The sequence below is a fragment of the Arthrobacter sp. 754 genome (assembly GCF_040548695.1).
Taxonomy (GTDB): Bacteria; Actinomycetota; Actinomycetes; order Actinomycetales; family Micrococcaceae; genus Arthrobacter.
Genome location: NZ_JBEPSC010000002.1, coordinates 799,893 through 856,161, shown reverse-complemented (window position 1 = coordinate 856,161; position 56,269 = coordinate 799,893). Strand labels below are relative to the sequence as shown.

Sequence of the window (56,269 nt, the reverse complement as noted above, 5' to 3'; positions counted from 1 at the left end):
GGTGAGTGAGCACCTGTCAAACGTCGTCGCATCCCCGCGGGAAGCCCTGTACCGCCCCCAGCTGGCCGGTTCACCCCTGGCACCGCAAGAGCGGACGCTGATGGCCATTCTTGAGGACACCGCCGCCCGCTTCCCTGAAGCTTCAGCCCTCGATGACGGCCGGCGGTCCCTCAGCTACGCCGAGCTGCTGGCCGCGGTCCAGGCCAAGGGGCACGAACTGCAGGCCGCCGGTCTTGGGGCCGGGGACAGAATCGGCGTGAGGATTCCTTCCGGAACCGCCGGGCTCTATATCTCCATCCTTGCCATCCTCAACATCGGCGCCGCCTACGTGCCCGTGGATGCTGACGATCCTGAGGAACGGGCACGGCTCGTCTTCGGCGAGGCGCGTGTGGCAGCGGTTCTGACAGCTGCGGACATCTCTGTTCCCGGCCAGCCTCCCGGGGCTGACCGCCGAGGCGCCAGTTCGGCCGAGTCCCGTTCGGCCGAGTCCCGTTCGGCCGAGCGCCGTTCTGCCCGGCCGGGCGATGACGCCTGGGTGATATTTACGTCCGGATCCACCGGCACGCCCAAGGGCGTCGCCGTTCAGCACCGTTCCGCAGCGGCCTTCGTGGACGCCGAAGCCAGGATCTTCCTCCAGGAAGAACCCCTCGGGCCGCAGGACCGGGTCCTCGCCGGGCTTTCAGTGGCCTTTGACGCCTCCTGCGAGGAGATGTGGCTGGCATGGCGTCATGGGGCCTGCCTGGTGCCCGCCCCACGGGCCCTGGTCAGGACGGGAACGGACCTCGGTCCCTGGCTCATCAGCAACGGCATCACCGCCGTGTCCACAGTCCCCACCCTCGCGGCCCTCTGGCCGGCCGAGTCCCTGGAGAGCGTCCGCCTGCTGATTTTCGGCGGCGAAGCCTGCCCGCCGGAACTGGCCGAGCGGCTGGCCGTTCCCGGGCGCGAGGTCTGGAATACCTACGGCCCCACGGAGGCCACGGTGGTGGCCTGCGCCGCGCCCCTGGGTGGCGCCGGTCCGGTGCGCATCGGGCTGCCGCTGGACGGGTGGGACCTTGCAGTGGTGGACACTGCCGGGCTGCCCGTTGGTGAAGGCGAAATCGGCGAACTGATCATTGCCGGCGTCGGGCTGGCCCGCTACCTCGACGCTGACAAGGACCGGGAGAAGTACGCGCCGATGCCCTCTTTCGGCTGGGAGCGCGCCTACCGGTCCGGCGACCTTGTGCGGTACGAGCCTGCGGGCCTGATCTTCATGGGACGCGCCGACGAACAGGTCAAACTCGGTGGCCGCAGGATCGAACTTGGCGAAATTGACGCCGCCCTGCAGGCCCTTCCCCACGTCGCAGGAGCGGCGGCGGCCGTCCGGACCACTGCAGCCGGAAACCAGATCCTCGTGGGCTACCTGGCGGCAGCCGACGCGGCCCTGGACCTGGTGGCCGCCCGAGAACTCCTCACGGCCAGCCTGCCCGCCCCGCTTATTCCGCTGCTGACCGTTGTCGACTCGCTGCCCACCAAAACCAGCGGCAAGGTTGACCGCCATGCACTGCCCTGGCCACTGGCGGGGGCAGGCGCCGCGGAAGCTGACGCGGCGCCGCTGAACCTGCCGGAGGACGCAGCATGGGTTGCGGAGCAATGGGCTGCCGTCCTTGGGAGCCAGGTAACCAGCCTTGACGCCGATTTCTTCGCCTACGGCGGCGGATCGCTGTCGGCTGCGCAACTGGTGTCGGCACTCAGGGTGCGCTACCCGACCATAACGGTGGCCGACATCTATGCGACGCCGAGGATCGGGGCGCTGATTGACACGGCGCGCCTCTCCCTTCCGGAGGGCCTGGCCCAGGGTCCCGTTCCGGTCCGGACTGTCCGCCCTCCCGCACTGAAGTCGCAGATCTTCCAGACCCTGATGGGTATTCCCCTGCATATTCTGGTGGGCATGCGCTGGCTGACCTACCTGATGGTGGCGAACAACCTGCTGTCCGCTTTGGCCGGCTTCAGCGCTGCCCCCACCTTGTCCTGGTGGTGGGTGGGCGCATCATGGCTGGTATTTGTCTCGCCCATCGGCCGGATGCTGATTTCGGTGGCCGCTGCCCGGATCCTGCTCCGCAAGGTCGGGCCGGGAACGTACCCGCGTTCCGGGCGGGTCCATCTGAGCCTCTGGCTGACGGAGCAGATCCAGGACCTGGCAGGCACCATCAGCCTGGCCAGCGCACCGTGGGTGCCGTACTACGCCCGTGCCCTGGGCGCCAAAATAGGCAACAACGTCCAACTGCACTCAATGCCGCCGGTCACCGGGCTGCTTTCCCTCGGCAGCGGCTGCAACATCGAACCCGAGGTGGACCTCTCCGGCTGGTGGATCGACGGGGACGTGGTCCACATTGGCGCAGTCCACATCGGCGCAGGAGCCAGCGTCGGTGCACGCAGCACGTTGATGCCGGGCGCCTCGATCGGGGCGGGAGCCCACGTCGAACCAGGCTCCGCCGTCCTCGGGAAAGTGAAGGCCGGCCATCAGGTTGCCGGTTCCCCGGCCGAACGTCGAGGCAAGGCAAAGCACCCGCGGCCGGACGCGCCGGCGGAGCATCCGCTGATGGGGCGCCTGTGGTTCGTGGGCTTCGCGCTTGCCTCGGCAGCGCTGGCGCTCATCCCCTATCTGTCCGCCGCTGCCGCGGCGATGGTGATCTTCAGCTTCATCCGGGGCCGCGATTCGCTGTCCTCGGCTGTGCCGCAGGTCCTGCTTGCCCTCCCGCCGGCGGCCCTCACCTGGTTCCTCGTCAATCTGGTGCTCGTCCTGGTCACCACCCGGCTGCTGGGAATCGGACTGGCCGAGGGTTACTACCGGGTGCGCAGCAGGATCGGCTGGCAGGTCTGGGCCACCGAGAGGGTGCTGGACCTGGCCCGCGACCTGCTGTTCCCGGTCTATGCGAGCCTCTTCACGCCTGTCTGGCTTCGCCTCCTCGGCGCCAAGGTGGGCAAGAACGTGGAAGCCTCCACCGTGCTGCTGATTCCCAAAATGACCACGGTGGGTGAGGGCGCCTTCCTGGCGGACGACACCATGGTGGCGTCCTACGAGCTCGACGGCGGGTGGCTGCGGATCGCGCCCGCGAAGATCGGCAAGCGGTCATTCCTGGGCAACTCCGGGATGACCGCGGCCGGCCGGAACGTCCCCAAGAACTCCCTCGTGGCAGTGCTGTCGGCGACGCCGGCCAAAGCCAAGTCGGGGACATCATGGCTCGGCAGCCCGCCGGTGCGGCTTCGGCGCACGGCCATCGCCTCGGACGACACCCGCACGTACCAGCCGCCGCTGCGGCTCAAATTCGCCCGCAGCCTCTGGGAACTGGGCCGCTTTATCCCCGTAGTGGTGACGGTATCGGTCGCCGCCGGCGTCATGCTGGCCCTGGACTGGCTGGCCGGCGCGTACAACTACTGGATTGCAGCAGCGCTGGGCGGCATAGTGATGCTGGTCGCCGGAGCAGCCGCTGCCGGCAGCGCCGTCGTCGCCAAATGGGTCCTCGTGGGACGGATCCGCGCCGGCGAGCACCCGCTGTGGAGCTCATTCATCTGGCGCAACGAAGTGGTGGATACCTTTATCGAGATGGTCAGCGCCTATTGGTTTGCACGGGCGGCAACGGGAACGCCGGCCCTGGTCTGGTGGCTCCGGGCGCTCGGGGCACGGATCGGCCGGGGCACCTGGTGCGAAAGCTACTGGCTCCCCGAAGCTGACCTCGTCACCCTCGGACGCAACTCCACGGTCAACCGCGGCTGCGTGGTCCAAACCCATCTCTTCCACGACAGGGTGATGAGTCTGGACACTGTTACCCTCGAAGAGGGAGCCACGATGGGACCCCACGGCGTGATCCTTCCGCAGGCAAGCATCGGAAGCGGTGGAACTGTCGGGCCCGCGTCGCTGGTCATGAGGGGCGAATCTGTTCCTGCCTCCACTTATTGGATGGGCAACCCGGTGAGCCCCTGGGCCGGTCCCGCATCCGCGGCCGCGAAGCTGAAGTAGCGCCGGAGTACAAGTGCCCGCCATTCCTGCCGATCGAAAGAAAGTCTTATGAGTTCCACCGCACCGAGCCCGAGTACGGCGGCGGGTCCTGCCTTCACGTCGGAGCAAGCGGCAGCAGCACCTGATCCCTACATGCCCGGCCATGGCACGAACGCCTACCGCGTCAGCCGGTACGAGCTGGACCTGGATTACAAGCTCAGCAGCAACCGCCTGAGCGGGAGGGCGGTCCTGCACGCTGTCACGCAGTACCCCACCGCCGCACTGGTGCTGGACCTGGCCGGGCTCCGCGCCACCAAGATCCAGCTCAGCGGCCGGCGGGTGCGCAAGTTCAGCCAGCGCGCCGAACAGCTGGTGATCATCCCTGACTCGCCGCTGCCGGCCGGCGAAGACTTCACCCTGGACATCCGGTACGAAGGCAGCCCGGCTCCCCGACGCGGGCTCTGGGGCGAAGTGGGCTGGGAGGAGCTGACCGACGGCGTCCTGGTGGCCGGCCAGCCCAATGGCGCCGCGTCCTGGTTCCCCTGCAACGACCACCCGGGCGACAAGGCCAGCTACCGGATCAGTGTCACCACCGACGCCAACTACCGGGCCGTCTGCAACGGCGCACTGATCTCCCACAGCAGCCGGGCAAGCCGGGAGACCTGGGTCTACGAACAGGCCGAGCCCATGTCCACCTACCTGGCTACCGTCCAGATCGGCCGCTACGAGCTGCTCACCATCGCCGGCCCACCCATGGAAGGGCGGGTGCCGCAGTTCGCCGCCGTCCCTGCCACGCTGGCCGACACGGCCCGGCTGGGCCTCGCCAGGCAGCCGGAGATGATGCGCACCTTCACCAACTGTTTTGGGCCCTACCCCTTTCCGGAATACACGGCTGTAATCACCGAGGACGAACTTGAGATTCCGCTTGAGGCGCAGACTCTGTCGATCTTTGGCCGGAACCACCTGGATCAGGCCTGGGAGTCCCAGCGGCTCATCGCCCACGAGCTGGCGCACCAGTGGTTCGGGAACTCCCTGACCGCAGCGTCCTGGTCCGATATCTGGCTCCATGAAGGATTCGCCTGCTATGCGGAGTGGATCTGGTCCGAGGAAGCGGGCGTCCTTCCGGTCGCGCAGCGGGCCGCCGCGGCCTGGCGGAAGCTCGCCTCCGGCAGGCAGGACATCACCATCGGCGATCCCGGACCGGAGCTGATGTTCGATGACCGCGTCTACAAGCGCGGGGCCCTGGCCCTCCATGCCCTGCGGCTTCAGTGCGGAGACCTCGCGTTTTTTGCCCTCCTGCAGGACTGGACCGCTGCCAACCGCCACGGCTCGGTCTCCACCGCGGGCTTCATCCTGGCCGTTGACCGGACCACTGGCCTGGACTCAGAGGCACTGCTGCACCCCTGGCTGCACGAGACAGCGCTTCCGCCGCTGCCGGTCCGCCGCTAGCAGCAAATCACAGCGCGAGGCCCGCAACCGCGACGGCGGCCCGAAGGTCCGGCGGGAGGCCCGCCTCCCCCGGCAGCAGGTCCCGGATACCGGCCCGGCAGAGTACGTCCAGGGTTCCGGGGGCGGTGGTGAGCCCGTCGCCCGTCATTTTGAGCCAGGCCTCCTTGCGGGCCCACAGCCGTGCGCGTACCTGCCGCAGGGCCTTTCCGGCGAGGCCGGCAAGGGACGACTGCTCCGCCGGCGTCAGAGCCACCGCGTCGAACCCGTCAAAGCCCAGCCGGGACGGGTCTTCCAGGTCCACTCCAATTTCCACTCCGGAGGGCGGATCCACCACGGCCCCCAGCAGGATCCATCCCGAACTCCGGGACAGGCTCAGCGCCAGAGGCAGCCGTTCTCCCCTCAGCGTGTAGCCGGGCCTGCCGTGGGCAAGCGCGGGGCCCGTTCCGCACCGCGGGCAGCTGAAGTGGGTTGTCAGGTCCGACGCCGGGACGTCTAGAAGCTCTGCGGCGAACCGTCGCAGGGCCAGCCTGCCGGCCACAAAGCCGGCCCGTGGCCCGGGAGCGAGGGCTGCGGCACGTTCCCGCTCAACCGGGTCCAATAAGTCCGGCACGTCCGCCGCCGGGCCCTGCCCTCCCACGGATCCGGGAGGGCAGGCGCGCAGGACCGGAACCGGTGTCCCGGTCCCCGCCATATCTGTCCCGCGATTAGCGCTGGACAGCACCGAAACGCTCGGCGGCCAGGGCCACGGCGCCTGCCCGTGCGGCCGAGGCCTCGTCCGCGGTCAGCGTCCGGTCAGTTGCCCGGAAGCGCAGGCCGAAGGCGAGTGACTTCTTGCCTTCCTCGATGCCCTTGCCCGCGTAGACGTCGAACAGCGCAACGTCTTCCAGCAGCTCGCCGGCTCCTTCGCGAAGCGCCTCCAGGACGTGCGCTGCAGGAACATCCTGCGGCACCACGAGGGCCACATCCTGGGTGGCCACCGGGAACGTGGAGATGTGGCGGGCCACGATGACATCCGCTGCTGCTTCGAAAAGGGCGTCCGCGTTGAACTCCACTGCCACCGAGCGGGCAGGCATGTCGTGCGCTGCCAGGAGCTTGGGGTGCAGCTCGCCGGCGTAACCGATCACCTCGCCGGTGCGCAGTGACAGCTGCGCGGCGCGGCCCGGGTGGAAGGCCTGGTGCGCACCCTGGCTGACCACTACCTCCACGCCCAGGACGTCGCCGGCAAGCGTGGCGATGTCCAGTGCGTCAGCCCAGTCCCACGCGCGGGGAGTGTGGCTCGCAGCGGCGGGGGAATCGTGGCCGGTCAGGACTGCGGCGACGTACAGCGGCTGGTCCGGCACGCCGTCGTACAGTGCATCCAGCACCTCATCGGAGGGCTTGATGCCGAGCGGCGGAATGGAGGCCGTTCCCAGCGTCCCACCGGGCAGGAACACCAGGCCTGACTCAAACAGGGCAAGGTCGCGGAATCCGCGGGAGTGGTTCCGCTTGGCCACCTCGATGAGTCCGGGCAGGATGGACGTCCGCAGGTAGCCCTGCTCCTCACTGATGGGGTTGGCCAGCTTGACCGCGCTCCGTTCAGCGCCCTGGCTGGCAACACCAAACGTGTCGTTGGCGGCCTTGGAGACGAACGGGTAGGCCAGGACCTCGGTCAGCCCGGCGTCCGCGAGCGCCTGGATCAGCCGGCGGCGCTGCTGCTGCACTCGGGTCAGGCCACGTCCCGGCGGGGCCACCGGGAGGGTGGCGGGGATGTTGTCATAGCCCACCAGGCGGGCGATTTCCTCGGAGAGGTCCTCTTTTGTCTCAAGGTCAGTGCGCCAGCTGGGCGCAGTGACCGTCCAGCCGCCGTCGTTCTTCTCCACCGTGGCGCCCAGATCCTCGAGGGAGGTGACGATCTGCTCTTCCGTGAACTCGATGCCGATACGCTGGGCGGCAAATGCCGCAGGCAGGGAGATGGTCACGGCGTCCGGGGAGGTCCCGACGTCGGTCCCTGCCTCGTCAGCGACGCCGCCGGCGAGCTCCACCAGGAGGTCAACAACCCGCTGCGCAGCGATGCCGGCAACGTGCCAGTCGACGCCCCGCTCGAAGCGTTTGGAGGCTTCGGAAGGCAGTTTGTGGCGCCGGCGGGAGCGGCCGATGGATACCTCGTCGAAATGCGCCGCTTCAACCAGGACGGTCGACGTCGAATCGCTCACCTCGGTTGCCGCGCCGCCCATCACACCGGCGATGCCGATCGCACCGGAGCCGTCGGTGATCAGGAGGTCCTCGACGTCGAGCGCGCGTTCCTTGCCGTCAAGGGTGGTGATCTTCTCCCCCGCGACGGCGCGGCGGACCACGATGTCGCCGGACAGCTTGTCCTGGTCGTAGCAGTGCGTGGGCTGGCCGAGTTCCAGCATGACGTAATTGGAAATGTCCACAGGCAGCGAGATGGAGCGGATCCCGGCGAGGCGGAGCCGGGAGGTCATCCACTGCGGTGTGGGCTTCGTGGCGTCCACACCGCGGACGGTGCGGGCCACGAAGCGATCGCAGCCAGGCTTGCCGTAGATGGGCGCGTCGTCGTTGAGCTTGACGCCGTAGCCGCCGGAGAGCTCCGCCGGCGCCTTGACCTTGGCGGCGGGATCCGTGAACGAGGTTCCGGTGGCGTGGGCGTATTCGCGGGCAACGCCGCGGATGGAGAAGGCGTAGCCGCGGTCCGGGGTCACGTTGATCTCGGCGGCTTCGTCATAGAGGCCCAGCAGTTCCATGGCGTCGGTGCCGATTTCCGGGTCCAGCCCGATCCTGGACAGGACCAGGATGCCGTCGTGGTCCTCGCCGATGCCCAGCTCACGCACGGAGGCGATCATGCCGGCGGAGAGGTGGCCGTACGTCTTGCGTGCGGAGATGCGGAAGTCACCGGGCAGCACGGCGCCGGGGAGGGTGACCACCACCTTGTCGCCCTCGACGAAGTTGTGGGCGCCGCAGATGATCCCCTGCACACCGGAGGGGTCGATGCCGTCGCCGGTCAGGGTCTGCTCCCGGCCCTCGGGGACAACCCGGACCTGGCACCAGTTGATGGTCTTGCCGTTGGACTGGGGCTCCTTGACCAGGCTCAGCACCTGGCCCACCACAATCGGACCCTGCAGGGCGTCCGTGGGGCGGTGGACGTCCTCTTCTTCAAAACCAACCTTGACCAGTTCTGCCATGACGTCTTCGGCCGTTGCTCCGGCCGGTACCTCTGCGAATTCACGCAGCCAGGAAATTGGGATACGCACTGTTAGATCTCCATCCCGAAGTGCTCGCTGAAACGTACGTCGCCTTCGATCATGTCGCGCATGTCGCCCACCTCGTTGCGGAACATAAGGGTGCGTTCAATGCCCATGCCGAAAGCAAAACCTGAATAGATGTCGGGGTCGATGCCCGCTGCGCGCAGCACGTTGGGGTTGACCATGCCGCAGCCGCCCCATTCGATCCAGCGCGGGCCGCCCTTGGCACCCGGGTGCCAGATGTCCAGCTCGGCGGACGGCTCGGTGAAGGGGAAGTAATTGGGGCGCAGGCGGATCTGGGCTTCGTCGCCGAACATCTGCCGGGCGAAGTGCTCCAGCGTTCCGCGGAGGTCGGCCATGCTGAGCTTTTTGTCGATGGCCAGGCCTTCGAACTGGTGGAACACCGGGGTGTGGGTAGCGTCGAGTTCATCGGTGCGGAAAACCTTGCCGGGGCACAGGACGTAGATGGGCACTTCACGTTCCAGCATGGATCGGACCTGCACCGGGGAGGTGTGGGTACGCATGAGGAGGTGGGCCTCGGGCGGCTCCACGAAGAAGGTGTCCTGCATTTCGCGGGCCGGGTGATCGGGCTTGAAGTTCAGCGCATCGAAGTTGAACCACTCGGATTCCACCTCGGGTCCTTCGGCAATCTCCCAGCCCATGCCGACAAAGATGTCCGCCACGCGGTCCTGCAGCGTGGACAGCGGGTGGCGGGCGCCTGCCCGACGGCGGCGGGGTGCTGCTGTGACGTCCACAGTTTCTTCCAGCAGGATCCGGGCGTCGTTCTCGGCTTCCAGTTCGGCAGTGCGGTCCGCGAGCGCCTTGTTGACCCTGCCACGGGAGGAACCCATGAGCTTGCCGGCAACGGCTTTCTGGTCCTTCGGCAGGCCACCGATCTCCCGGTTGGCCAGGCTGAGCGGAGACTTCTCGCCGGTATGGGCCAGCCTCACCGCCTTGAGTTCGTCAAGGGAGCCGGCGCCGGCTATGGCGGCGATGGCCTGGTCTACAGCGGCAGTGATGGCGGCTTCATCCGTTGGGTTCGGGATGGCGGCGCCCGGCAAAGTTTCAGACATCTACTGTTCTTAGCTACGAGTCGGGGCTGGTGAATTTCCTCTAGGACCAGGGCGGCCACGAGCGGTTTCCCGGCTGCGCATCCGCCACTGGCAGGTCACGTGAGCGTATCCATGCGGGATGAAGGCACCCGGTGACCAGGTCAGGGCCACTGAACTACCGGCGGCCACTACCGTCCAGTCTAATTGAACGCTCCGGTTAGCATGTCCTCATGACACAACGGCAGCGTCGGGCAGCAGCGCGGTCGGCTGGACTCAGGCGCTTAGCGCCGGGGAAGGTGACGGCAGGACAGCGGGCCAGGCAGATCGCCAACGTGGTCAACGGCACCACCGGCCTGGGCCTGGCAGTTGCCCTGGCAGCCGGAACCGCCGTCAGCCGTGGCCCGCGTGGGCTCATCATTGCCTCCGGTTACCGGTGGCGGCTGCCGTATGCGGGCGCCTTCACCCTGGGCAATGTGGTTCTCTGCCGGATCAGGGCTGAACAGCTCGTCTTGAACGAGGCACTCCTGGGGCACGAGGAAAAGCACTGCAGCCAGTACGCCTGCTGCCTGGGAGTACCGTTCCTTCCGCTGTACTTCCTGGCCGCCGGATGGTCCCTGCTCCGGGCCGGAGATCCTGCGTCGGCTAATTTCTTTGAGCGGCAGGCGGGCCTGGCGGCCGGCGGCTACGCTGACAGGAGGACACCAAGGCCGGCTCCCCGCGATGCCGGCGGAATCGAGGTTTAGCCGTGCCGGACCTGCCCCGCCCCAGGACCATCTCCGTAACGGGAACAGGAACTGCCGAGGCGCCGCCTGACCTGCTGACCATGTCCGTGGGGGTAGAGTGCCGGCGCGACAGCGTGGGCGCCGCGTACTCGCAGGCCGGAACGGCGTCCTCGGCGGTCTCCAGCGCGCTCCGGCGGCACGGGGTGGGTGATGCCGACATCCGGACGTCCGGACTGAACGTGCGGCCCGAGCTCATCTGGCGCGACGGCAAAGGCCAGCGTGTTGCCGGATACGTGGCCTCAAGCGTGCTGACAGTCCGTTTGCGGCAGGTTGCCGCTGCTTCCGCAGTGATCGCGGACGTGGTTGGGGCCGGCGGCGATGACGTACGGCTGAACGGCCTCGAGCTCGGTTTCTCCGATGAGTCGGCAGTGATGGCACTGGCCCGGACCGCTGCCTGGGCGGATGCGGTTGCTGCGGCCGAACAGTTTGCCGCGCTTGCCTCGGCCCGGCTTGGCGCTGTGGTCTCCGTTGCCGAGCGCTCTGATCTGCCCGGTCCCGTCCCCGTTGGGCGGATCCAGCGGGCCGTCGCAACTGAAGCCCTTAGCGTGGAGGCGGGGCAGGCAAGCATCGGCGCCAGCGTCACTGTGGTGTGGGACCTCCTGGAATAAAGTGCGGGCCGGTCCTTGACATTCATTCGAACGTATCTTCGAATAGAGGGCATGAGATGGGATGCACAAGCACTGCTGCCGCCGTCCGCCGAGGGGGCCGGAACCGGACCTGTGCCTGCGCTGCTCCCCCTGGCCGGATTGGTCCGCTCCGTCACCACCCCCGAATTCGCCGGAATCACCTTCCATGAGGTCACCGCCAAATCGGTGCTCAACAAGGTGGTTGCCGGTTCAAAGATGCCGTTCGAGTGGACCGTCAATCCGTACCGGGGCTGCAGCCACGCCTGCGTCTATTGTTTCGCGCGCAAAAGCCACACCTACCTTGACTTCGACGCCGGACTGGATTTCGACAGCCAGGTGGTGGTGAAGGTCAACGCTGCGGAGATCCTCCGGAAAGAGTTGGCCAAGCCGTCCTGGGGCCGCCACCAGGTGGCACTGGGCACCAATACGGATCCCTACCAGCGGGCCGAGGGCCGCTACCAGCTGATGCCCGGCATCATCATGGCGCTGGCCGACTCCGGCACACCGCTGTCCATCCTTACCAAGGGGACGCTCCTTGCCCGGGACATTCCCCTCCTGAAGCGGGCCGCCGCCCAGGTTCCCGTGGGAGTGGGCATCTCGCTGGCCATGACGGACGAGGCCTTGTCAGAGGCCGTGGAGCCGGGAACCCCGGGCCCGCGCGCCAGGCTGAAACTGGTTTCCCGGCTGCGCGATGCCGGACTCCCGTGCGGCGTGATGGCCATGCCCATCCTGCCGTGGCTTTCGGACAGCGACGAAGCACTTGATTCCCTCTTCAGTTCCCTGGCAGCCGCAGGAGCCACCGGCGTCACGGCGGGCGCCCTGTACCTGAAGCCCGGCACCCGGGAATGGTTCATGCAGTGGATTGCCAAAACCCACCCGGAACTCGCCGGCCGCTACCGGCGCCTCTACGGGACCGGATCATATGCGTCCAAGGAGTACCGCACTTGGCTTGCCGCAAAAGTGCGGTACTACAAGCAACGGCACGGCTTCTCCGGTTCCCACGGCTTCAGCCACCGTGACCTCGAGGACGATCCCCGCGGCGAGGAAGCCCAGTACCCCGCCGGAAGCCTGCCCAATTCCTGGACGGGTGACTCCAGCGCAGCCGGGGTGGCCCCGGGCCATCCGGCGGAAGCGCTCCGCCAGCAGCCAACACTTTTCTGAACTGCGTGCCTGGGCTGCGCCGGTCAGGCATTACGGGGCGTCAGCGGCCGCGGGCTTCCTGCCGCGCTTGCCGGCTCAAAGCCTCCGGGACGTCAGCGCCTCAGCGCTGATGGAGCGCAGCAGCGCCTGAACGATGGGGAAATCGGCAGGGATCCAAGGAAGGTCCAGCACGGCGGCATGGTCAGCCAGCCCGACCCAGCGCAGTTCGTCATGGTCCTCAAGGGGATGGGGTTCCCCCTCGGTGATCTCGGCCAGCCAGACCCGCATGGCTGCTTTTGCATTCAGCGGCCACCCTGCCGCCGTTTCACCCGGGAGCTCGGCTCCGAGGCTGACCCCGATCCCCAGCTCCTCCCGGAGCTCCCGGTGGAGGGCGGCCACCGGGGCTTCGCCGGGCTCCACCTTTCCACCGGGAAATTCCCACATGCCGGCGAACTGCTCGGGGGCACTGCGGCGGGCCACCAGCATCCGGGCGGGCTCCGTCAGGGAATCCACCACGGCGCCGCCCACTACCTGTATCAGTCCAGTCACCGCATCATTCTATGGGGCCGTCGGTCCGGCGGCGCAGGTGCCCGTCGGGCGCGGGCCGACGCATGAGGGAGAATTTCATGGAGGAGATCTTCCCGAATCTTTGAAAAGCAGGCACATGAGCAGCGTTGTTGAAACTCCCGTCCGTCCCAAAACAAGCAAGCCGAATGTAGCGGCCGCTATTTTCGCGCTGGCGATGGGCGGCGTCGGAATCGGTGTCACGGAGTTCACCATGATGGGTCTGCTCAAAGAGGTGGAGCAGGGACTCAACATCAGTACTCCCGAGGCGGGTCATCTCATCTCCGCGTACGCACTGGGCGTGGTGGTGGGTGCGCCCCTGCTCGCCGCCGTTGGAGCCAGGCTGCCGCGAAAGCACCTGGCGCTGGGGCTGATGCTCTTCTTTACGCTGGCAAACCTGCTGTCCTACATTGCCCCTGACTACGGGATGATGCTCGTTTCCCGATTTGCGGCCGGACTGCCGCACGGCGCATTCTTCGGCGTCGCGGCGGTGATCGCGGCATCCCTGGTTCCTCCTACCCGGCGCGGCTGGGCCATCTCGATGGTGATGGCCGGTCTGTCGGTCTCCAACGTCATTGGTGTCCCCGTGGCCACGTGGGTAGGCCAAACCTTCGGCTGGCGGCTGCTTTTCCTGCTCGTTGGCGGCATCGGCCTGCTGACACTCTTCCTGCTGTGGAGGTTTGTCCCTTTCCAGGCAGCTCATCCGGACGCCAGCATCCGCCGCGAACTCGGTGCGCTCAGGCGCGTCCAGGTGTGGCTTGCCATCCTGATCGGCGTCGTGGGCTTTGGCGGCTTCTTCGCCACTTACACGTACATTGCACACACCATGACCCTGGTGGCAGGAATCCCGTCCGGGTTGCTGCCCGTTGTGGTGGCGCTCTACGGGCTGGGCATGGTGGCCGGGACGGTCATCGGCGGGAGACTGGCCGACAGGTCGGTGATGGGGACGTTGTATTGGGTACTGCCCGGGATCGCCGTTGCCCTCGTGGTTTACGCTGTTGCCGCCCACTGGCCGTGGTCGGCCCTGGTGATGGTCTTTGTGGTGGGGGCATCCGGCTCCCTGCTGATCCCCGCACTGCAGACGCGGCTCCTGGATGCCTCACCGGACGCTCCGTCCCTTGCCTCTTCACTGAACCATGCAGCGCTCAACGTTGCCAACGCCCTGGGTGCCTTCCTGGGCGGTGTGGTGATCGCCTGGGGCTGGGGCTTCGTGGCACCCGCGCTGGTGGGCGCCGTGCTGGCCATCCTCGGGCTCGCCGTCGCCGTAGTCAGCGGCCTCCTCGAACGCAGGAAGCCGCTGGCCACCTGATCCGGGATCAAAATGCCAACGGCTTCACAAGGGAGCGGCAATTGCCCTCACCTGCCCTGCAGGTCAGGGCTGTACGTCCTGCGGCCCCGCATCTGCGGTAACCTGCCCGCTGCGCTGCGCATCTTCGCGGTGCAGGTCGGGTTCGAGATAGATCACCTGGGCAATCGGTACCGCCGTCCGGATCCTGACCTCCGCTTCGTCGATGGCGGCGGCGATATCGCGGCCGGAGTCTGCGGCGCCGACGGAAATCTTTGCTGCCACCAGCAGTTCCTCGGGTCCGAGGTGGAGGGTCTTGAGGTGGATGATGCGGTTGGTGCCCCCGGCCTCGATCGCGTCACTGATCTTCGCCACGTCATCGCGGGTGGCTGACTCGCCGAGCAGCAGGGACTTGGTTTCGATGGCCAGCACCACTGCGATAGCCACGAGCAGAAGGCCAATCATGCCGGTTCCCAGTGCATCCCAGATGCCGTCGCCGGTGATGAGCGTCAGCCCGACCCCAATCAGTGCGAACATCAGGCCAAGAAGTGCCCCGAGGTCCTCCAGCAGGATCACCGGTAGTTCAGGCTGCTTGGCGGTTCGCACGAAACTTACCCAGCCCTGCTTGCCGCGGACGTGGTTGGATTCGATGATTGCTGTCCGGAAGGAGAAGGACTCGGCCACAATGGCGCCGACCAGCACGGCAAGCGGAACCCACCAGAAGTCCCCCTCGATGGCGTGCGGGTGCTGCAGTTTCTGCCACGATTCGAAGAGGGCGAAGAGCCCGCCCACGCTGAAGAGCACAATGGAGACGATGAATGCGTAAATATAGCGTTCACGGCCATAGCCGAACGGGTGCTCCGCACTAGCCTCTTTCCGGGCCCGCTTGCCGCCGATCAAAAGCAGCAGTTGGTTGCCGGAGTCGGCAAGGGAGTGAATTGCCTCCGCCAGCATGGACGAAGACGCCGTCAGGATAAATGCAACGAATTTGAGGACGGCGATCGTCAGGTTTGCGGCGAGGGCCGCAACGATCGCCTTGGTACCGCCATTTGCAGCCATGGAGGCTTCTCCTCTTCAGGGTTGGAAGAACCAGCATTCAGGGTTAGAAGAACCAGTAGGAATAATCGCGGCACGGGCAGGGGCGCCGCCCATGAATACCGTACCTTTTCGGGCGCTGGGCACGCACGTCCGACAGGCCTCAAGCCTGCTGACAACGGGGAGGCCGTGTGTTAGCTTGAACACAATCGGGACAATTAATCCCGACGAATATGAAGGAGGAGACATGGGTTTTCTTGCTTGGATTATTCTCGGCCTCATAGTGGGGGCCATCGTCAAGGCCGTCATGCCCGGCAGGGTGGGCGGCGGCTGGGTCACCAGCCTCGTCCTTGGCGTTGTTGGTGCTATCGTCGGCGGCTGGATTGGCAGCCTCCTGTTTGGCAGGGGCGTTGAGTCCTTCTTCGATCTGGGTACCTGGATCCTGGCGATCGTCGGCGGCCTGCTCGTTGCCGGCATCTATGGCGCCATCGCCGGACGCAGCAAGACCACACGCGCACCCTGATTCCCGGCATCTCACCTACTCATACAGCAAGGGCCCCGGAGCTTCATCCGGGGCCCTGCCTTTTAATAACCGAGGCTAGCTGCCGGCCTCGCTTTTGCTTTGAGCCCGGGCGCTGGCGTAGAGGCACACTGTCGCAGCTGTCCCGAGGTTGAGGCTCTCCGCCGCTCCGTAGACGGGCACCGCCACCCGGTGATCGGCCAGGGCCAGTTCTTCCTCCGAGAGCCCTTGGGCTTCGTTTCCGAACAGCCAGACAGTGGGCCTCTCCAGCCCGTAGACCGATTCGATGCCGGAGCCGGCCGTCCTGCGGGCGGCATTTTCATCCTGGAGGGTGTCCAGGTTCAGATCCCCGTAACCGTCGGCCGCCAACACCCCGATGCCGCGGGCGCGGCAGGCCGCGGCCACTGCGGCAACGTCCGCGCCGAGGACAACGGGCAGGTGGAAGATGGATCCGACGGTGGAACGGACCGCTTTGGGGTTGTAGATGTCCACGCTTGATCCTGTCAGCACCACCGCGTCGGCCCCGGCCGCATCGGCGGCCCGCAGCACGGTTCCGGCATTCCCGGGGTCCCGGACCTGGCACAGGACGGCAATCAGGCGGGGTCCGGCGTCGAGCACTTCTTCAAGGCCGACGTCCAGGAACCGGCAAACAGCGAGAATGCCCTGCGGGGTGACGGTATCCCCCATCGCGGCGAGTACTTCGTCAGTGGCGATGTAGGCGGGGGTGCCCTCCGCCAGCTCTTCAAATTCGGGGTACCGGTCCAGGCAGGACTCGCTCGCATATACCTCTTCGACGATGCCCTGCTCCCCTGCCGCCAGCCGCTTCCGGTGCAGCGTAAGCGCTTCGCGCACAGCTTGGGGGCCTTCGGCCATAAACTGTTCCCGCTTTAAACGGGCCGGGCGCCCGGCAAGCTGTGCCACCTTCCTCACCCGATCAGCTCGGGGGTTGGACAGTGAATCATCTTGCGGGCGCCCGGTTTCGTTCATACAAGAACCTTAGTGGCTGGAGCCACCGGAGCTTGAACGGACGAACAGAGAACTACTTGGCAGCCACTTCAGCGGCCGGCTTTGCAGCCTTCGCCTTGGGTGCCTTGGGAGCCGCAGCCTGGACAGCCGGAGCGGACGTGTCGGCGGGCAGGGAGTCCTTGGCAATCTTGACCAGGGCAGCGAATGCGTTGGCATCCGAAACAGCCAGCTCTGCGAGCATGCGGCGGTCAACCTCGACCTCAGCGGCCTTCAGGCCCTGGATCAGGCGGTTGTAGGTCAGGCCGTTGGCGCGCGATGCAGCGTTGATGCGCTGGATCCACAGGCGGCGGAAGTCGCCCTTTTTCTTCTTGCGGTCGCCGTAGCTGTACACAAACGAGTGCAGCAGCTGCTCTTTGGCCTTGCGGTACAGGCGTGAACGCTGTCCACGGTAGCCCTTGGCGCGCTCAAGGATAACCCGGCGCTTCTTGTGGGCGTTGACCGCCCTCTTCACACGTGCCACGTGCGTACTCCTTCGAAAATCTGATCCCAAGCATCTACTGCCGGAACAACCGGCTGGCTTGAGAAGCCTTTTTGGTAGTTGACTGCTGCCAGGTGGCATCAGTCAGAGAACTTGGAACTTAGATGCCGAGCATCTTCCGGATGACCTTTGCGTCACCCTTGAAGACAATCTTGTCGCCGGCGAGACGGCGGGTCAGCCTGGAGGACTTGTGCTCCAGGTAATGGCGGCGGTTGGCCTGCTGGCGGCGCAGCTTGCCGCTGCCGGTCAGCTTGAAGCGCTTCTTAGCACCACTGTGGGTCTTCATCTTCGGCATGGGAACCGATCTCCTTACGTGTCCACAGACATTGTCTGCAGTTCTTTCGAGCAGCCACCCCTGCAGGCGGCGTGCTGGTTGCGTACTGCGGGAGGACAACTCCAACAGTTTCGAACTAGGTGGTCTTCTTGCCAGCGGGCTTCGGGGCTGCCTTGGGGGCAGGCCTGGCAGCAGGCTTCGGAGCCGCCGGCCGGGCTACCGGCTTGGGCATCGGGACCGGAGGCCTCGGAGCAGCCGGAGCCGGTGCAGCTGCCGGTGTGGCAGCCTCCGCGGCTTCCGCAGGCTTCGCGGCTTCCGCGGGCTTCGCTGATTCCGCGGGCCTGGCGGCAGCGGGCGCCTTCGCAGCGGCTGCCGGGGCAGCCTTCGGAGCCTCACGCCTGGGGGCGGCGGCCTTCGGAGCCGTCTTGGGCGCCGTCTGCCTGGGGGCTGCCTGCCTGGGAGCCGTCGGAGCGGCGGCTTCCTTCACTGGCTCGGCTTTGGCGGAAGCTTCCGGGACGGCCGCAACGGGCGTCTCAGCCTTTGCCGCCGGCTCTTCAGTCTCCGGTGCCTGGTTTGCTTCGGTCCCGGTTTCCGGTGCTTCGGGCTCCGTTGCCGGGGCCTCGGCTTCCGGCTCCGTGGTGATGGCGAAACCTTCGGGGAGAAGATCAGCCAGCGACTGCGTGAACGGTGCCTGGTCGTCGCCGGAGACGTCGACCCGGCCGCCGCCTGTTGCCTTGGCTTCGTTCTGCGCCTTGGCCTCTGCACGCTGCGTCGCGCGGCGTGCTTCAGCCTTGGCTTCAGCCTTGTTCTTCAGCGGGCCCACCACCATGACCATGTTGCGGCCATCGATCCGCGGGCTGGACTCGACCACGCCCACCTCGGCGACGTCGTCGGCGAAGCGCTGAAGAAGGCGGATGCCCATTTCAGGACGCTGCTGCTCACGGCCGCGGAACTGGATCATGGCCTTGACCTTGTCACCGGCGCCGAGGAAGCGCAGGGCATGGCCGCGCTTGGTCTCGTAGTCATGGGTGTCGATCTTCAGGCGGAAGCGGATTTCCTTCAGAACAGTGTTGGTCTGGTTCTTCCGGGCTTCACGTGCCTTGACTGCAGCCTCGTACTTGTACTTGCCGAAGTCCATCAGCTTGCACACCGGAGGCTTGGCCTGCGGCGCAACTTCAACGAGATCAAGATCGGATTCGGCAGCCAAACGCAGGGCATCATCAATACGGACGATTCCTACCTGTTCACCTGCAGGGCCGACCAGCCGCACCTCGGGGACGCGGATACGCTCATTGATTCTTGGCTCGCTAATGTTAAAGCTCCTGTGATTGATGTGGTATTCCACCGGCAAATAGAGAAGGCCCCCAATTGCCGGAGCAATCGAAGGCCTCGAAGATCGGATGCACACTCCTCCGAAGAGGCTGTGCGCATTACCCCCGGCGCAACGCCGCAGGAAATGCCCGACCAGGTACCCGGCAACCTTGCTTCCGGCGGAATTTCTTCCTGGAAAACGGCTGACGCGGGTGGGAGAGATCTCCGCTTGCAAACTGCATGCCATTCTACAGAAAAAATCCCGCTCAGCGCAGCTTGGCGCCGGAGGGACCTAACACAGCAAAATAACGACATCCAGTCGGTCTGTGACAAGCTTACCAGTATGAGCACTCCAGACAGTAATTCGCACGTTTTTGAGGCCGCCGATGCCAAGGAGGACGTGTCCCGGCAAATCCGGGACATCTCTGAGGTTCCGGCGATCGAGGTCATCACCACGGCAGCCGTTCACCTCATGAGCGCCGCCGCCGTGAAGCTCGGCCTTGCCGCCGAGGACAACGCCGAGGAACTCAAGGACCTGGACGAGGCCCGCAAGCTCATTACGGCCCTGGCCGGCCTGGTGACCTCAGCGGCGCCCGAAATCGGCTCCCAGCACGCCGGTCCGTTGCGCGATGGCCTGCGTTCACTCCAGCTTGCCTTCCGCGAAGAGTCCATCATTCCGGACGCCCCCGGCAAGGGCCCGGGCGAGAAATACACCGGCGCCGTCAACTAGGCGCCGCCTGTAAAAACTACTCAAGAAGTACGACGGCGGCGGCGGACCACAGGGTCCGCCGCCGCCGCCGTCGTTCGCTAAGACAGCCGTTGGTCAGGGGTGCCGTTCTGTCAGGCGGTGGTAAACGCCCGCATCCGCACGGTTCAGGTGCCTGTCGGTTCAGGTGCCTGTCGGTTCGGCCGCCGCACGGCGGCGTAGGCGGTACTGGAGCAGCAGGCCCAGCAGGGACAGCACCACTCCGGCGGCTCCCACGGCGGCAAATCCGCCGGCAGGGCCCACGATGTCGATAAAGACTCCGGCCAGGGGTGCGCCAAGCGCCACACCGCTGGTCAGCGCGGAACCGTACCAGCCCATGGCCTCGCCGCGCCTTTCCTCGGGCACAAGCTCTGCAACCTTCTCGGAGGCTGCGGAGAGGACCGGGGCACACAGCAGTCCCGGCAGGACGGACACCAACGCAAGCGTCCAGGTGTCCTGCGTGAAGCCCATCGGAATGGTCAGGGCTGCCATCCCCAGCAGCAGGATGAGGGGCGAGACGGGGCGATGCATGGCGCCGTAAAGGAGACCGCCCACCACTGATGCAGCACACCAGAAGAGGAAGACAATCCCGATTTCGCTTTGCCGCCCGCCCGTTTCCAACGCGGCGACGATCCCTACATCGCTGCCGCTCAGAACCATGCCGGCGCCTGCCGCGACAGCAAATATAGCCGCGACGGCGGCAGTGAACCAGGCGAAATTGTGGACTACCTTGCCCCGCAGGCCCGCTCGCCCGGTCGTGGCGGGGCCCGTCCCGGCCGGAACCACCTCTGCCACCGCTTCCGGAAGGTGGGAAGGGGCAGCTGCGACGAGCGCAGCTTCGGCTGCGTAGCGCTGGTCCGCGGCCTCCGCCACCTTCCCGCCGGCGTGCGGCTCGACAGCGCTGCGCGTGGGCGGGTTGAACCACATCAGGAACAGCCCCGCCAGGGAAGTGGATACGCCCACGACAGTGAGTCCGGCGACGGTGAAGCCGCTCGTTGCCGCAACGGCTCCGGCCGCGGGACCGATCATGAAGACCACTTCGGTGGTGATGGCATCGAGGGCGAACGCGGTGCGCCGCTGGTTGCCGGCAGCAAGGACACCCAGGGACTGCCTCACCACGCTGAAGATGGGCAGCGTGAGCAGTCCGCCCACGAACACCAGCGGCAACAGCCACTCATAGGACACATGCGGCACAACAGACCAGATGATGGTTTCGGACACAACCGACGGGATCAGCGCCCTGCGCAGGCCCACGGTGTCCACCCGCCGGCCGCGCCAGGGGGCACCCAGCGCAATGCCGATGGTCATCACCGCCGCAGCGGCGCCGGCCGCGGCGTACCCCTGGCCCAGGGTGAGGACTATGTGCAGGGTGAGGAGAACACCGGCCGCCGAGTGCGGGATGCGGGCGATCATGCCCACCAGAAGCAGGCGCCGGATGCGCGGTACGGCCAGCAGCTCCCGGTAAAGAGCGAAGTTCACAAGAATCCTTTGGTCTGCCGCGGCAGCCCGGGATCTCCGTGCCTGCCGTCAGCTACTGCGACGCGCGCCGCAACTTGATTTCCAGTGAGTCAACGCGCTCTCCAAACAATACATTCCGGGACCACTCCTGTTGGAGGCCGGACACGAGTTCCTGGACAGCGGAGGCATCGAGCCCGTCCGCAAGGTAGAGCACCACCTGGAGCTCAGGTCCGGCCCCTCCCCCGGCAAGCTCCGCTCCGGTGCCCGTTACGGCTGCGACCCCGGAACCAGGGAGCAGCGAGATGCTGCGGACCGCCGGGAACGCTGCGGTTGCCGCGGTCATTTCGGCGGCCAACGCGGCATCCGCGTATGACGGAACCCAGGGCTGCTGCTGGGCCAGCGCCCAGAGGGCCGGCCGGCGGACCACCAGGGTGATGTCCGAGCCGGGATCAAGGACCATGAGTTCCGCCTGCTCAGACACGGCCGAAAGGGCAGCCCTGGCGGCATAAACCGCCACGGGACGGGCCTCAGGATGCCACGCCGCCAGCGCCCTGGCAGAAGTAAAGGCGGGCATGGCAGTCCTGCCGTCGGCCGCCTTCAGCATCACCAGGGCCATGTCTGCCTGCTTGTCGGCCGTGAGTCCGTCAACGCCGGCGGCCTCGGCTCCGAGCTGGGCGATGATGGGGATGAAGACGCGGCTGGTGGCCAGCGACGCCACCACCGCGGCCTCGTCGCCAGTGCCCCCGACCAGGGCCGCGACGGCGGCGAGGTATCCGGCGTCGGCCGCGCCGTCGTCGTCCTCGAAGTTGTGGATCTTCGCGTCGTCCCCGGCGAGGCTGCGCCCTTCCCAGGGCCGGCCTGCCGAGTCCGTGGGGCCGCCTGCGCCCGCCAGGGCGGCGGCAATGTGTCCGGGGAGGTTGCGTGGAGCCGGTGTGCCGCCGGGGGCCTGTCCGTTACTCGTGGTGTCCACGGATCCGGCTAGCGGCGTCCGGCGACGTCGAGTGCTTCGGGCAGGGTGAACGCGCCGGCGTACAAGGCCTTGCCCACGATTGCTCCCTCGACCCCCAACGGCACTAGCGATCGAAGGACCTTCAGGTCGTCCAGGCTGGAGATGCCGCCGGACGCCACGACGGGCTTGCCCGTCTTTTCCACCATCCGGCGCAGCAGTTCCACGTTCGGGCCCTGAAGCGTGCCGTCCTTGGTGACGTCCGTGACGACGTAGCGGGCACAGCCTGCCTCTTCAAGCCGGCCAAGGACCTCCCAGAGGTCCCCGCCCTCCTTGGTCCAGCCGCGGCCTGCCAAGGTAGTTCCGCGGACGTCGAGTCCGACGGCGATTTTGTCGCCGAAGCGTTCGATGGCGCGCCGGGTCCAGTCGGGGTTTTCCAGGGCCGCCGTGCCAAGGTTGACCCTGGCCACCCCGAGGTCCAGGGCCGCTTCCAGCGAGTCGTCGTCCCTGAGCCCGCCGGAGAGCTCCACCTTGATGTCCAGCCGGCCCACTACTTCCCGCAGCAGTTCTGCGTTGGAACCACGGCCGAACGCAGCGTCCAGGTCCACCAGGTGAACCCATTCCGCGCCCTGCTTCTGCCAGTTCAGTGCAGCCTCCAGCGGGGTGCCGTAGCTGGTCTCGCTGCCGGCCTCCCCCTGGACAAGCCGGACGGCCTGGCCATTGACGACGTCGACGGCGGGCAGCAGTTCAAGAACCGGCAGATCGGTTGCGCTGGTCATCTCAAATCCTCTTCGGTTTGGTGTTGCTGGGCGGGGCTAAAGGTGGTTCGTCATGTTGTTCAGTTGCCTGGCAGCGTCAGCAGGTAGGCAGCCAGCAAGGACATTGCGGCAAGGGCGTAGAAGCTGACCTGGGTCCACAGCGGCTTACGCTGCTGCCGGAAAGACAGCGCGCCGCCCACCAGGAGGCCGGCGAGGCCCATGAGGACAATCGACCACATCTAGGCAGCGCCGTCCGCGGGCTTCGGCTTGCGAAGGCCGTCCACCCAGTTGCGCAGCAGCCTGGCCCCCGCGTCCCCGGACTTCTCCGGGTGGAACTGGGTGGCGCAGAGCGGCCCGTTTTCCACAGCAGCGATGAAGCGGGCACCGTGTTCGGACCAGGTCACCAGCGGCGCGGTCATCCGGGGCTGGATCACGTCGAAGTCCCATTCCTGGACGCCGTAGGAGTGCACGAAGTAAAAGCGCTCGTCCTCCACACCTGCGAACAGCTTGGACCCGGCGGGGACGTCCACCGTGTTCCAGCCCATGTGCGGCACCACGTCGGCGGGAAGCAGCTCCACCTTCCCTGGCCACTCCCCCATGCCTTCGGCTTCGGTCCCGTGTTCGACGCCGGCCTCGAACAGCACCTGCAGACCGACGCAAATCGCCAGGACGGGGCGGCCCCCGGCCACGCGCCGGCCGATCAGGCGAATGCCGTCCACGGCTTTGAGCTCGCGCATCACGGTCTCGAAGGCGCCAACGCCGGGCACAACGAGCCCGTCGGCATTGAGGACGTCTTCGGGTTTGGAACTCAGGAGCACCTCGGCGCCGGCCCGCTCCAGGGCGCGCACGGCTGAACGGACATTCCCGGAACCGTAGTCGAGCACCGTGACCGTGGGCTTTCCTTCGGGCGACACGGGCTTCATGCCGGTTGCCGGATCGATCACGGCGCCGTCCCGAAGGATCTGGCCGGTCACAGGGCGCCCTTGGTGGAAGGAATGCCCTCCACGCGGGGATCCGGTTCCACGGCAGCGCGCAGTGCGCGGGCAAAAGCCTTGAACTGGGCCTCGACGATGTGGTGGGGGTCCCGGCCGGCAATGACGTTCATGTGCAGGCAGATGCCGGCGTGCAAGGTGATGGCTTCAAAGACATGGCGGGTCAAGGAACCGGTAAAGTGGCCGCCGATCAGGTGGTACTCCTGCCCTGCCGGCTCGCCGCCGTGGACCAGGTAGGGGCGGCCCGAGACGTCGACGACGGCGTGGGCGAGTGCTTCGTCGAGGGGAACCGTGGCCTCGCCGAACCTGCGGATGCCCGCCTTGTTGCCAAGGGCGGTGCGCAGGACCTCACCGAACGTGATGGCGACGTCCTCCACCGTGTGGTGGACATCGATGTGGGTGTCACCGGTTGCCTTGACTGTCATGTCTATCAGCGAGTGCTTGCACAGCGCCGTCAGCATGTGGTCGTAGAAAGGGACTGACGTGTCGATGTCTGAGACGCCGGTGCCGTCAAGGTTGATCTCCACGAGCACTGACGATTCACTGGTGGCGCGCTCCATGCGTGCGGTCCGTGCGGCAGCATTCGATCCGGTGGAAGTCATGGTGATATGTCCTTTAAGGGAAGTCAGAGGTGCGGCACCCGAGGCGCCGGTAGTTCAAGTTTAGGCGGGGAGCCTGGACTGGCTGGCCAGGATGGCTTCCAGCGAGGTCAGGAACGCTGTGGTCTCAGTCTCAGTTCCCGCCGTGACACGCAGATGGCCGGGGATTCCGACGTCGCGGACCAGTACCCCGGCATCCAGCAGCTCCTGCCAGACCTCGTGCGGCCTGTCCAGCCCGCCGAAGAAGACGTAGTTCGAATCCGAGGCTGCGGGCTTGAGGCCCATCCGGGTCAGTTCCGTTACGATGCGGTCCCGCTGCGCCTTGATGTCCTGGACGTCGGCCATGAGGGCGGTCCGGTGCCGGAGGGCCGCCAGGCCTGTCGCCTGGGTTATGGCGGAGAGGTGGTACGGCAGCCGGACCAGGCGCAGGGCGTCCGTCACTTCGGGCGCCGCTGCCATGTAGCCCAGGCGGGCACCCGCGAGGGCAAAAGCCTTACTCATGGTGCGTGACACAATGAGGCGCTCCCTTCCGGGAAGCAAGGTCAGGGCGCTGGGCGTCCCGTCGTGGGCGAACTCGTGGTACGCCTCGTCAACGATCACAATGGTCTGGCTGGCCTCGCCTGCGGCATAGACCGCCTCGACTACATCCAGTCCCAGACCCGTGCCCGTGGGATTGTTTGGCGAGCAAAGGAACACGATGTTCGGCTGCAGCTCCTTGACCTGCAGTGCTGCCGATTCTGCGCTCAGCCCGTAGTCCCCTGCACGCTGCCCGATGATGTACCCGGTATCGGTGCCACTGGCCAGGAGGGGGTACATGGAATACGTGGGCGGGAATCCCAGAGCCGTGCGTCCGGGCCCGCCAAAAGCCTGGAGTATCTGCTGCAGGACCTCATTGGACCCGTTGGCTGCCCAGATGTTGGTGGCGTCAAGGCCATGGCCAAGGTACTCGGCCAGCGCTTCGCGGAGTTCGGTGAATTCACGGTCCGGGTACCGGTTGAGCCCTGCTGCCGCTTCGGTAACAGCCGCGCTGATTGCGGCGCGGACGTCCGCCGGGACGCCATGGGTGTTCTCGTTGACGTTCAGCAGGATGGGGACATCCAGTTGCGGGGCACCGTACGGTGTCAGTCCACGGAGATTGGTCCGGAGGGGAAGTCGGTTCAGACGCTCTAACTGGTCATTCACCTGAACAGTTTAGTGCCGACGAAGACACCCGAAAAATATGACGGGCCGGAGGGGCTGCGCATACCCTTTTGGCTGCCCCGAAGCCTACTTGGCGGGCACGAAGAGCTGCTGGCCCGGCACCACGCCGCCGGCCGGGAGGTTGTTCAGCTGAACAATATCGGCGATGACATCACGGGGATCCCTCTCGGGTGCTACCGCGCCGGCGATGGCCCAGAGTGACTGGCCCGCCTGAACCGTGACAGACACCGTGGGAGTTACCGAGAGATCCGCTGCCGAATCCGCTGCCTTGGCCGGGGCATTAAGGAATCCTGCCAGCGACAGCAGGACCGCAGCCAGGATGACCAGCGGGATGCCAATCAGGACGATCCGGCCGCGCCTGGTCAGACGCAGTGGCTGGGCCTTGGTGCGCTCAGGACCCGCCGTGAGGTGCTGGACGGAAACGAACTGCGGACGGGAGTCGTGTGAAGCGGATGTAGCTGACATGAAATTAGCCCTCCTGGACCATACTGTGCTGCCCGGTGCGCCCTGTGCGTCCGCCTGCGATATCCGATCCCGGGGCCTACTGCCCCGGTTTCGAACGCTGCCTGCGACGAGTAGAACACATATTCGAACTTTGCTTCCCTAGTTTTAGCACTTATCAACGAACATTGTCGAGACTCGCTAGAACAGATGTTTGAAAAAGCAATGTGGCTGGCCTACGTTTGGATCAAAGAACAACCACCTCAGTAGTTGATCAGCAGGGTCTGACAATTAATCCGGACAGCACCCGGGCAACCGAAAGGCATTGGCGAACATGGCAGCACCAGCCGCCGAGGGCAAGGCGAACCCCCAGGGCCGCCAGCCCCAGAGGACCCCGAAGGGGCTCACTGCCCGTCAAAAGAAGATTCTCGAAACCATCCAGCGCTCGGTCAATGACAACGGTTACCCTCCGTCCATGCGGGAGATCGGTGACACCGTAGGGCTGGCCAGCCTTTCCAGCGTCACGCACCAGCTCTCGCAGCTCGAAAAGCTGGGATACCTCCGCCGGGATCCGAAGCGCCCCCGCGCGATGGAAGTCCTGATGCCCCTCACGCTGGACGGCGGATCCACGAAACCGAGCGGGTCGGGCAAACCTGCGCTGATGCACAATATCGGCGGGACGGTGACGGAACTTCCCACCGCGATGGACACGGCAATGGTGCCGCTCGTCGGCCGGATCGCAGCCGGCGGGCCGATCCTTGCCGATCAGGTGGTGGAGGATGTCATGCCCCTGCCGCGCCAGCTCGTGGGCCAGGGGGAACTGTTCATGCTGCGGGTGGCCGGCGACTCCATGGTGGACGCCGCCATTTGCGACGGCGACTGGGTGGTGGTCCGCCGGCAGGCCGACGCCGTCAATGGCGATATCGTGGCGGCGCTCCTGGACGACGAAGCAACCGTGAAGACCTTCCGCCAGCGCGATGGCCACACCTGGCTGTTGCCCCAGAACACCCAGTACGAGCCCATCCTCGGGGACCACGCCACCATCATGGGAAAGGTTGTCTCGGTCCTGCGGTCACTGTAGTTCGTTTGGCGTAAAAGCAACGCGGAGTCACTTAGTGCCTCTCGGGAGGACCCGAAGGGGCATTAGGTGACCCCGCGTTGTCGTTGGTCCTGGAAGCCGCTCACGCTCATCCGGGCCAGGCCTCAGGAGCCCTCCTTCGCCAGCCTTTCCAAGGCTGCGAAAGCAGTTTTGCGGTCCGTCGTAGGCCAGAACGGCGGAAGCGCGGCGCGCAGGAATCCGGCGTACCGCTCCGTGGCAAGCCGCGGATCGAGGACAGCCACTACCCCCTTGTCGCCCGTGGAACGGATCAGCCGTCCTGCCCCCTGGGCCAGGCGGATAGCGGCATGGGTGGCCGAAACGGCCATGAACCCGTTTCCGCCGGCCTGCGCCACGGCACGTGAACGGGCTGTCATCAGGGGATCATCCGGCCGCGGGAACGGAATACGGTCGATCACCACCAGGCGGCACGATCCGCCCGGAACGTCAACGCCCTGCCACAGGGACATGGTCCCGAACAGGCATGTGTCGGGCTCATCCGCGAACTGCTTGACCAGGGCAGTCATCGTTGAATCGCCCTGGCACAGGATGCTGAGCCCCAGCCGCGGACGCATGGCCTCGGCTGCCTCCTCGGCCGCGCGGCGGGACGAAAAGAGACACAGCGCGCCGCCCCCGGAGGCCCGGATCAGCGCCTCGAGTTCGTCCAGGGCCTCGGGCGCTGCCCCGCGCCCGGGTTTGGGCAGGTGCCCGGCCACGTAGAGGATTCCCTGCCTGGGGTAGTCAAACGGGGAACCGACATCGATACCGGTCCAGCTCGGCGCCCCCTCCCCTACCAGCCCCAGCCCGCCGGCGGCCGGTTCGAAGGCTGAACCGATGGCGAGGGTTGCTGAGGTCAGCACGACGGTGTGGCCGGCAAAGAGCCCTTCACGCAGCTTCCCCGCAACGCTGAGCGGTGCAATATTGATCAGGACCGGCGCCGTATCATCCGGCTGCCCGTAGCCCTGCTGCGGATCGAACGTACTGGCACGGGAGAACCAGACCACTTCGCGGTTCTCGCGGGCTACGATCAGCCGTTCGCACAGTTCAAGGATGAGCATCAGCCGTGAGCGGGCAAGCTGCCGCCCGCCGTCGGCCGTTTGGCTGCCTTCGCCCTTGGAATCGGAAAGTGCCGCCCGGCACGCTTCGCGCAACTGGTCCACACAGTCCAGTTGTTCGTCGTTGAGGCCGTTGGGGAGCAGCCCGTTGGGCACACCGGCCACGGCGAGCTCCAGGTTTGCGGCAGCCGCGTTGAGGGCATCGACCGTAATGGCGGTGTGCTTCCGTGCGCCGGAGGCGGCAGCGTGCACCATTGCCACGGAGAGCTGCCCGGACACAGCCCCGGTGACCCGGTCCTGGAGTTCGTGGGCCTCATCCACCACCACGACGTCGTACTCGGGAAGCACTGCCAGGCCTTCAAAGGCGCTGACGGCGAGCATGGCGTGGTTGGTGACCACGACGTCGGCGTCTGCAGCGTCGTGGCGTGCCAGCTCGCTGAAGCACTCCGCCGCCATCGGGCACTTCTGCGCCCCCAGGCATTCCATCGAGGTCACGGAAACCTGCCGCCATGCGCGGTCCGTGACGCCGGGAACAAGCTCGTCGCGGTCCCCGGTGCTTGTTTTCTCCGCCCACTCGCGCAGGCGTACTACTTCCTTCCCCAACTGGGACGAAGGACCGCCGAGGGCGGCGGCGAAATGCGGGACGGACGTGTCCTCGCCCAGGGAGAAAAGCTGGCCCTCAGCAGGTTCCTCGGAGGGGAACCCGCCTTCGAGTTTGTGCCTGCACACATAGTTGGAACGGCCCTTGACCAACGCGACCTTGACGGGCCGGTCAAGGGCAGGGGTGATGCTCTTGAGCAGCCGCGGAAGGTCACGGCCCACAATTTGGGTCTGCAACGCAAGTGTGGCGGTGGAAACCAGCGTCGGCTTGTCACTGACAAGCGAGTGCGCAATCAGCGGGATGAGGTAGGCGAGCGACTTGCCGGTGCCCGTACCGGCCTGGACGAGCAGGTGGTCACCGGTTTCAATGGCCTTGGCAACCTGCCTGGCCATCTCGTGCTGGCCGCTCCGGCTCTGACCGCCCATGCCCGCGACCGCGCGGTCGAGCAGTTCGATCACGAACTGCTCGGCCGCCGTAGCCGTAGTTTCCCCCACCACAACCTCAGTCATGGTTGACGAATGATTCCAGTTCAGCAGCCAGGCCTTCGCGGACCATCACCACAGCGCGTGTGCCGTCCTCACCGTGATCCAGGCTCAGGATCTCGGCATCGGTCTCGTGCAGCTTGCTGATCAGGTCACCGCGGTCGTACGGGATCAGGAGCTCGAGCTTGACGCTGGGACGCGGAATCGCTTCGCTGATGGCGCGCAGCAGCTCCGCGATGCCCTGGCCGGTGCGGGCGGACACCACCACGTGGCGGGGCTCGCGCTGCTTGAGGCGTTCCACCACAAAAGGATCCGCGGCATCGGCCTTGTTGAGCACAATGATCTCGGGGATGTTGCGGGCGTCCACTTCGCTGAAGACTTTACGGACGGCCGCTATCTGGCCCTCCGGATCCGGGTGGGACACGTCCACAACGTGCAGGATCAGGTCCGAATCGGCCACTTCCTCCAGCGTTGACCGGAAGGCCTCCACCAGCTGGGTGGGCAGGGAACGGACAAAGCCCACGGTGTCGGCCAGGGTGTAGCCCAGACCGTCGGAGGTTTCGGCCTTGCGCACCGTGGGATCAAGGGTGGCGAAAAGGGCGTTCTCCACCAGCACGCCTGCGTCGGTCAGCCTGTTCAGCAGCGATGACTTTCCGGCGTTGGTGTACCCGGCGATGGCGACGGACGGGACGGAATTACGACGGCGGTTGGCCCGCTTTGTTTCGCGTGCCGGCTTCATCGCGGCGATTTCACGCCGGAGCTTGGCCATCCGCGTGCGGATCCGGCGGCGGTCGAGTTCGATCTTCGTTTCACCGGGTCCACGGGAACCCATACCGGCGCCGGCGCCACCCACCTGGCCACCGGCCTGGCGGGACATCGACTCACCCCAGCCACGCAGGCGCGGCAGGAGGTACTCAAGCTGTGCCAGCTCCACCTGGGCCTTGCCCTCACGGCTCTTGGCGTGCTGGGCGAAGATGTCCAGGATCAGGGCCGTGCGGTCGATCACCTTGACCTTGACGATGTCCTCGAGGCCACGCCGTTGGGAGGGTGCCAGTTCGGCATCCACCACCACGGTGTCTGCTCCGGTGGCCATCACGATTTCCTTGAGTTCAAGGGCCTTTCCGGAGCCCAGGAACGTGCCGGGGTCCGGTTTGGCCCGGCGCTGCACCAGGCCGTCCAGGACTTCCGAGCCGGCTGTCTCCGCGAGGGCGGCGAGTTCGCGCAATGAGTTTTCCGCGTCCGCCAGGGTGCCCTCGGACCACAGGCCCGCGAGAACCACCCGCTCGAGCCGGAGCTGCCGGTATTCGACTTCGGTGACGTCTTCGAGCTCGGTGGACAGGCCTGCTACGCGCCGCAATGCCCGGCGTTCCTCGAGGTCCTGCTGGTCGCCGTCGTACGTGGTGTGCTCGCCGTCCAGGCGGGAGATGGCCTGGGCCCTGCCGAACACGGCCTTGTCGCCGTCAGTGGCGGTGGCGTTCCTGGCCGGTACGTCCTTGGCAAGAATCCGGTCGATCACAGCTTGGATTTCCTCGGGACTCATGTCCTGGGCTGCTGGATCGGAACCGGTATTGGGCTGGCTGGTCATGGTCTCCTTTGAAGATTCGGCATTTTCAGAATAGTGCCGATTGTTGTTCAGTGGTGAAGTATTCGCGCTGGGCTGACGGCTTGCGGTCATCCGGGCCTCCTGGGCTGCTGCGCGGGCGGTTCAGTCCGATGCCGCGCGCAAAGTGAAATTCGCATCCTGTGGATGCTTGACGTGGGGGAAGGCACAGGCAGGTCAGCGAAGCGGAAAGCGGGGGCTGATGCTTCGAGTGCTGCCCGGCGGCAGGACAGAGATGGGAGACTGTCTTGTGCGCGCACGCGGAAGGTTGAAAACCTGCATCGCTGCGGGGCGCGGCCGGCCGACGGGGCTGAGCCCGTGCGTGCTACTCGAGGATCAGGAACATGGGTTCAAGATTAGCAGAACGGGTGGCTGCAGTTTCGCATTGTCCGCTGCGGCCAACTAATCTGGCCAGTTATGGAGTCCGCACACTATTTCAGCGCAACGCCCGCCGGGCCGTTCACCCGCAAGCCGCTCACTGTTGAACTGGCCGGCGAATCGCGCAAGCTGCAGACCTCCGCAGGGATCTTCAGCCCCGACGGGATCGACAAGGGAACGGCTGTGCTTCTGGCCGAGGCCCCGGCACCTTCCCCCACCGGCAACCTCCTGGACATCGGCTGCGGCTGGGGGCCCATTGCGCTTACGTTGGCCCTGCGCGCGCCGCACGCAAAGGTCTACGCGGTGGACGTGAACGAGCGCTGCATCACGCTGACCAACGAGAACGCGGCGCTGCTGGGCCTGGGCAATGTGGTAGCCAGCACCCCGGAGCAGGTGGACCCGGAATTGCGCTTCGACACGATCTGGTCCAATCCGCCCATCCGGATCGGCAAGGACGAACTCCACGGCCTGCTGAAGCTGTGGCTGCCCCGCCTCGCGCCGGGCGGCTCTGCCTGGCTGGTGGTCCAGAAAAACCTGGGTTCCGATTCGCTTCAGCGCTGGCTTGCGGCCGAACTGGATGCCTCGTTCACCGTGACCCGGGAATCCACCTCGAAATCCTTCCGGATCCTGCGGGTCAGGAAAGCGTCCCGCTAGCCACAATCACCGCTGGGCCGCTTAGCTCGACATGCTCGTGGCCGGCCGCTCCGGAAAAGAACTTGACTCCGACGACCCCGCCGGGAACCCTCACCTGCCAGGTATCGGGTGCTTCCGCTCCTGCCCAGTGCCGGATGGCGACCGCTGCGGCGCAGGCACCTGTTCCGCACGACTGTGTTTCGCCCACGCCGCGTTCGTGCACCCGCATGGTCACGGTTCCGATCCCGTCATGGACCAGAGGATCAGAGGGCACGACGAATTCGACGTTGGTGCCTTTCGCCGGCACGGGATCAACATGCGGTGCATCGAAGAGCCGGGTGGCCTCCAGCTCGGACAGTTCCGCCAGGGCAACAACGGTGTGCGGATTGCCCATGCTCACAGACAGCGCGGGACGGGGTACTTCCAGGCCTTCGGCAGTGACCAGGGAATCCATGGCTTTTGCGCTGGCTTCCCCGGGGAAGATGAACTCCCACGGTCCCATATCCACCGCGTAATTTTCCCCCGTCCGGACCACGGTCTTGACGCCGCCGCGCGTTCCGATGGTGAGCGCTCCGCCGTCGGGCAGGTCGACAAGGCCTTCGGCGCGGAGAAAGTGCACAAAGACGCGGACTCCGTTGCCGCACATTTCGGAGAGGGATCCGTCGCCGTTGCGGTAGTCCATGAACCACTCCGCGTCAGGGCTGGTACCGAGCAGTTCGCGGCCCTCGGACAGGTACCGGGACGGGACGGCGCGGATCAGGCCATCACCGCCGATGCCGCGGTGACGGTCGCACAGCGCGGCAACCTGTTCAGCGTCGATGGTCTGGACGCCCTCCGGGTCGGCGATCAGCACAAAATCGTTGCCCGTGCCGTGGCCCTTGGAGAAGCGGAGTCCGCCCAACGTGCGGAAGGCGGGCTCTGTGGTCTCTGCGGGAGTTGCGTGCATGCTCCTAGGTTACCGGCCAGCCGGAAATCAGTTGAAACGGCCGACGGCGGCGCTCACTTGCAGAGCCGGGCCGCCTGCGCTGCGAGGTCCGGAGCGTCCCAGTCCAGCCAGGTGATCCGCGGGTCGGCCCGGAACCAGGTCAGCTGCCGCCGTGCGAATTGCCTGGTTGCCACGATGGTGTCCTCCACAGCGTCCGCCACCGTGCATTCGCCATCGAGAACCTTGAGGAACTGCGCATAGCCCAGCGCGCGGGGGGCGGTCTTGCCCCGGCGCAGTCCCGACGCGTCGAGGCGGCGCACCTCGTCCAGCAGTCCGCGCTGCACCATCGCCTCCACCCGCAGGGCCAGCCGCTCCCGGAGCACCTCCCGGTCCACTGAAAGGCCGATCTGGATGGCGGGCCGGAAGTACTCGCGGCGGGGCATGAAAGAGCTGAAGGGGCGTCCGGTGAGCTGGTGCACTTCGAGCGCCCTGATGATCCTGCGTGCGTCGGCGACACGGCCGGCGGACACCGGGTCCACATTACGGAGCCGGGCAAGGAGAGCCTCCTGGCCGGCTTCCTCGAGTTCGGCCTCCAACTGGCGGCGCAGTTCCGGGTCCGTTCCTGGGAATTCCAGGACGTCCAGGGCTGACCTTACGTACAGGCCCGAACCACCGGCCAGGATGGCCCGCTTGCCCCGGGAGTGGACGTCGCTGATGATGTTCCGGGCCTGCTGCTGGAAGTCGGAGACGCTGGCCTCCTGCGTGACATCCAGGGTGTCCAGCAGGTGGTGCGGCACGCCCTTGCGTTCGGCCAGGGTGATTTTGGCGGTGCCGATGTCCATGCCGCGGTAGAACTGCATGGCGTCGGCGTTGATGACCTCACCGTCCAGTTCAAGTGCCAGGCTGACGGCGAGGTCGGACTTGCCTGACCCGGTGGGACCGACGACGGCGATGACCGGAGGCTGTGCCAACTGTCAGCGGCCCCGGACCGGCAGCGAGGGCATGCCCAGCGAGACGCCTGTCCGGCCGGCGCCGGTGCCCGCTGCGGCGGGCACCGGCGCACCGCATGAATCGGCCTGCGACCTGTCCCAGGCGTCGCCGGCGCGCGAGCGTCGAAGGCTGTAGTCGTTCAGTCCGGGGTCGGCCACGAGGTGGAAGGCCGCCGCCTCGGTGATGGTCACTGTAACCAGGTCCCCTGGGCGGGGCGCCTCGGCACCGTCAGGGACGGAGAAGTGCACCAGCCGCTGGTCCTGGGTACGCCCGGACAACCGGTGGGTTTCCCCGGCCTTCCGTCCGGAGTGGGCAGTCACCATGACCTCCACGCGGCGGCCAAGCTGTTTCGCGTTTTCCTCGGCGGCGATCCTGTCCTGCAGCGCGGTCAGCCGTTCGAAGCGCTCCTGGACCACAGCCTTGGGCAGCTGGTCAGGCAGGTCCGCAGCGGGGGTGCCCGGCCGCTTTGAGTACTGGAAGGTGAAAGCGGTGGCAAAGCGGGACTTCTCCACCACATCAAGGGTTGCCTGGAAGTCCTCCTCGGTTTCGCCCGGGAATCCCACGATGATGTCGGTGGAGATCGCTGCGTGCGGGATCTTCTCGCGGACCTTGTCCAGGATGCCCAGGAACTTGGTGGACCGGTAGGAGCGCTTCATGTCGCGGAGGACTTTATCGGACCCGGACTGCAGGGGCATGTGGAGCTGCGGCATCACGTTGGGCGTCTCTGCCATGGCGTCGATGACGTCGTCCGTGAAGGCGGCCGGGTGGGGGCTGGTGAAACGCACACGTTCCAGGCCCTCGATGTCCCCGCATGCGCGCAGGAGCTTGGAGAAGGCCTGCCTGTCACCGAACTCCACCCCATAGGAGTTGACGTTCTGCCCCAGAAGCGTGACCTCGATGGCACCGTCAGCCACCAGAGCCTGGATTTCCGCCATGATGTCTCCGGGCCGGCGGTCCTTTTCCTTGCCGCGAAGGGCCGGGACGATGCAGAACGTGCAGGTGTTGTTGCAGCCCACCGAGATGGATACCCAGCCTGAATAGACCGAGTCGCGTTTGGTGGGCAGTGTGGACGGGAAGACGTCGAGGGACTCCAGGATTTCGAGCTGGGCCTCGTTGTTGTGCCGGGCCCGGTCCAGCAGAGCAGGCAGCGCGCCCACGTTGTGCGTGCCGAAGACGGCATCCACCCACGGGGCCTTCCTGAGGATGGTCTCGCGGTCCTTCTGTGCCAGGCAGCCACCCACCGCGATCTGCATTCCCGGGTTGGCGGCCTTGACCGGGGCCAGCATGCCCAGGTTTCCGTAAAGCTTGTTGTCGGCATTTTCGCGGACCGCGCAGGTATTGAATACCACGACGTCGGCGTGCTCACCATCCGCAGGAATGTAGCCTGCCGCTTCCAGCATTCCGGCCATCCGCTCCGAGTCATGCACGTTCATCTGGCAGCCGAAGGTGCGGACCTGGTAGGTGCGCGGCTGCGGCGCAGCAGAGGCCGGTGCAGCAGCGGCCGACGAGGCAGCGGCCGACGAGGCAGCGGCCGACGCAGAGGCTGAAGAAGGAACGGTACCGGATGCGGGGGAAGGAATGGTCAAACTCACCTGTTAAGGGTAACGGGTTGGCGGAGGCGCCGCCGATCTGCCCTCGGGAAAGCGACCGCCGTAGGCCTAGTCCTCCGCGTGCCAGTCCACATGGTTCTCAGCCAGCGCGTCGATGACCTCGCCCACCACCCGAAATGCCTGCGACGGCTGGTATCCCTTCCGCGCGAGCATGGAGGCCAGGCGCCGGGTAACCTTGTCCCGCTCCGCCCGGTCCGACAGGTCCGTTCCGGGCCGGAGTTTCCGTTCCACGAGGCGGCGGGCGGCTTCTTCCTCATCGGCGTCGGAGAGCTGTTCAAGTGCACTCGCGGCTGTCTCGGGGTCGATGCCCTTGTCCGAGAGCTCGCGGCGCAGTGCACCCTTGGCAAGCTTCCGTGACTGGGAGCGGCTGCGGACCCACATGTCGGCGAATTCGGCGTCGTCGATGAGCCGCACCTCCTGGAACCGGTCCAGAACGGCCTCGGCCACATCCTCGGGAATGTTCCGCTCCGCCAGCTTCCGGGACAGCTGCAGCCGGCTTTTGGCCGAGCTGGTCAGCTGCCGCAGAACGATGGCGCGGGCAACGGAGGCGGGATCCGGCTCCGGGTCCGCGGCCACGGACGAGTCAGGAGCGGGCCCGTCCTGCCCGAAACTCCTGGGCCCGCCGCCCCTTCGCCGCCGCCGTGCCGGCCCCGGCTCCCGCTCTTCCATCAGGTCCATGGAGCCCCTAGAAACCGTCAACGGCCTTCAGCTTGGGAGTGTCCTTGGACTCGTCAGCTGCAGGCTTGACGCCAACGCCGAGCTTCTCCTTGATGAGCCGTTCAAGCTCCGTTGCCAGCTCGGGGTTGTCGCGCAGGAACCTGCGGGAGTTCTCCATGCCCTGGCCCAGCTGGTCGCCGTCATAGGTAAACCATGAACCGGACTTTTTGATGATGCCGTGCTCAACGCCCATATCGATGATGCCGCCCTCACGGGAGATGCCCAGGCCGTAGATGATGTCGAATTCGGCAATCTTGAAGGGCGGGGCCATCTTGTTCTTGACGATCTTGGCCTTGGTGCGGTTACCGACGGAGTCGGCACCTTCCTTGAGTGTCTGGATCCGGCGGACGTCGATGCGGATTGAGGCGTAGAACTTCAGTGCCTTACCACCGGTGGTGGTCTCCGGGGAGCCGAAGAACACGCCGATCTTTTCGCGAAGCTGGTTGATGAAGATGGCGGTGGTTTTGGTCTGGCTCAGGCGGCCGGTGATCTTACGCAGCGCCTGGCTCATCAGACGGGCCTGCAGACCCACGTGGCTGTCACCCATGTCGCCCTCGATTTCGGCGCGCGGAACAAGGGCTGCGACGGAGTCGATAACGATCACATCAAGCGAGCCGGAACCGATCAGCATGTCCATGATTTCCAGGGCCTGCTCGCCGGTGTCCGGCTGCGAGACCAGCAGGGCATCCGTATCCACGCCAAGCTTGGCAGCGTATTCCGGATCCAGGGCGTGTTCGGCGTCAATGAAGGCCGCGATGCCGCCGAGGCGCTGGGCGTTGGCCACAGCGTGGAGGGCAACGGTGGTTTTACCGGAGGATTCCGGGCCATAGATCTCCACGACGCGGCCGCGCGGCAGGCCGCCAATTCCCAAGGCGACGTCCAAAGCGATGGACCCGGTGGGGATGACCTCGATCGGAGCACGCACCTCATCACCCAGCCGCATGACGGAGCCCTTGCCGAACTGCTTGTCAATCTGGGCCAGCGCTGCTTCCAACGCTTTTTCACGATCCGGGGCTGCCGCCATGGTTCACACCTCTAATGCTTTCTCGCTTTGGGGTGGCCTTAGCGGCCGTTTATTGGTCATCTCTGACGCTAATGGCACCCACTGACAATCAAGCCGGATGACATCGCCTATGTGGATAACCCACTACGAAAAGCATAGCTATACCCGAACAGATATTCGAACAGGGCCGGCGGCGTGTCAGTGGAAAGAGCGGGCGCACTGCCTGCCCGGAACGTTGGGTTGCGGTGTCAGTCGCGGAGGGGTTTGACGTCGCGGCCCAGCCGGCGCTCCGGCGGCACGTCCTGGACATCGCAGACTGCCAGCCATACCTGCCGGGGGCTTACACCGGCCGCGAGGGCCTGGTCAGCCGTGCGTCCGCCCACTCCGGCCAGGACCAGGGTGCTGCCCAGGACGCGGGAGTACCCGGCTCCGAATTCGTCGTCCATAAGCCGCCAATAGTCACTGATCCGCACCAATAGAGTCTCTCATGACCGGGGACCCTAGAATTGTTGCCATGAGCAACGTGCCTGATACGCCTCCGTCGAAGGGTCCCGCGGAGACAACTCCAGCCGGTACAGCGGCGACGCGTCCTGCGGAGCCTGAGGCAGGCGGGGACACCCTGGACGCGGCCCTGAATAATGTGGAACACCAGATCAGCCTCTTCTGGCGCCGTGCGCGGTCTGTGTCCCAACAACTCTCCCGGCAGGTCCACCCCGATATGGAGCCGGCGGCGTATGGCCTGATGGCGGTCATCCGGCGGGAGGGCCCCATCCGCCTGACCGACCTTGCCCTGAACATCGGCGTGGGAAAGCCCTCCGTGAGCCGCCAGATCGCCTTCCTGGAAAGCCTGGGCCTGGTTTCCAAGGAAGCCGATCCCCTGGACGGCAGGGCGCAGGCGATCCGCCTGACTGAGAAGGGCGAGGAAAAGATGCACCAGGTCCAGGATGCGCGCCGGCAGGTGTTCCGCGAGCGGCTGGGCGAATGGCCGGTCGGCGAACTGCAGACGCTTGCTGCCTACATGGCAAAGCTCAACACCATCTATGAGCACGACGGTTTCGCGAAGGACCCGTCCGCCTGAGGCAGCGACGCAAAACCTGGAAGGCAACGACAAAGCCTCCGGCCCTTGGGCCGGAGGCTTTGTCGTGTAACTGCCTTTGGATGCTGCGGACGGCTTAGCGCGCGCCGGAGAGCAATCCGGTGGAGAGTTCGCTGTTGAGCTCAGCGCTCAGGTCGCGCTCAAGATCGCGTCCGTAACGCTGTGAGAATTCCTGGGGAACAGTGTCCGGAACGGCTACGCCCTCGGCGACAGCAACGCGGTCGCTGACTTCGCGGAGCATGCTGGACAACGGAACATCCAGGGCAGAGCAGATTGATGAAAGGAGCTCTGACGACGCTTCCTTTTGGCCACGCTCCACTTCGCTGAGGTAGCCCAGGGAAACCCGGGCGCTGTGCGAAACTTCGCGGAGCGTACGTCCTTGGCGCTGGCGGACATCGCGCAGGACATCACCGATTTCGTGACGAAGTACAACCATCTTGCGCTCCTTCTGTTCGCTCTTGGCCTGATCGGCGAGGCCCACATCCTTCCAGCGGACAACGCCGTTTACGGATACGGGCTGCTTTACCATCTGTATCGCCTTGCTCCCTCATAAGTGCGGTCCGCCGTGGAGCGAACCGTGGTGGTTTAATCATCCTAGGCGCCTCCGCAGTCCGGAAGCGACACAAAGTAATAACTAATGGATACCGGGATTTGTTCCCGGCAACTTTACGCCCGGTAACTTCAGGGCGATAGGGCCGCGAGCAGACTTTCCAATGCCGCCCCGCACGCCTGTCCACGGATCTCGGCCCGGTTTCCGGTAAAGCCATACTCGGCGAAGGTGACACCGCCTGCGGTGGCGACGCCGATGAACACCGTTCCGACAGGCTTGCCGTCATGCGCTTCGGGGCCGGCCACTCCCGTGGTGGCGATGCCGATGTCGGCACCCAACACGGTCCGGGCGCCGTCCGCCATCGCCGCGGCGACGTCCCCATCTACGGATCCGACGGCGTCGAGAAGTTCAGGTGAGACCTTCAGGACCCCTGACTTGACCGTGTTCTGGTATGCCACCACGCCGCCCTGCAGCATGCCGGATGCACCGGGTGTGTCGGCTAAAACAGCAGCGACCATGCCCGCCGTGAGTGATTCCGCCGTGGCAACCGTCCGGCCGGCGTCCAGGGCCTTCCTGACTGCCTGTTCCGCCAGGTGATGAAGATTAGTCACGTCAGCTCCCTACTTGGATGCTCTTGTTTCCCGGGCCTTCTTGCCCTGCGAGCGGAGCTTCAGGGCTTCAATGACATATTCGACGCCGGTCCAGACCGTGATCAGGACCGCCGCCATCATGACGGCGAAGGCCACCCACACCAGCCATGGAGCAAACGCGCCCAGCGGCATGAGGTACAGGAAGATCGCTGCCGTCTGGACCACGGTTTTGAGCTTGCCGCCCCGCGACGCCGGGATGACGCCGTAGCGGATGACAAAGAAGCGGAGGGCCGTGATGCCCCACTCCCTGACGAGGATGACGATGGTGATCCACCAGGGCAGTTCGTTGAGGATGGAGAGCATCACCAGCGCCGAGCCGATCAGGAGCTTGTCCGCAATGGGGTCCGCGATTTTGCCGAAGTTGGTGATGAGTCCACGGCTCCTGGCGATGTCGCCGTCGAGCTTGTCCGTGTAGATGGCGACGGCGAACGCCGCTACCGCCGCCCAGCGCCAGGGCCCCAGTTCGCTTTCAAAGCCGGGAGCGTCCGCCACCAGAAACCAGATGAAGAACGGCACAAGGGCGATGCGCAGCATTGTCAGGATGTTGGGAAGATTCCAGATTCCTGCGCTGCTGGAGCCGGCGGCGGTTTCTTCGGTGCTAGTCACCTTCCTAGGCTACCGTCCGGTGAGTGACCAGGCGTCCTCGGATCCATCTTCGTCGTCCCCCCGGGCACCTGGCGGCGAGTCGGCGCCGTCGTAGTATTCAACGTTCTGGCTGCGCTGGTCCAGGTCAGCCTGCACCAGGTCCTCGGCGTAGCCGCCTTGGGCGATGTTCGCGTTGGCGTTCTCGCTCAGCGCTGCAGTCTGCGAATCGGGAACAGCGGGACCCTCCTGGCCCTTCATGGCTGCGAGCACGGCCGCGAGGTCGTCGGGCTTGACCAGCACGTCGCGGGCCTTGGATCCTTCCGAAGGCCCGACCACTCCCCTGGATTCGAGCAGGTCCATCAGCCGCCCGGCCTTGGCGAAGCCGACACGCAGCTTGCGCTGAAGCATAGAGGTTGAGCCGAACTGCGTGGTGACCACAAGCTCGGTGGCCTGCAACAGCACCTCAAGGTCATCCCCGATGTCGTCGTCGATCTGCTTCTTCTGCGCTTCGGGCGCAACGTCGTCGCGGTAGTCGGCCTTGAGCTGGCCCTTGACGTGTTCAACCACCTTGTGGATCTCAGACTCTGTGACCCACGCACCCTGGACACGCATGGCCTTGGACGCACCCATCGGCAGGAACAGGGCGTCACCCTGGCCAATGAGTTTCTCGGCGCCGGGCTGGTCCAGGACCACGCGGGAGTCGGTGACGGAGGACGTGGCGAACGCCATCCGCGACGGGACGTTGGCCTTGATCAGCCCGGTGACGACGTCGACGGAGGGCCGCTGGGTGGCCAGGACCAGGTGGATGCCGGCGGCACGGGCCAGCTGGGTGATGCGCACGATCGAGTCTTCGACGTCGCGCGGAGCCACCATCATGAGGTCGGCGAGCTCATCAACGATCACCAGCAGGTAAGGGTAGGGCCGGATGACGCGTTTGGAGTCGACCGGCGGGTGCACTTTTCCGGCACGGACGGCTTTGTTGAAGTCGTCAATGTGCTTGAAACCGTAGTTCGCGAGGTCGTCGTAGCGGGCGTCCATCTCCCGGACCACCCATTGCAGCGCCTCCGCGGCCTTCTTGGGGTTGGTGATGATCGGGGTGATGAGGTGCGGAACGCCCTCATAGGCGGTCAATTCCACGCGCTTGGGGTCCACCATGACCATGCGGACCTCATCCGGGGTGGCCCGCATGAGGATCGAGGTGATCATCGAGTTCACGAACGAGGACTTACCTGCACCGGTGGCACCGGCAACGAGCAGGTGGGGCATCTTGGCGAGGTTGGCCACAACGTAGCCACCCTCGACATCTTTGCCCACCCCCATGACCATCGGGTGGTCGGTGCGGCGGGCGTTCTGGCTGCGGAGGACGTCGCCGAGGGAGACCGTTTCACGGTCCGTGTTGGGAATCTCGATGCCGATGGCCGACTTGCCGGGGATGGGGCTGAGGATCCGCACGTCGCTGGAGGCGACGGCGTAGGAGATGTTTTTGGACAAGGCCGTGACGCGCTCCACCTTGGTACCCGGGGAGAGCTCGATCTCGTAGCGGGTCACCGTGGGTCCGCGGCTGAAGCCGGTGACCTGGGCCTCCACGTTGAACTGGTTGAGGGTCTCGGTCAGGGAAGCGACGATGGCGTCGTTGGCTTCCGTGCGTTCCTTGGGAATGGAGCCCGGGGTCAGGACGTCCGACGGCGGGAGGGTGTACGTGACATCGCCCGCCAGGGAGAGTTGCTCGGTCCGCTGCGGAATGGGGGTGGGCGGCGGAATCGGGGTGACGGGCTTGGCCGGCACCTGCGGAACGGCCACCGCTGCGGGATTCAGCGAACCCGCGGCCACCATGCCGGGGGTCACCAGCGGAATGGCTTCAGTGGCGTTCTCCCCCGCCCCTGGCGCGGCGGAACCCAGGCCCTGGGCGGCTTTGATCTTTTCGACGGCGATCTCCGCCTGTGTGGGGCGGCGGACTCCGGGAGCGGGCCTGGGCCGTGACCCCGACGCTCCGGCTTCGGTCTCGTCGTCGTCAATGACGGCGTGCTCGAAGGCTTCGTCGCCCACGTAGCCTTCGAGTTTGGGACCGGCTTCGTCGTCCTTTCCGAAGAAGCGCCGCTTCTTCTTCTTGGGTACCGCCGCCGGCGGCGTTTCCTCAAGGTAGCTGCGGTCGTGGCTGTCCGCCGCTTCGCCGGGCTCCTGCAGATCGATGCCCATCAGGTGCTCGTAGGCCGAGCGCAGCCGGCGGGGAATGGCTCCGAAGGGGGTGGCAGTGATGATCAGCAGCGAGACGAAGGCCAGCAGGCCATAAAGCACCAGGGGCACCGCCGGGTGGATGGCCGCCAGCGGCGACGCCGCGAGGAAGCCGAGCATGCCGCCGGCCTGCCTCAGGCCGTCAAACCCCTCGGCGACGGTGGGCTGGCCGGCGAGGACGTGGGACAGTCCGCAACCCGCGAAGGTCATGATGAGGAAACCGATGCCCACCCGGTTGTTGCCGCGGCCGTCGTCGGGCTGCCGGAAGAGCCGGAAGGCGCAGACGAAAAGCATGAGCGGCAGCAGCAGCGACATCCAGCCGAAGGTGCCGTTGACCACGCTGTAGACGGCATCCGGGAACCAGCCAGTCATTCCCCACCACGCAAACGTGGCGATGAAGACGCCGAGGGCCAGGTTGAAGAGGGCGGCGCCGTCGCGGCGGTCTTCCGCCGGGAGGTCGCTGACGTCGGAGCCGATCCGGCGGACTCCCCCGCCCACCAGGTGGCCTACGCCCAGCCACGCGCCAGCGACAACACGCAGGAGCCAGGGCTGCCGCTGTTCGACGGCGGGAAGCCGGCGCGTGGCTGAGGCGCCGGAGGATGATCCCCGTCCCCCGGAGGTGCCCGTCTTGGACCCTGTGGAGCCCGCGCCGCGCCCCGCCGAGCCGCCCGGCTTGGCGCCGGAACTGCGGCCCGTGTTGCCGCCGGTGTTGCCTCGGGGCGCGGAAGTAGTACGAGTGGCCATACGTGCCACGGTACCTGAACTGATGCGGTTTTCCGCGGATTTGCAGCCGTTCCCGGCCCCCATGTTGCCCATGGGAAAGGCCCGGTTCCGAGGAACCGGGCCTTTGAAATCCGCTGGGCTTCAGCGCTGTTAAGCCTCGAGGACCACCGGGATGATCATGGGCTTGCGGCGGAGCTTGCGGTTGACCCAGGTACCGACAACGCGGCGTACAACCTGCTGGAGCTGGTGCGTGGTGTGGTCCGTCCGGTTGAGCACGGCTTCTTCCAGCGCGGCATTGATCTTGGGGATGATTTCGTCGAAAACGGAATCGTCCTCTGCCACGCCGCGGGCGTGGATTTCGGGCCCGGAAACCACCTTGCCGGTGGCCCGGTGAATGACGGTGATGATGGAGATGAAGCCTTCATCACCCAGGGTCTGGCGGTCCTTCAGATCGGCCTCCGTGACTTCGCCGACACTGGAGCCGTCAACGTAGACAAAGCCGACCTCGATCTGGCCTACCACGTCTGCGCGGTGGTCCTTGAGGTCGATGACGGTGCCGTTGTCGGAGAGGATGACGCTGGCTTCCGGCACACCTGATTCGATGGCGATCTTGCCGTTGGCAATCAGGTGGCGGGTCTCGCCGTGCACGGGCATGGCGTTGAGCGGCTCAAGGATGTTGTAGCAGTAGAGCAGCTCGCCGGCTGCCGCGTGGCCTGAGACGTGGACCTTGGCGTTGCCCTTGTGGATAACGTCGGCACCGAGCTTCAGCAGGCCGTTGATGATGCGGAAGACGGCGTTTTCGTTGCCAGGGATGAGGCTGGAGGCCAGGATCACGGTGTCGCCCTGGCCCACCACTACGCGGTGGTCTCCGTTGGCCATGCGGGACAGCGCCGCCATCGGTTCGCCCTGGGAACCGGTGGACATCAGGACCACGCGGTTGTCCGGCATGTTGTCGATGTTTTTGATATCGACGACGAGGCCCGGGGGTACGTCAAGGTAGCCGAGTTTCTCCGCGATGGCCATGTTGCGGACCATCGAGCGGCCGACGAAGGCCACTTTACGGTTGTGCTTGGCCGCGGCGTCGAGCACCTGCTGTACGCGGTGGACGTGCGAGGAGAAGGACGCCACAATGATCCGCTTGGTGGCCTGGCCGAAGAGCCGTTCCAGGGTCGGACCGATCTCCTTCTCGGCGGTGGTGAAGCCCGGCACGTCCGCGTTGGTCGAGTCGGACATGAAGAGGTCCACTCCTTCTTCGCCGAGCTTGGCGAAGTGGCGGAGGTCGGTGATCCGGCCGTCCAGGGGCAACTGGTCCATTTTGAAGTCGCCCGTGTGCAGGACGGTGCCGGCGGCGGTGCGGATGAAGACAGCCAGGGCATCGGGGATGGAGTGGTTGACCGCGACGAATTCGCATTCGAAGGGACCGAACTTTTCGACCTGCCCCTCCTCAACGGTCAAGGTGTAAGGACGGATCCGGTGTTCCTGCAGCTTTGCCTCGATCAGGGCAAGGGTCAGCTGGGACCCCACCAGCGGAATGTCCGCACGGAGCCGCAGGAGGTAGGGCACGGCGCCGATGTGGTCCTCGTGGCCATGCGTGAGGACGACGGCGACGATGTCGTCGACGCGGTCCGCGATGTAGGAGAAATCAGGCAGGATCAGGTCAACGCCGGGCTGGGTCTCCTCCGGGAAGAGGACACCGCAGTCCACGACGAGCAGCTTGCCGTCGATTTCGAACACGGCCATGTTCCGGCCGATCTCCCCCAGGCCTCCGAGCGGAACAATCCGCAGGGTGCCTTGCGGCAGGCGTGGGGGCGTGACAAGGCCGGGAAGGGCGGTTTGGGTCATAGTGCACTACTTTCCAGGCGGAAGGGTGCCGGTCTTAGCCCTTAGGAAAAGACCAGCCCCGCTTCCGCCAAGTCCTCGCGGATGGATTCGATCTCGGCTTCGTCCGGCTCCACGAGGGGCAAACGGACAATCGAGTTGGGCAGGACTCCCTGCCATTTAAGAATTTGCTTGGCTGCGACTGCCCCTTGGACGCGGGTCATCGTTGCGCGAACCACCGGGAGCAGCTCGAAGTTGATCTTGCGGGCGGTGCTGAGGTCGTTCGCGTTGACGGCGTCGATCAGCTCGCGGAAGCGGCGGGTGGCAACGTGGGTTGTGACGCCCACCAGTCCGACGGCGCCCAGGGCCATCCACGGGAGGGTCAGGCCGTCGTCGCCGGAGTAGAACAACAGGTCGGTTTCCGCCATGACGCGGCTGGCTGCAGTGAAATCGGCTTTGGCATCCTTGACGGCGACGATGTTCGGGTGCTGCGCGAGGCGGATCATGGTTTCGGGTTCGATGGCGATCGACGAGCGGCCCGGGATGTCATAGAGCATGACGGGAATATCGGCAGCTGACGCCACGGCCTCAAAGTGGGCGCGGACCCCGGCCTGGCTGGGCTTGTTGTAGTAAGGCGTGACCAGCAAAAGGCCGTCGACGCCGAGCGCAGCCGCCTGCTGCGAAAGGTGGATCGAGTGGGCGGTGTCGTTCGTCCCGGTGCCGGCGATGATGGCGGCGCGGCTTCCCACGGCCTCCTTGACGGCACGGAACATGCCGAGGTTTTCCTCATCCGTGAGGGTGGAGGTTTCACCGGTGGTTCCGGTAACAACCAGGCCGTCACAGCCGTCATCCACGAGCTTTACGGCCAACTCCGCAGCCTGCGCGTAATCAACTTTGCCGTCATTGGTGAAGGGCGTGACCATGGCGGTCAGGAGCGTACCAAGGGCAGGAATGTTCGCGGATGTGTGAGGCATGGAAAAAACGTTACCCTGTCCCCCTCCGGTTAGGACAATGGCCGAGGCGTGATCCACGTCAAATAGGGGACCATCAGCGGAATTTCCGCAGGGCGCCGCGCTGCAGGATGGCTGTGACCACTTCGGTGCCGGTCCCGGCTGCTTTTTTGAGCTGGAGGCCATCGGGTCCCCAGAACCCACTCAATCCGGAGGACGGTCCCGATGGTGCGGATCCGGCCAGGTTGGCCAGGATGCCGAACATCCGGTTGTCGGAGGCGAGGGCTTCAAGGTGCAGTGCGAGCCGCCGCCCGTCATCCACCGCATAGACAGCGGTCACAGCACAGACATCCGCTCCGGCCAGCTCAGCCTCTGTGCAGTGGGCAGGAGTTTCGGCATCGGAGCAGACCACCACGGCAATTCTCCAACCGTCCAGTTCCAGGAAGATGGCACCGGAGCCGGCCGTGAAGTGCTCCGCTTCACCGGCATTGAGCCGGGCCTTGAAGCCGGCCTCCGTGGTGCCGTCAGGATGGATGGCCAGGCAGGCCATCCGCGGGGTTCCGTCCGGTTCCCTGTACGCGGCCCCTGCCACTGCCGTGATCCCGGTCCGCCGGCAGATCTCATGGACGGCTTCCAGCCTGGCATCGTCCGGCCGGAGCCAGGAATCTTCCGCCTTCAACAGTGCAAGGTTGTAGCCGGTCAGGGAAAGCCCGGGGAAAAGCACCAGCCGGGCGCCATGGGATTCGGCATCCTCGATGAGCCGGACATGTTCCTGGACGTTCGGAACGATCCCGCCTTCCAGCCACTGGTACTGGATGGCGGAGACAGTCAGGGCTTCAGTCACCCTTTCATCCTAGGGACCGTGCTGCAGATTGACAGGGCGGTCAGTACCGCCGGGCTGCTCGCCGGGCGGTATTCCGTCATGTGGTCCCTGAAGCGGGTCCAAAAGCGGCCCGTGGCTCAGGCTCCCCGGCTGGCAGTACCGTTCCACCGCTGCCTTACGCAGGCCCTCAGCCCAGGCTGCCATTTTCTGGGCGGCCCGGACGTAATGGAACAGTTCAAGGGGGGTCAGGGCTTCCAGGTCGATTTCTGCAAGCCGGCGCGCCAGCTCTGCTCCTGCCGGCTGCGCACTGAGGGTTATGCCCTCTTCCTGCCACTGGACATCCTCAGCGGATCTTCCGGCCACAAGCTGACGGAAGAGGAAATCCACTACTCCCGGACTCATGGCCTTCATCAGGCCACGGGACTCGGCCGTACTGCCGACGCCGGGGGCCTGCCCCACGGCGCTGTGGCCGGCCGGAGAATCCTGAAACTGTGGGGACTGGGAAGGCGTGTGCATGCCACCCATGCTATTCGAACATATATTCGAATACAAGGCTTCTGCTGCCTGCGGGTTCCTGGCGGCATTCCGTCCGGCATCCCTCCCCGGCGGTCCCACGCGGACCGGCACGGGTTCTGGCCGGGGCCGGCCCGGCTTGCTGCCCGGCTTCCTGCTCGGTACGTTGGCGTCACTTGACTGCCGCCCCCAAGGCAGGTGTGAGAACATCGCCTCATGACGTCCCGTGCCACGGCAAGATCCTCCCGGATCCCCCGATCCCAGCAGCCCACGGGCCGCCTCCGCGGCATTGACGCGGCCCGGGGGCTGGCGCTCCTTGGCATGATGGCCACGCACCTGCTCCCTACGTTCGAGGCCAATGCGGACCTCACTCCCACATGGATCGGGCTGACTTTCTCCGGCCGGGCCGCTGCGTTGTTCGCCGTGTTGGCGGGGGTCGGCCTCGCGCTGTCTACGGGCAAGCAGGTGCCCTTCGAAGGGGCTGCCCTGAGTGCTGCCCGCCGCGGCATCGCACTGCGCGCTTTGGTGATCGCCGCCGTCGGCCTCTCCCTGGGCGGACTGGAGGTCAACCTTGCGATCATCCTGGTCCACTACGCCCTGCTGTTTCTCTGCGTCCTGCCCTTCCTGGGGCTGAAGCTGAAGGCGCTGAGCGCCTGGGCCGCCGGCTGGATCGTGGTTTCACCGGTGCTCGCCTACTTGCTGAGGCCTTGGCTGATGGCGGCCGAGCCGCCCCTGAACCTGGGGCACAACCCGTCCTGGGAGGACCTGTCGACGCCTTTTCCGCTGTTGGGTGACCTCTTCCTCACCGGCTACTACCCGGTTTTCCAGTGGCTGGCCTATCTGTTGGTGGGCCTGGCCATCGGCAGGCTTGCCCTCTCCAAGGCGATGATTCCGGTCGTGCTGTTGACAGCCGGCATCGCGGTGGCCGCCTTGGCCAAGGCCCTTGGCACGGCCGCAATGGAAAACTGGGGCGGCCGGGCGGCGCTCGAGGACGTCCTGAATGCACCCGGCTACCCACTCGACAGCGTCCTCCAGGTCAACCTCACCGGGATCCGGCAGGAAGGATCCTGGTGGTGGCTCGCAGCCGCCGCTCCGCACTCCGCCACCACCCTGGACCTGGCCCACACCTCCGGCGTGGCGGCCGCCGTCGTGGGCGCGTGCCTCCTGCTCGGGAGGCTGGCTGAATGGCTGGATCTTGACCTGTTGCTGCCGCTGCGGGGCGCCGGAGCCATGACGCTGACGCTCTACACCGTCCACGTATGGGTGGTGTCGGGGTTCTACCTCAAGCCGCTGCCTGCCGGCTGGACAGAAGATGGAATGTACTTCGCCCACGCCGCCACAGCCATAATCGTGGGCATGGTGTTTGTCCTGCTGAAGTGGCGGGGGCCACTGGAATGGGTTGGCCACGCCGCCAACCAGGTGGCCCGCGGCGAACGGATCGGCCGGCCTTAGCTCGCACGGTCTTTCACGGGCTTCCCGGCAGCTAGGCCGGGACCTTGCCGCGGAACAGCCGGACGGCGTCGCGCATGGAGGCGCGGGCGCGCTTGCGGTCCCCTGCGGCGTCGTAGGCACAGCTGAGCCGGAACCAGGAGCGCCAGTCTCCGGGAGCCGCTTCAGCCTCTGCCTTGTACTTTTCGAACTCCAGGTCCGCAGCAGAACGGACGATGCGGCCGGCCGGCGTGCGCGGGAGCTCATCCACGGGCAGCCCGCCTTCGGCTTCGAGGACCTTCGCCATCTGTTCCGTGCGCGCTCCGAACATCAGTTCGCGGATCAACGCCCAGGCCCCTATGACGGGCAGCACCAGGTACGCGGCGCCGATGGCTTTGGCAGCCGGATTGCTGTCCAGCAACAGAAGGACGGACCGCTGAAAGGACACCACCAGGTAAAAAACCAGGAGGAGCGTCACGGCACCCACCCAGATCTTTGTGCGGTTCTTCCGGAACGCTGTCAGGAAATCGCCCACCGCCTAAATCCCCAAATCCAGATAGCCGTCCAGGCCCACTGTCAGTCCGGGATGGGCAGCGACGTTACGGACGCCGAGCAGCACGCCGGGCATGAAGGAAGCGCGGTCAAAGGAGTCGTGCCGGAATGTCAGCTGCTCCCCCGCACCGCCGAGCAGGACTTCCTGGTGCGCCACAAGGCCGCGCAAGCGGACACTGTGGACCCGGATTCCATCCACTTCGCAGCCCCTGGCACCGGCCCGTCCGCTGGTGGTGGCGTCGGGGCTGGGAGGAACGCCCGCCGCCTGGCGCTCGGCGGCGATGAGCTGGGCAGTGCGGACTGCTGTGCCGGAGGGCGCGTCCACCTTTTCCGGGTGGTGCAGTTCGATGATTTCCACGGATTCGAAATACCTGGACGCTTTGGCGGCGAATGCTGACGCCAGCACCGACCCGAGGGCGAAGTTGGGGGCGATCAGCACACCGGTTTCCGGGTGCTCCGCGAGAAGTGCTTCCAGCCCGGCCAGCCGGGTTGCGTCCCAGCCGGTGGTCCCCACCACCGCATGCATGCCGTGCCCGACGGCGTAGCGGACGTTCGCTTCGGTGCTCTCCGGAACGGTCAGGTCCACCACAACCTGGGCGCCCGAGGCAGCCAGCTGGTCCAGGGAATCGCCCCGGCCCAAGGCGGCTACGAGTTCCAGGTCGGCGGCGGCTTCCACAGCCTTAACGGCTTCGGCGCCCATGCGGCCATTGGCGCCCAGGACGGCCACGCGGCTGCGGGCGGGGTGTTGTTCGGTCATGCGGTTAACCCTACCGTCGGGCCGGACGCCGGACTGAACCGGAGGCTGTGCGTTACCTCGCACGCGGAGCCTCGCAGAACCCTCGCCTGCGGACACCTGCGGGGTGTGGATGGCGCGGGGCTCACTCCCCCGCGCCCACCCACTCAACAGTGCCGTCCGTGAAGAACTGTTCCTTCCAGATGGGAACCTGTTCCTTGATCCTGTCCACCAGTTCGGAACACACCGCGAACGCCTGGCCGCGGTGTGCTGCGGAGACTGCGCAGACCAACGCGGGGTCGCCGATTTCGAGCATGCCGATCCGGTGGGCAGCCCAGATCCGTACCGGCTGCAGCGAGGCATCGCCCGCGTGTTCGGCCACCAGCGCGGCGACGACGTCGGCCATCACCTGGTGAGCTGTGGGGTGCGCACTGTAGCTGAGCCGCTCAACTGCCTTGCCGGCGTCGTGATTCCTGACTACCCCGCTGAAGCTGACCACAGCTCCGGCGGTGTCCGACTCCACCGCGGCGATGGCCTGGTCCACTGAGATGGGTTCCGCGCTCAGGACCGCGTGGACCACTTCGAAGACTGATTCAGTGCCCATGGCCGCCCTCCAGCTGGTCGCAGAGGTGCCCGATCAGGGGATCAAGCACAGAGAGACCGTCCATGACACCCTTGGGCGATCCCGGCAGGTTGATGATGAACGTCTGCCCTGACGTTCCGGCATGGCCGCGGCTCAATGCTGCAAGCGGCGTCTTGGCCGCGCCGGCACGGCGGACAGCCTCCATGATGCCGGGAACCTCACGGTCCAGCAGGGGCAAGGTCACGTCCGGAGTCCGGTCATCGGGGCTGAGTCCCGTCCCGCCGCTGGTGATGACGACGGCGGGACGCTGGGTCAGGAGGGCCCGGATGGCCGCGCCTACCGGTTCCCCGTCCGGGACCACCATGGCGGGGTAAGCCTCGAAGCCGTGCTCGGTCAGCCAGTCGATGATCACCGGGCCGGTCTCGTCCTCATAGATGCCGGCGGCGGCCCGGGTTGATGCGATAACCACCCCGGCCTTCCGGCCCTGCACGTCACCGTGCCGGTGCGGCTCAGGCTCACGCGCCGGCTCGGGCAGGTACGTACTTTCAGTGCTCACAGTGTCCAGTCCCCGCTCTTGCCGCCGCTTTTGGCCAGCACCTTGATGTCCGTCAGCACGGCGTGCTTGTCCACGGCCTTGATCATGTCGTACACGCTGAGGGCAGCCACCGACGCCGCCGTCAGCGCTTCCATTTCCACGCCGGTCACGCCCCGGGTCTTGACTGTTGCCAGGATCGCTACGGAATCAGGACCGAGATCGAAATCCACCGTCACCTTCGACAACGGCAACGGATGGCACAAGGGAATGAGTTCCGGCGTTTTCTTGGCTGCCATGATGCCAGCAACGCGCGCTACCGCAAGGGCATCTCCCTTGGGCAGGCCGCCGGAGCCAAGCAGGCCCAGCACTTCCCGGGTGGTGCGGACGGTGGCGGTGGCGGTGGCTTCGCGGGCGGTCTCGGCTTTCGCCGACACGTCCACCATCTGGGCGCTTCCGTCCTGGCGCAGATGGGTCAGCGCGGGCGGGGTTTGTTCTGGATTCACAGCATCCATACTTCCACCTCGTCACCCTCGGCGAGCGCGGAGACCCCCGCGGGCACATGGACCAGGGCATTGGAACCGGCCAGGGCATGCATCAGGTGCGAGCTTTCGCCCCCCTCAAGACGGACCGTGCCGTCCGCGTGGAGGCTTCCCCGGCGGACCTGGTGCTTATGTTCGGGCGAGGTCAGGCTTTGGCCCAGGCGGGCGCGGACGGAGGGCCGCGGAGCAGGTGAACCGAAAAGGCCCGAAAGGACAGGGCGGAGGAACAGCTCGAACGACACGAGGCAGCTGACCGGGTTGCCGGGGAAGCCAAGGAACGGCACCCCATCGAAGGTGCCGATTCCCTGCGGGCCACCGGGCTGCATGGCTACGTGGAGGAACTCAGCGTCCTGGCCTTCCATGGCTTGGCGCACCACTTCGTAGGCCCCCTTGCTGACCCCGCCGGTGCTGACGATAAGGTCGACGGCACCCGCGTGGCCACGGAGCAGCGCCTGGAGTTCCTCGGGCCGGTCCGACGCGATGGCCGTGCGGATAACTGCCAGTCCGGCCTGCCGCATGGCGCTTTCGAGCAGTGTGCCGTTGGCGTCATAGATCTTGCCGGGCGGCAACGGCTGTCCCGGCTCCACCACTTCGTCGCCGGTGGTGACCAGAAGGACGGTCAATGACCGGTGGACCTTGACGCCGGCTACGCCCAGCGCGGCCAGCAGGCCCAACTGTGCAGGCCCAAGGAAGGCGCCTTCGGAGAGCGCACGCTTCCCCGTGGCAATATCGCTGCCCGCGGACCGGACGAAGGTGCCCGCCGCTGTGGCCGGCAGCCAGACGGTACCCGGCTCTCCGGGGACAGGGAACCGGTCCGGAACGGCACGCTCAATGGGCACGACGGCGTCAGCCCCGGCAGGAATCATGGCTCCGGTCATAATGGGGGCGGCCGTGCCGCGCTGAAGGTCTGCCGGTGTGGCACCCGCCGGAACGGGGTCAACGACACGCAGCTCCGCGCCGCCGTCGGGCGCGCCTGTGGCTCCAGAGCCGACGGCGTCCGGGACGGCGTCCGGGGCGGCACTGTTTGGGTCCGCCCTGTTGGGGTCCGCGTCATTTACATCTGCACTGTTGATGGCAAAGCCATCCATTTGCGAGTTGGCGAAGGGCGGCAGGCTGAGCGGCGCAAATACATCCTGGGCCAGCCCTTTGCCCAAGGCATCGCGAAGGGACAGTGTTTCGGTCCTGCCGGGGGCCGCCAGCAGCGGCGCCAGCAGCTCAGCCACGGCAGCACGGTGCTGGTCCACGGACCTCGCCGAGTGCGCGGCATGACCCCGGTGGCCGTCGCCGTGGGCTGCGCCGCCCTGCCGGACTTCAACCTGCCGGACTTCAACCTGCTGGCCATCACCGTGCCGGTTGGTGCTGCTGTGCATGGGTCTGCCTTCGGTGTCGGCCGTCATGGATTCACATCAACTCTAATCGTGTGGAAGCCGGTGGCTCCGTCCGGTGCCGGCGGCCGGCTCTCCTCGGCCTGCGGCTCGCCGCCGCGGTCTGTGGCGCGGACCTGGACCTCATATTGACCCGGCGTGAGCGGGATGCCCAGCTGCCACTGGTACCAGGTGTCCCGCGAAATCCCGGGGGCGAGGCTGGCTTCCTGCCAGGGGCCCCGGTTGAGGCGAAGCTCCACTTTGCCGATCCCGGTGTGCTGGGCCCAGGCCACGCCGCCGAACATGACCGTCCCGGCGCTGACCCGCCGGCCGTTGCGGGGCACGTCGATCCTGGACGAGGTCTTGATGGGGCCGCGGTCCGACCAGCCGCGGGGTGTCCAGTAGCCGACGTCGTCGGCGAACCTGGTGACCCGGAGTTCTGTCAGCCATTTGGTCGCCGAAACATAGCCGTAGAGTCCGGGCACAATCATCCGCACGGGAAAGCCGTGTTCCAGCGGCAGCGGATCGCCGTTCATGCCCACCGCAAGGAGGGCATCGCGGTCATCAGTCAAGGCTTCCAGCGGGGTGCCGGCAGTCCAGCCGTCTGAACTCCGCGACAACACCATGTCCGCACCGTTCCGCGGGCGGGCGAGGGCCAGCAGCTCACGGACCGGCCAGCCGAGCCAGCGGGCGTTGCCGATCAGGTCGCCGCCGACTTCGTTGGAGACGCAGGCGATGGTCACGTACCGCTCGGTCAGGGGTTTGGCCAGGAGATCGTTCAGGTTCAGTTCGATCTCCTCTTCCACCATCCCGGTGACGCACAGAGTCCAGGTGTCCGGATCGATGGAGGGGACTATCAGGGCAGTGTCTATCCGGTAGAAATCGGGGTTCGGCGTCACTAGCGGCTGCATTCCGTCCAGGCCGACTTCGGCTCCGGCCGGAATAGCCGGCGCTGCTGATACCGCGGCAGGCAGTCTGAGTTTTTCACGGGCCTCACTGATCCCGGTGGATGCTCCCCGCCAAACGGCCGCAACTACCCCGCCGATGGCAGTGGCACCGGCGCCTGCCGTCAGTATCTGGAGGAAGGTGCGCCGGCCGGGCCCTGCCTTGGCTTGCGTAGCGGTCGCGGCCGCGACGCCATCCTCCTGCAGACGGCGGATCAGCATGCCGAGCAGGAACGCGCCGGTCGCGGCTGCCACGAGGGGAACCGGAACGGCCGCGGGAGTCATCTGGGCACGCGTCAGGACCGCGGCGAGCCCCACGATCCCAAATGCGGCAATAATTGCGGCGCCCACGAAGCGCCTGGCCTGTTCAAGGATTCCGGCCAGCGCCCCGACCGCCGCAATAACCAACAGCATCCCGGCCAGGAAGACTGCCTTGTCAGCCGTTCCGAACAACGAGATGGCCCAGTCCTTCACGCCCGGCGGAACAGCATCGATCACCGCACCTCCTACCGCAGTCAGCGGCGACAGGGACGGACTCAACAGCCCCGCCAAGAGCTCGCCCAGAACAACTGCTGCCCCGGCGGACACAACTCCCGACGCCGCGGCCCACCGGCGGCTGCCCCGGGCGCCGGCGTCGGTTCCCGGCCGCCGGGACGGGCGGTCGCCGTCGTCCGCAGTTTCCTGTAAAGGCTGGGGCGTGTTCACCTCTCCAGCATAGGTTCGCCGGGACGCTGCGGCACGGGCAGGACAGCCGTTGAAGCGCATTTCTCCAGGACTTCGGCAGGCATCTCACAAGGGCACCGGGCGCCCGGCGACGCGGACGTGATGCCGCGGGGCCAACTTGGCGTAGCCTGAATTCATGAGTGTTCAGCTAGGCATGCCGCAACCCCGGGAAGGTTCAGGTGCCGGCGTGCCTCCGGCACGGCCGGCCGGCGCAGCGCCGGGGCTGCTGGACCGCTATGGCCGACGGGCAACCGACATGCGGCTGTCCCTGACGGACAAATGCAACCTGCGCTGTACTTACTGCATGCCGGCCGAGGGACTGGAGTGGCTGGCCAAGCAGGCCGTGATGTCCGCCGAAGAGATCGTCCGCATTGTCGGCATCGGCGTTGACTCACTCGGCGTGCGCGAACTCCGTCTCACTGGCGGAGAGCCGCTGGTCCGGGCCGACCTCGTGGACATCATCAGCGCCCTTCGCAGCAATCATCCGGACCTGCCGATTTCCATGACCACCAACGGTGTGGGCCTGGATAAAAAGGCAGCCGCCCTCAAGGCCGCGGGCCTGACCCGGATCAACGTATCGCTGGATTCACTGCACGAAGAGACCTTCACCCAGCTGACCCGCCGGCCTTTCCTGGACCGCGTCCTGGCCGGTGTGGACGCCGCCTGGGCCGCCGGATTGGGCCCCGTCAAGCTCAATGCAGTGCTGATGCGTGGAATCAATGACGCCGAGTCACCATCGCTGCTCGCGTGGGCGCTGGACCGCGGCTACGAGCTTCGCTTCATCGAGCAGATGCCCTTGGACGCTGACCACGGCTGGACCCGCCGGAACATGATCACGGCCGCGGAAATCCGCGAACTGCTCTCCCGCGACTATGTGCTCAGTCCCGATCCGCGCGCCCGCGACGGCGCCCCCGCCGAACGCTTCGAAGTACGACGCCGGGTGGCCGGGTCCGTTGGCCCATACGAGCAGGTGGCTGCCGTTGGTCCGACAGAGCAGGCGGCCGCTGGTCCGGTTTCTGAGGCTGAAGGACCCGTGCTGGGTACCGTCGGGATCATCGCCTCGGTCACGGAACCGTTCTGCGCCGACTGCCGGCGGACGCGGATCACGGCGGAGGGCAAGATCATGAGCTGCCTTTTCTCCCGTGAAGAGTTTGATCTGTTGGGCCTCCTGCGCGACGGTGCCAGCGACGAGGCCCTGGCCGAACGCTGGCAGGATGCGATGTGGGTCAAACCTAAGGCACACGGCATGGACCATACAGGTCTCGGCGCCGCGGACTTCGTCCAGCCGGACCGCAGCATGAGCGCCATCGGAGGCTGATTCTTGGACGTACGTTACTTCGCTGCCGCACGCGCCGCCGCAGGAGTTGAAGAAGAGCGCTTCGAACTCCCCACCGGAGCGACCGTTGCTGACTTGCTGCGCGCTGTGCTCGCTGTGGACCGCGCGGACCCTCCCCTGGGCGCTCCTCCTTTGCAGCGCATCCTGTCCCGCAGCAGTTTCCTGCTCAACGAGGTGGCGGTCCGCGACCACACAACTGTGTTAAAACCGGGCGACGTGGTTGACGTGCTGCCGCCTTTCGCCGGGGGCTAGTCACAGGTCTTGCACGCTGCGGGGTACCCCCGGAGATTCACCCCCTTTCAGCTTTCGGGGGCTGCCAGGTTATCCACATAGGCCTTTGTCCACGCCGTTTTTGTCGGTGCCTCGCAGGATGATGGAGGTATGGAAAGCATGACGGCGGACGAGGTGTTGGAGCGCATCATGCCCTCCGCCGCTGCCCCCGGCATAGCCCCCGTTACAGCGCTTGGCTCCGCGCCTGCTCATGCCTCTGCCAGTCTCGATGGCGGCGCTGGTGACGGCTGCGCGCGGGGTAACGAGCCTGATGAATCAGATCCCATGGGTGAGTCGGATCCCATGCGCCGGCGGAAGGACCTTTGCTTGGACCGG

At 66.2% G+C, this 56,269-nt stretch carries 55 protein-coding genes (1 of these 55 running past the window's edge); 15 read left to right on the top strand and 40 right to left on the bottom strand.

Annotation, left to right across the window (positions count from 1 at the left end):
* The first annotated feature begins 100 nt into the window (after positions 1–100).
* Complete coding sequence (locus ABIA70_RS09360; protein ID WP_354147354.1) at positions 101–3,997, top strand: Pls/PosA family non-ribosomal peptide synthetase; 3,897 nt, start codon at positions 101–103, stop codon at positions 3,995–3,997.
* A 48-nt stretch (positions 3,998–4,045) separates the two neighbouring features.
* Positions 4,046–5,425 (top strand): M1 family metallopeptidase, encoded by a 1,380-nt coding sequence (locus tag ABIA70_RS09355; RefSeq protein WP_354147300.1) that lies wholly within the window; start codon positions 4,046–4,048, stop codon positions 5,423–5,425.
* A gap of 7 nt (positions 5,426–5,432) precedes the next feature.
* Here the strand turns inward: ABIA70_RS09355 and ABIA70_RS09350 are convergent, their stop codons facing one another.
* From ABIA70_RS09350 to pheS, 3 genes are read right to left on the bottom strand one after another with little or no spacing between them, the layout of a single operon-like run.
* A complete protein-coding gene (locus ABIA70_RS09350; protein WP_354147299.1) occupies positions 5,433–6,116 on the bottom strand; it encodes a 4'-phosphopantetheinyl transferase family protein in 684 nt (227 codons plus the stop codon).
* A gap of 13 nt (positions 6,117–6,129) precedes the next feature.
* Positions 6,130–8,673 carry a phenylalanine--tRNA ligase subunit beta gene (gene pheT / locus ABIA70_RS09345; protein ID WP_354147298.1) on the bottom strand — a complete coding sequence of 848 codons (2,544 nt, stop codon included), beginning with the start codon at positions 8,671–8,673 and terminating at the stop codon, positions 6,130–6,132.
* Positions 8,674–8,675: 2 nt separating this feature from the next.
* Positions 8,676–9,737: a phenylalanine--tRNA ligase subunit alpha gene (gene pheS / locus ABIA70_RS09340; RefSeq protein ID WP_354147297.1), complete on the bottom strand. Its 1,062-nt coding sequence runs from the start codon at positions 9,735–9,737 to the stop codon at positions 8,676–8,678.
* 275 nt (positions 9,738–10,012) lie between these two features.
* On the opposite strand from pheS, the gene ABIA70_RS09335 reads away from it, so the two are divergent.
* The 3 genes from ABIA70_RS09335 to ABIA70_RS09325 are packed head-to-tail and all read left to right on the top strand — an operon-like array spanning position 10,013 to position 12,285.
* Entirely contained in the window at positions 10,013–10,459 is a 447-nt protein-coding gene (locus tag ABIA70_RS09335) for a hypothetical protein (RefSeq protein WP_354147353.1), read from the top strand.
* Positions 10,460–10,461: 2 nt separating this feature from the next.
* Positions 10,462–11,106 carry an SIMPL domain-containing protein gene (locus ABIA70_RS09330; protein ID WP_354147296.1) on the top strand — a complete coding sequence of 215 codons (645 nt, stop codon included), beginning with the start codon at positions 10,462–10,464 and terminating at the stop codon, positions 11,104–11,106.
* Between the two features lie 51 nt (positions 11,107–11,157).
* Positions 11,158–12,285, top strand: a complete 1,128-nt coding sequence (locus tag ABIA70_RS09325) for an Rv2578c family radical SAM protein (protein WP_354147295.1) — start codon at positions 11,158–11,160, stop codon at positions 12,283–12,285.
* Between the two features lie 75 nt (positions 12,286–12,360).
* Here the strand turns inward: ABIA70_RS09325 and ABIA70_RS09320 are convergent, their stop codons facing one another.
* Positions 12,361–12,813 (bottom strand): (deoxy)nucleoside triphosphate pyrophosphohydrolase, encoded by a 453-nt coding sequence (locus ABIA70_RS09320; protein ID WP_354147294.1) that lies wholly within the window; start codon positions 12,811–12,813, stop codon positions 12,361–12,363.
* A 115-nt stretch (positions 12,814–12,928) separates the two neighbouring features.
* Here ABIA70_RS09320 and ABIA70_RS09315 point away from each other — a divergent pair, with 115 nt between their 5' ends.
* A complete protein-coding gene (locus ABIA70_RS09315) occupies positions 12,929–14,137 on the top strand; it encodes an MFS transporter (protein WP_354147293.1) in 1,209 nt (402 codons plus the stop codon).
* Between the two features lie 63 nt (positions 14,138–14,200).
* On the opposite strand, the gene ABIA70_RS09310 is transcribed toward ABIA70_RS09315, so the two are convergent.
* Positions 14,201–15,172, bottom strand: a complete 972-nt coding sequence (locus ABIA70_RS09310) for a cation diffusion facilitator family transporter (protein ID WP_354147292.1) — start codon at positions 15,170–15,172, stop codon at positions 14,201–14,203.
* Positions 15,173–15,395: 223 nt separating this feature from the next.
* Between ABIA70_RS09310 and ABIA70_RS09305 the strand changes: the two genes are divergently transcribed.
* On the top strand, positions 15,396–15,671 hold the full coding sequence (locus ABIA70_RS09305; protein ID WP_354147291.1) for a GlsB/YeaQ/YmgE family stress response membrane protein: 276 nt from the start codon (positions 15,396–15,398) through the stop codon (positions 15,669–15,671).
* A gap of 75 nt (positions 15,672–15,746) precedes the next feature.
* Here the strand turns inward: ABIA70_RS09305 and ABIA70_RS09300 are convergent, their stop codons facing one another.
* The 4 genes from ABIA70_RS09300 to infC all read right to left on the bottom strand — a co-directional run bounded on the left by ABIA70_RS09300 (position 15,747) and on the right by infC (position 18,716).
* Positions 15,747–16,655: a TrmH family RNA methyltransferase gene (locus ABIA70_RS09300; RefSeq protein ID WP_354147290.1), complete on the bottom strand. Its 909-nt coding sequence runs from the start codon at positions 16,653–16,655 to the stop codon at positions 15,747–15,749.
* 52 nt (positions 16,656–16,707) lie between these two features.
* Positions 16,708–17,154, bottom strand: coding sequence for a 50S ribosomal protein L20 (gene rplT / locus ABIA70_RS09295; RefSeq protein WP_354147289.1), 447 nt, complete (start codon positions 17,152–17,154; stop codon positions 16,708–16,710).
* Between the two features lie 118 nt (positions 17,155–17,272).
* Positions 17,273–17,467 carry a 50S ribosomal protein L35 gene (rpmI, locus tag ABIA70_RS09290; RefSeq protein ID WP_009358635.1) on the bottom strand — a complete coding sequence of 65 codons (195 nt, stop codon included), beginning with the start codon at positions 17,465–17,467 and terminating at the stop codon, positions 17,273–17,275.
* 115 nt (positions 17,468–17,582) lie between these two features.
* A complete protein-coding gene (gene infC / locus ABIA70_RS09285; RefSeq protein WP_354147288.1) occupies positions 17,583–18,716 on the bottom strand; it encodes a translation initiation factor IF-3 in 1,134 nt (377 codons plus the stop codon).
* 384 nt (positions 18,717–19,100) lie between these two features.
* On the opposite strand from infC, the gene ABIA70_RS09280 reads away from it, so the two are divergent.
* Positions 19,101–19,487, top strand: a complete 387-nt coding sequence (locus ABIA70_RS09280) for a DUF1844 domain-containing protein (RefSeq protein ID WP_354147287.1) — start codon at positions 19,101–19,103, stop codon at positions 19,485–19,487.
* Positions 19,488–19,646: 159 nt separating this feature from the next.
* Here the strand turns inward: ABIA70_RS09280 and ABIA70_RS09275 are convergent, their stop codons facing one another.
* The 8 genes from ABIA70_RS09275 to ABIA70_RS09240 all read right to left on the bottom strand — a co-directional run bounded on the left by ABIA70_RS09275 (position 19,647) and on the right by ABIA70_RS09240 (position 25,920).
* On the bottom strand, positions 19,647–20,981 hold the full coding sequence (locus ABIA70_RS09275; RefSeq protein WP_354147286.1) for an MFS transporter: 1,335 nt from the start codon (positions 20,979–20,981) through the stop codon (positions 19,647–19,649).
* Positions 20,982–21,033: 52 nt separating this feature from the next.
* Positions 21,034–21,930: an SseB family protein gene (locus ABIA70_RS09270; protein ID WP_354147285.1), complete on the bottom strand. Its 897-nt coding sequence runs from the start codon at positions 21,928–21,930 to the stop codon at positions 21,034–21,036.
* A gap of 8 nt (positions 21,931–21,938) precedes the next feature.
* Entirely contained in the window at positions 21,939–22,685 is a 747-nt protein-coding gene (gene priA / locus ABIA70_RS09265; RefSeq protein ID WP_354147284.1) for a bifunctional 1-(5-phosphoribosyl)-5-((5-phosphoribosylamino)methylideneamino)imidazole-4-carboxamide isomerase/phosphoribosylanthranilate isomerase PriA, read from the bottom strand.
* Between the two features lie 59 nt (positions 22,686–22,744).
* Entirely contained in the window at positions 22,745–22,903 is a 159-nt protein-coding gene (locus ABIA70_RS09260) for a CG2302 family histidine operon protein (RefSeq protein WP_354147283.1), read from the bottom strand.
* Positions 22,904–23,638, bottom strand: coding sequence for an imidazole glycerol phosphate synthase subunit HisH (hisH, locus tag ABIA70_RS09255; protein ID WP_354147282.1), 735 nt, complete (start codon positions 23,636–23,638; stop codon positions 22,904–22,906).
* Complete coding sequence (hisB, locus tag ABIA70_RS09250) at positions 23,635–24,258, bottom strand: imidazoleglycerol-phosphate dehydratase HisB (protein WP_354147281.1); 624 nt, start codon at positions 24,256–24,258, stop codon at positions 23,635–23,637. Before hisB ends, hisH begins: the two co-directional genes overlap by 4 nt.
* Before the next feature lie 60 nt (positions 24,259–24,318).
* Positions 24,319–25,437, bottom strand: coding sequence for a histidinol-phosphate transaminase (locus tag ABIA70_RS09245; protein ID WP_354147280.1), 1,119 nt, complete (start codon positions 25,435–25,437; stop codon positions 24,319–24,321).
* Positions 25,438–25,521: 84 nt separating this feature from the next.
* Positions 25,522–25,920 (bottom strand): LysM peptidoglycan-binding domain-containing protein, encoded by a 399-nt coding sequence (locus ABIA70_RS09240; protein WP_354147279.1) that lies wholly within the window; start codon positions 25,918–25,920, stop codon positions 25,522–25,524.
* 310 nt (positions 25,921–26,230) lie between these two features.
* Here ABIA70_RS09240 and lexA point away from each other — a divergent pair, with 310 nt between their 5' ends.
* Positions 26,231–26,977 carry a transcriptional repressor LexA gene (lexA, locus tag ABIA70_RS09235; RefSeq protein WP_354147278.1) on the top strand — a complete coding sequence of 249 codons (747 nt, stop codon included), beginning with the start codon at positions 26,231–26,233 and terminating at the stop codon, positions 26,975–26,977.
* Positions 26,978–27,099: 122 nt separating this feature from the next.
* On the opposite strand, the gene ABIA70_RS09230 is transcribed toward lexA, so the two are convergent.
* Together ABIA70_RS09230 and hflX are read right to left on the bottom strand one after the other, a co-directional pair.
* Positions 27,100–29,157 (bottom strand): ATP-dependent DNA helicase, encoded by a 2,058-nt coding sequence (locus ABIA70_RS09230; protein WP_354147277.1) that lies wholly within the window; start codon positions 29,155–29,157, stop codon positions 27,100–27,102.
* Positions 29,150–30,715, bottom strand: a complete 1,566-nt coding sequence (hflX, locus tag ABIA70_RS09225; RefSeq protein ID WP_354147276.1) for a GTPase HflX — start codon at positions 30,713–30,715, stop codon at positions 29,150–29,152. The genes ABIA70_RS09230 and hflX overlap by 8 nt, the downstream gene beginning before the upstream one ends.
* A 432-nt stretch (positions 30,716–31,147) precedes the next feature.
* On the opposite strand from hflX, the gene ABIA70_RS09220 reads away from it, so the two are divergent.
* Positions 31,148–31,762 carry a class I SAM-dependent methyltransferase gene (locus ABIA70_RS09220; RefSeq protein ID WP_354147275.1) on the top strand — a complete coding sequence of 205 codons (615 nt, stop codon included), beginning with the start codon at positions 31,148–31,150 and terminating at the stop codon, positions 31,760–31,762.
* Here ABIA70_RS09220 and dapF read toward each other — a convergent pair.
* The 6 genes from dapF to ABIA70_RS09190 all read right to left on the bottom strand — a co-directional run bounded on the left by dapF (position 31,743) and on the right by ABIA70_RS09190 (position 37,459).
* Positions 31,743–32,687: a diaminopimelate epimerase gene (dapF, locus tag ABIA70_RS09215; RefSeq protein WP_354147274.1), complete on the bottom strand. Its 945-nt coding sequence runs from the start codon at positions 32,685–32,687 to the stop codon at positions 31,743–31,745. The two genes, ABIA70_RS09220 and dapF, sit on opposite strands and share 20 nt — an antisense overlap.
* Positions 32,688–32,740: 53 nt before the next feature.
* The gene (gene miaA / locus ABIA70_RS09210; protein ID WP_354147273.1) at positions 32,741–33,637 is read right to left on the bottom strand and encodes a tRNA (adenosine(37)-N6)-dimethylallyltransferase MiaA; all 897 of its coding nucleotides are present in this window, start codon (positions 33,635–33,637) and stop codon (positions 32,741–32,743) included.
* 3 nt (positions 33,638–33,640) lie between these two features.
* A complete protein-coding gene (gene miaB, locus ABIA70_RS09205) occupies positions 33,641–35,248 on the bottom strand; it encodes a tRNA (N6-isopentenyl adenosine(37)-C2)-methylthiotransferase MiaB (RefSeq protein WP_354147272.1) in 1,608 nt (535 codons plus the stop codon).
* 66 nt (positions 35,249–35,314) lie between these two features.
* Positions 35,315–35,935, bottom strand: coding sequence for a regulatory protein RecX (locus ABIA70_RS09200; protein ID WP_354147352.1), 621 nt, complete (start codon positions 35,933–35,935; stop codon positions 35,315–35,317).
* Between the two features lie 16 nt (positions 35,936–35,951).
* On the bottom strand, positions 35,952–37,007 hold the full coding sequence (gene recA / locus ABIA70_RS09195) for a recombinase RecA (protein WP_108598485.1): 1,056 nt from the start codon (positions 37,005–37,007) through the stop codon (positions 35,952–35,954).
* Positions 37,008–37,234: 227 nt separating this feature from the next.
* Entirely contained in the window at positions 37,235–37,459 is a 225-nt protein-coding gene (locus ABIA70_RS09190) for a DUF3046 domain-containing protein (protein ID WP_354147271.1), read from the bottom strand.
* Between the two features lie 41 nt (positions 37,460–37,500).
* On the opposite strand from ABIA70_RS09190, the gene ABIA70_RS09185 reads away from it, so the two are divergent.
* Complete coding sequence (locus ABIA70_RS09185) at positions 37,501–38,064, top strand: MarR family winged helix-turn-helix transcriptional regulator (protein ID WP_354147270.1); 564 nt, start codon at positions 37,501–37,503, stop codon at positions 38,062–38,064.
* A gap of 94 nt (positions 38,065–38,158) precedes the next feature.
* Here ABIA70_RS09185 and ABIA70_RS09180 read toward each other — a convergent pair whose 3' ends face one another.
* The 8 genes from ABIA70_RS09180 to ABIA70_RS09145 all read right to left on the bottom strand — a co-directional run bounded on the left by ABIA70_RS09180 (position 38,159) and on the right by ABIA70_RS09145 (position 46,929).
* Positions 38,159–38,611, bottom strand: a complete 453-nt coding sequence (locus ABIA70_RS09180) for a helix-turn-helix domain-containing protein (protein ID WP_131685137.1) — start codon at positions 38,609–38,611, stop codon at positions 38,159–38,161.
* A 152-nt stretch (positions 38,612–38,763) separates the two neighbouring features.
* A complete protein-coding gene (locus ABIA70_RS09175) occupies positions 38,764–39,243 on the bottom strand; it encodes a CinA family protein (protein ID WP_354147269.1) in 480 nt (159 codons plus the stop codon).
* Between the two features lie 9 nt (positions 39,244–39,252).
* On the bottom strand, positions 39,253–39,888 hold the full coding sequence (pgsA, locus tag ABIA70_RS09170) for a CDP-diacylglycerol--glycerol-3-phosphate 3-phosphatidyltransferase (protein ID WP_354147268.1): 636 nt from the start codon (positions 39,886–39,888) through the stop codon (positions 39,253–39,255).
* 9 nt (positions 39,889–39,897) lie between these two features.
* Complete coding sequence (locus ABIA70_RS09165) at positions 39,898–42,843, bottom strand: FtsK/SpoIIIE family DNA translocase (RefSeq protein ID WP_354147267.1); 2,946 nt, start codon at positions 42,841–42,843, stop codon at positions 39,898–39,900.
* Positions 42,844–42,972: 129 nt separating this feature from the next.
* Entirely contained in the window at positions 42,973–44,664 is a 1,692-nt protein-coding gene (locus ABIA70_RS09160; protein WP_354147266.1) for a ribonuclease J, read from the bottom strand.
* Between the two features lie 41 nt (positions 44,665–44,705).
* A complete protein-coding gene (gene dapA / locus ABIA70_RS09155; RefSeq protein ID WP_354147265.1) occupies positions 44,706–45,614 on the bottom strand; it encodes a 4-hydroxy-tetrahydrodipicolinate synthase in 909 nt (302 codons plus the stop codon).
* A gap of 73 nt (positions 45,615–45,687) precedes the next feature.
* The gene (locus ABIA70_RS09150) at positions 45,688–46,434 is read right to left on the bottom strand and encodes a carbon-nitrogen hydrolase family protein (RefSeq protein ID WP_354147264.1); all 747 of its coding nucleotides are present in this window, start codon (positions 46,432–46,434) and stop codon (positions 45,688–45,690) included.
* A 9-nt stretch (positions 46,435–46,443) separates the two neighbouring features.
* Positions 46,444–46,929 carry a hypothetical protein gene (locus ABIA70_RS09145; protein ID WP_354147263.1) on the bottom strand — a complete coding sequence of 162 codons (486 nt, stop codon included), beginning with the start codon at positions 46,927–46,929 and terminating at the stop codon, positions 46,444–46,446.
* A 213-nt stretch (positions 46,930–47,142) separates the two neighbouring features.
* On the opposite strand from ABIA70_RS09145, the gene ABIA70_RS09140 reads away from it, so the two are divergent.
* Positions 47,143–48,378: a heparan-alpha-glucosaminide N-acetyltransferase domain-containing protein gene (locus tag ABIA70_RS09140; RefSeq protein WP_354147262.1), complete on the top strand. Its 1,236-nt coding sequence runs from the start codon at positions 47,143–47,145 to the stop codon at positions 48,376–48,378.
* 31 nt (positions 48,379–48,409) lie between these two features.
* On the opposite strand, the gene ABIA70_RS09135 is transcribed toward ABIA70_RS09140, so the two are convergent.
* From ABIA70_RS09135 to ABIA70_RS09105, 7 genes are all read right to left on the bottom strand, one after another.
* Positions 48,410–48,889 carry a hypothetical protein gene (locus ABIA70_RS09135; protein WP_354147261.1) on the bottom strand — a complete coding sequence of 160 codons (480 nt, stop codon included), beginning with the start codon at positions 48,887–48,889 and terminating at the stop codon, positions 48,410–48,412.
* 3 nt (positions 48,890–48,892) lie between these two features.
* Positions 48,893–49,663 (bottom strand): 4-hydroxy-tetrahydrodipicolinate reductase, encoded by a 771-nt coding sequence (gene dapB / locus ABIA70_RS09130; RefSeq protein ID WP_354147260.1) that lies wholly within the window; start codon positions 49,661–49,663, stop codon positions 48,893–48,895.
* 121 nt (positions 49,664–49,784) lie between these two features.
* Positions 49,785–50,243 (bottom strand): molybdenum cofactor biosynthesis protein MoaE, encoded by a 459-nt coding sequence (locus ABIA70_RS09125; RefSeq protein WP_354147259.1) that lies wholly within the window; start codon positions 50,241–50,243, stop codon positions 49,785–49,787.
* Positions 50,233–50,778, bottom strand: coding sequence for a MogA/MoaB family molybdenum cofactor biosynthesis protein (locus tag ABIA70_RS09120; protein WP_354147258.1), 546 nt, complete (start codon positions 50,776–50,778; stop codon positions 50,233–50,235). The genes ABIA70_RS09125 and ABIA70_RS09120 overlap by 11 nt, the downstream gene beginning before the upstream one ends.
* Positions 50,775–51,269 (bottom strand): cyclic pyranopterin monophosphate synthase MoaC, encoded by a 495-nt coding sequence (moaC, locus tag ABIA70_RS09115; protein ID WP_354147257.1) that lies wholly within the window; start codon positions 51,267–51,269, stop codon positions 50,775–50,777. The genes ABIA70_RS09120 and moaC overlap by 4 nt, the downstream gene beginning before the upstream one ends.
* On the bottom strand, positions 51,257–52,666 hold the full coding sequence (locus ABIA70_RS09110) for a molybdopterin molybdotransferase MoeA (RefSeq protein WP_354147256.1): 1,410 nt from the start codon (positions 52,664–52,666) through the stop codon (positions 51,257–51,259). The genes moaC and ABIA70_RS09110 overlap by 13 nt, the downstream gene beginning before the upstream one ends.
* A gap of 23 nt (positions 52,667–52,689) precedes the next feature.
* A complete protein-coding gene (locus ABIA70_RS09105) occupies positions 52,690–54,309 on the bottom strand; it encodes a molybdopterin-dependent oxidoreductase (protein ID WP_502917188.1) in 1,620 nt (539 codons plus the stop codon).
* 154 nt (positions 54,310–54,463) lie between these two features.
* On the opposite strand from ABIA70_RS09105, the gene moaA reads away from it, so the two are divergent.
* The 3 genes from moaA to ABIA70_RS09090 all read left to right on the top strand — a co-directional run.
* Positions 54,464–55,645 carry a GTP 3',8-cyclase MoaA gene (gene moaA, locus ABIA70_RS09100; protein WP_354147255.1) on the top strand — a complete coding sequence of 394 codons (1,182 nt, stop codon included), beginning with the start codon at positions 54,464–54,466 and terminating at the stop codon, positions 55,643–55,645.
* A gap of 3 nt (positions 55,646–55,648) precedes the next feature.
* Positions 55,649–55,915 (top strand): MoaD/ThiS family protein, encoded by a 267-nt coding sequence (locus ABIA70_RS09095; RefSeq protein ID WP_354147254.1) that lies wholly within the window; start codon positions 55,649–55,651, stop codon positions 55,913–55,915.
* Positions 55,916–56,053: 138 nt separating this feature from the next.
* A protein-coding gene (locus ABIA70_RS09090) for an HNH endonuclease signature motif containing protein (protein WP_502917191.1) crosses the window boundary here: on the top strand, positions 56,054–56,269 show its 5' end (the start). The gene runs 1,404 nt beyond the window's last position; 216 of the gene's 1,620 nt are visible here — the first part of the coding sequence; it begins with the start codon at positions 56,054–56,056; its stop codon lies beyond the right edge, outside the window.

Bases quoted from the DNA above. Each gene is read 5' to 3' on its own strand.
- ABIA70_RS09360 (WP_354147354.1), top strand. From the start codon at position 101: ATGGCCATTCTTGAGGACACCGCCGCCCGCTTCCCTGAAGCTTCAGCC.
- dapA (WP_354147265.1), bottom strand. From the start codon at position 45,614: ATGCCTCACACATCCGCGAACATTCCTGCCCTTGGTACGCTCCTGACC.
- moaC (WP_354147257.1), bottom strand. From the start codon at position 51,269: ATGGATGCTGTGAATCCAGAACAAACCCCGCCCGCGCTGACCCATCTG.
- moaA (WP_354147255.1), top strand. From the start codon at position 54,464: ATGAGTGTTCAGCTAGGCATGCCGCAACCCCGGGAAGGTTCAGGTGCC.
- ABIA70_RS09315 (WP_354147293.1), top strand. From the start codon at position 12,929: ATGAGCAGCGTTGTTGAAACTCCCGTCCGTCCCAAAACAAGCAAGCCG.
- ABIA70_RS09160 (WP_354147266.1), bottom strand. From the start codon at position 44,664: ATGACCCAAACCGCCCTTCCCGGCCTTGTCACGCCCCCACGCCTGCCG.
- lexA (WP_354147278.1), top strand. From the start codon at position 26,231: ATGGCAGCACCAGCCGCCGAGGGCAAGGCGAACCCCCAGGGCCGCCAG.
- ABIA70_RS09200 (WP_354147352.1), bottom strand. From the start codon at position 35,935: ATGGAAGAGCGGGAGCCGGGGCCGGCACGGCGGCGGCGAAGGGGCGGC.
- ABIA70_RS09145 (WP_354147263.1), bottom strand. From the start codon at position 46,929: ATGCACACGCCTTCCCAGTCCCCACAGTTTCAGGATTCTCCGGCCGGC.
- dapB (WP_354147260.1), bottom strand. From the start codon at position 49,663: ATGACCGAACAACACCCCGCCCGCAGCCGCGTGGCCGTCCTGGGCGCC.
- hisB (WP_354147281.1), bottom strand. From the start codon at position 24,258: ATGACTTCCACCGGATCGAATGCTGCCGCACGGACCGCACGCATGGAG.
- ABIA70_RS09260 (WP_354147283.1), bottom strand. From the start codon at position 22,903: ATGTGGTCGATTGTCCTCATGGGCCTCGCCGGCCTCCTGGTGGGCGGC.
- ABIA70_RS09220 (WP_354147275.1), top strand. From the start codon at position 31,148: ATGGAGTCCGCACACTATTTCAGCGCAACGCCCGCCGGGCCGTTCACC.
- recA (WP_108598485.1), bottom strand. From the start codon at position 37,007: ATGGCGGCAGCCCCGGATCGTGAAAAAGCGTTGGAAGCAGCGCTGGCC.
- ABIA70_RS09185 (WP_354147270.1), top strand. From the start codon at position 37,501: ATGAGCAACGTGCCTGATACGCCTCCGTCGAAGGGTCCCGCGGAGACA.
- ABIA70_RS09180 (WP_131685137.1), bottom strand. From the start codon at position 38,611: ATGGTAAAGCAGCCCGTATCCGTAAACGGCGTTGTCCGCTGGAAGGAT.
- ABIA70_RS09310 (WP_354147292.1), bottom strand. From the start codon at position 15,172: ATGGCTGCAAATGGCGGTACCAAGGCGATCGTTGCGGCCCTCGCCGCA.
- ABIA70_RS09125 (WP_354147259.1), bottom strand. From the start codon at position 50,243: ATGGGCACTGAATCAGTCTTCGAAGTGGTCCACGCGGTCCTGAGCGCG.
- ABIA70_RS09300 (WP_354147290.1), bottom strand. From the start codon at position 16,655: ATGAACGAAACCGGGCGCCCGCAAGATGATTCACTGTCCAACCCCCGA.
- ABIA70_RS09230 (WP_354147277.1), bottom strand. From the start codon at position 29,157: ATGACTGAGGTTGTGGTGGGGGAAACTACGGCTACGGCGGCCGAGCAG.
- ABIA70_RS09305 (WP_354147291.1), top strand. From the start codon at position 15,396: ATGGGTTTTCTTGCTTGGATTATTCTCGGCCTCATAGTGGGGGCCATC.
- dapF (WP_354147274.1), bottom strand. From the start codon at position 32,687: ATGCACGCAACTCCCGCAGAGACCACAGAGCCCGCCTTCCGCACGTTG.
- ABIA70_RS09280 (WP_354147287.1), top strand. From the start codon at position 19,101: ATGAGCACTCCAGACAGTAATTCGCACGTTTTTGAGGCCGCCGATGCC.
- ABIA70_RS09350 (WP_354147299.1), bottom strand. From the start codon at position 6,116: ATGGCGGGGACCGGGACACCGGTTCCGGTCCTGCGCGCCTGCCCTCCC.
- hflX (WP_354147276.1), bottom strand. From the start codon at position 30,715: ATGACCAGCCAGCCCAATACCGGTTCCGATCCAGCAGCCCAGGACATG.
- priA (WP_354147284.1), bottom strand. From the start codon at position 22,685: ATGACCAGCGCAACCGATCTGCCGGTTCTTGAACTGCTGCCCGCCGTC.
- ABIA70_RS09140 (WP_354147262.1), top strand. From the start codon at position 47,143: ATGACGTCCCGTGCCACGGCAAGATCCTCCCGGATCCCCCGATCCCAG.
- ABIA70_RS09240 (WP_354147279.1), bottom strand. From the start codon at position 25,920: ATGTCAGCTACATCCGCTTCACACGACTCCCGTCCGCAGTTCGTTTCC.
- ABIA70_RS09110 (WP_354147256.1), bottom strand. From the start codon at position 52,666: ATGCACAGCAGCACCAACCGGCACGGTGATGGCCAGCAGGTTGAAGTC.
- ABIA70_RS09325 (WP_354147295.1), top strand. From the start codon at position 11,158: ATGAGATGGGATGCACAAGCACTGCTGCCGCCGTCCGCCGAGGGGGCC.
- pheS (WP_354147297.1), bottom strand. From the start codon at position 9,737: ATGTCTGAAACTTTGCCGGGCGCCGCCATCCCGAACCCAACGGATGAA.
- rpmI (WP_009358635.1), bottom strand. From the start codon at position 17,467: ATGCCGAAGATGAAGACCCACAGTGGTGCTAAGAAGCGCTTCAAGCTG.
- ABIA70_RS09165 (WP_354147267.1), bottom strand. From the start codon at position 42,843: ATGGCCACTCGTACTACTTCCGCGCCCCGAGGCAACACCGGCGGCAAC.
- ABIA70_RS09355 (WP_354147300.1), top strand. From the start codon at position 4,046: ATGAGTTCCACCGCACCGAGCCCGAGTACGGCGGCGGGTCCTGCCTTC.